The sequence below is a fragment of the Streptomyces sp. NPDC107654 genome (assembly GCF_055639035.1).
In genome coordinates this window covers 1-57,671 of sequence record NZ_JBVKBI010000017.1, presented here as the reverse complement: position 1 = coordinate 57,671, position 57,671 = coordinate 1, and the positions used below count along the sequence as shown (strand labels likewise).

General features: G+C 74.7%; 22 protein-coding genes and 2 pseudogenes (1 of these 24 running past the window's edge). 15 read left to right on the top strand and 9 right to left on the bottom strand.

The genetic code is table 11. The features are described 5' to 3' along the window. The 6 genes from ACZ7N4_RS26730 to ACZ7N4_RS26705 form a co-directional block, all read right to left on the bottom strand. On the bottom strand, window positions 1-1,246 hold the 5' portion of the coding sequence (locus tag ACZ7N4_RS26730; RefSeq protein WP_471362337.1) for an NADP-dependent isocitrate dehydrogenase. Its footprint begins 974 nt before the window's first position; 1,246 of the gene's 2,220 nt are visible here — the first part of the coding sequence; it begins with the start codon at window positions 1,244-1,246; its stop codon lies off the left edge, out of view. A 37-nt stretch (window positions 1,247-1,283) separates the two neighbouring features. After that, window positions 1,284-1,778, bottom strand: coding sequence for a DUF4186 domain-containing protein (locus ACZ7N4_RS26725; protein WP_471362334.1), 495 nt, complete (start codon window positions 1,776-1,778; stop codon window positions 1,284-1,286). A 70-nt stretch (window positions 1,779-1,848) separates the two neighbouring features. Continuing rightward, window positions 1,849-2,649, bottom strand: a complete 801-nt coding sequence (locus ACZ7N4_RS26720; protein WP_471362331.1) for a restriction endonuclease — start codon at window positions 2,647-2,649, stop codon at window positions 1,849-1,851. A 103-nt stretch (window positions 2,650-2,752) separates the two neighbouring features. Beyond that, window positions 2,753-3,844, bottom strand: coding sequence for a mechanosensitive ion channel family protein (locus ACZ7N4_RS26715; RefSeq protein ID WP_471362328.1), 1,092 nt, complete (start codon window positions 3,842-3,844; stop codon window positions 2,753-2,755). Between the two features lie 186 nt (window positions 3,845-4,030). Next, entirely contained in the window at window positions 4,031-5,563 is a 1,533-nt protein-coding gene (locus ACZ7N4_RS26710; RefSeq protein ID WP_471362324.1) for an amino acid permease, read from the bottom strand. A 104-nt stretch (window positions 5,564-5,667) separates the two neighbouring features. Beyond that, on the bottom strand, window positions 5,668-6,654 hold the full coding sequence (locus ACZ7N4_RS26705; protein WP_471362321.1) for a hypothetical protein: 987 nt from the start codon (window positions 6,652-6,654) through the stop codon (window positions 5,668-5,670). A 253-nt stretch (window positions 6,655-6,907) separates the two neighbouring features. Here ACZ7N4_RS26705 and ACZ7N4_RS26700 point away from each other — a divergent pair, with 253 nt between their 5' ends. The 4 genes and pseudogenes from ACZ7N4_RS26700 to ACZ7N4_RS26685 form a co-directional block, all read left to right on the top strand. Then, window positions 6,908-8,338, top strand: a complete 1,431-nt coding sequence (locus tag ACZ7N4_RS26700) for an FGGY family carbohydrate kinase (RefSeq protein WP_471362318.1) — start codon at window positions 6,908-6,910, stop codon at window positions 8,336-8,338. After that, window positions 8,335-9,738, top strand: coding sequence for an FAD-dependent oxidoreductase (locus tag ACZ7N4_RS26695; protein WP_471362315.1), 1,404 nt, complete (start codon window positions 8,335-8,337; stop codon window positions 9,736-9,738). Before ACZ7N4_RS26700 ends, ACZ7N4_RS26695 begins: the two co-directional genes overlap by 4 nt. Further along, on the top strand, window positions 9,735-10,961 hold the full coding sequence (locus ACZ7N4_RS26690) for an NAD(P)/FAD-dependent oxidoreductase (protein WP_471362312.1): 1,227 nt from the start codon (window positions 9,735-9,737) through the stop codon (window positions 10,959-10,961). The genes ACZ7N4_RS26695 and ACZ7N4_RS26690 overlap by 4 nt, the downstream gene beginning before the upstream one ends. Before the next feature lie 18 nt (window positions 10,962-10,979). Then, a pseudogene (locus ACZ7N4_RS26685) lies at window positions 10,980-11,252 on the top strand (hypothetical protein); the annotation flags it as partial. Here ACZ7N4_RS26685 and ACZ7N4_RS26680 read toward each other — a convergent pair. Continuing rightward, a complete protein-coding gene (locus ACZ7N4_RS26680; protein ID WP_471362311.1) occupies window positions 11,172-11,936 on the bottom strand; it encodes a crotonase/enoyl-CoA hydratase family protein in 765 nt (254 codons plus the stop codon). The pseudogene ACZ7N4_RS26685 and the gene ACZ7N4_RS26680 overlap by 81 nt on opposite strands. A gap of 371 nt (window positions 11,937-12,307) precedes the next feature. Here ACZ7N4_RS26680 and ACZ7N4_RS26675 point away from each other — a divergent pair, with 371 nt between their 5' ends. Continuing rightward, on the top strand, window positions 12,308-14,194 hold the full coding sequence (locus ACZ7N4_RS26675; RefSeq protein ID WP_471362575.1) for an ABC transporter ATP-binding protein: 1,887 nt from the start codon (window positions 12,308-12,310) through the stop codon (window positions 14,192-14,194). A 24-nt stretch (window positions 14,195-14,218) separates the two neighbouring features. On the opposite strand, the gene ACZ7N4_RS26670 is transcribed toward ACZ7N4_RS26675, so the two are convergent. Continuing rightward, on the bottom strand, window positions 14,219-14,395 hold the full coding sequence (locus tag ACZ7N4_RS26670; RefSeq protein WP_471362308.1) for a hypothetical protein: 177 nt from the start codon (window positions 14,393-14,395) through the stop codon (window positions 14,219-14,221). Window positions 14,396-14,840: 445 nt separating this feature from the next. Between ACZ7N4_RS26670 and ACZ7N4_RS26665 the strand changes: the two genes are divergently transcribed. Genes ACZ7N4_RS26665 through ACZ7N4_RS26650 form a run of 4 tightly spaced genes read left to right on the top strand, consistent with a single transcriptional unit; the run spans window position 14,841 to window position 20,858 of the window. Continuing rightward, window positions 14,841-15,368: a 2Fe-2S iron-sulfur cluster-binding protein gene (locus tag ACZ7N4_RS26665; RefSeq protein ID WP_471362305.1), complete on the top strand. Its 528-nt coding sequence runs from the start codon at window positions 14,841-14,843 to the stop codon at window positions 15,366-15,368. Beyond that, window positions 15,369-16,364 (top strand): FAD binding domain-containing protein, encoded by a 996-nt coding sequence (locus tag ACZ7N4_RS26660; RefSeq protein WP_471362302.1) that lies wholly within the window; start codon window positions 15,369-15,371, stop codon window positions 16,362-16,364. It abuts the gene before it with no gap. 31 nt (window positions 16,365-16,395) lie between these two features. Then, complete coding sequence (locus ACZ7N4_RS26655; RefSeq protein WP_471362300.1) at window positions 16,396-18,486, top strand: xanthine dehydrogenase family protein molybdopterin-binding subunit; 2,091 nt, start codon at window positions 16,396-16,398, stop codon at window positions 18,484-18,486. 2 nt (window positions 18,487-18,488) lie between these two features. Further along, window positions 18,489-20,858: a glycoside hydrolase family 65 protein gene (locus ACZ7N4_RS26650; RefSeq protein WP_471362297.1), complete on the top strand. Its 2,370-nt coding sequence runs from the start codon at window positions 18,489-18,491 to the stop codon at window positions 20,856-20,858. A 4-nt stretch (window positions 20,859-20,862) separates the two neighbouring features. Here ACZ7N4_RS26650 and ACZ7N4_RS26645 read toward each other — a convergent pair whose 3' ends face one another. Further along, window positions 20,863-21,906, bottom strand: a complete 1,044-nt coding sequence (locus ACZ7N4_RS26645; protein WP_471362295.1) for a bifunctional class I SAM-dependent methyltransferase/NUDIX hydrolase — start codon at window positions 21,904-21,906, stop codon at window positions 20,863-20,865. 144 nt (window positions 21,907-22,050) lie between these two features. Here ACZ7N4_RS26645 and ACZ7N4_RS26640 point away from each other — a divergent pair, with 144 nt between their 5' ends. The 6 genes and pseudogenes from ACZ7N4_RS26640 to ACZ7N4_RS26615 form a co-directional block, all read left to right on the top strand. Further along, entirely contained in the window at window positions 22,051-22,860 is an 810-nt protein-coding gene (locus ACZ7N4_RS26640) for a LytR/AlgR family response regulator transcription factor (protein ID WP_471362292.1), read from the top strand. 897 nt (window positions 22,861-23,757) lie between these two features. Continuing rightward, entirely contained in the window at window positions 23,758-24,978 is a 1,221-nt protein-coding gene (locus ACZ7N4_RS26635; protein ID WP_471362290.1) for a helix-turn-helix transcriptional regulator, read from the top strand. Window positions 24,979-25,202: 224 nt separating this feature from the next. After that, window positions 25,203-25,850, top strand: a complete 648-nt coding sequence (locus ACZ7N4_RS26630; protein WP_471362287.1) for an FMN-dependent NADH-azoreductase — start codon at window positions 25,203-25,205, stop codon at window positions 25,848-25,850. Next, the gene (locus tag ACZ7N4_RS26625) at window positions 25,847-27,040 is read left to right on the top strand and encodes a cytochrome P450 (protein ID WP_471362285.1); all 1,194 of its coding nucleotides are present in this window, start codon (window positions 25,847-25,849) and stop codon (window positions 27,038-27,040) included. The genes ACZ7N4_RS26630 and ACZ7N4_RS26625 overlap by 4 nt, the downstream gene beginning before the upstream one ends. Before the next feature lie 290 nt (window positions 27,041-27,330). Continuing rightward, a pseudogene (locus tag ACZ7N4_RS26620) lies at window positions 27,331-44,184 on the top strand (type I polyketide synthase); the annotation flags it as partial. Window positions 44,185-44,488: 304 nt separating this feature from the next. After that, the coding region (locus tag ACZ7N4_RS26615; RefSeq protein ID WP_471362282.1) for an SDR family NAD(P)-dependent oxidoreductase at window positions 44,489-57,671 on the top strand (13,183 nt) is incomplete at its 3' end.

Genomic DNA, 57,671 nt, shown 5'->3' with positions numbered 1-57,671 from the left:
CGGCCTTCTGCGCCATCAGGCCGACGTTCGGGACCGAGCCCATGGTGGACGGGTCGTAGGCGCCGTTGGCCCGGCAGTCGTCGATGACGGCCTGGTAGACACCGGCGTAGGAGGAGTCCGGGATCACGGCGAGGGCGTCGTGCTCCTGGCCGTCCGCGCCCCACATGTGGCCGGAGGTGCGGATCATGGCCGGCATCGAGGCGTCGATGATGACGTCCGACGGCACGTGCAGGTTGGTGATGCCCTTGTCCGAGTCGACCATGGCCAGGTCCGGGCCCTCGGCGATCTCGGCGTCGAAGGAGGCCTTGATCTCGGCGCCCTCGGGCAGGCTCTCCAGGCCCTTCAGGATGCCGCCGAGGCCGTCGTTCGGGGTGAGGCCGGCCGCCTTGAGGGTCTCGCCGTACTTCGCGAACGTCTTCGGGAAGAAGGCGCGGACCACGTGACCGAAGATGATCGGGTCGGAGACCTTCATCATCGTGGCCTTCAGGTGCACGGAGAACAGCACGCCCTCCGCCTTGGCGCGGGCGACCTGCGCGGCGAGGAACTGCTCCAGCTCCGCGACGTGCATGACGGAGGCGTCGACGACCTCGCCCGCCTGGACCGGTACGGACTCCTTCAGGACGGTGGTGGTGCCGTCCTCGCCGACCAGCTCGATCTTCAGCGCGCCGTCCTCGGAGACGACGACGGACTTCTCGGTGGAGCGGAAGTCGTTCTCGCCCATGGTCGCCACGTTGGTCTTGGACTCGGAGGTCCAGGCGCCCATGCGGTGCGGGTGGGTCTTGGCGTAGTTCTTCACCGAGGCGGGCGCGCGGCGGTCGGAGTTGCCCTCGCGCAGGACCGGGTTGACGGCGGAGCCCTTGATCTTGTCGTAGCGGGCGCGGATCTCGCGCTCCTCGTCGGTCTTGGGGTCGTCCGGGTAGTCCGGCAGCGCGTAGCCCTTGCCCTGCAGTTCGGCGACGGCGGCCTTCAGCTGCGGGATGGACGCCGAGATGTTCGGCAGCTTGATGATGTTGGCGGCCGGGGTCTTGGCCAGCTCACCCAGCTCGGTCAGCGCGTCGGGGATGCGCTGGTCCTCGTTCAGGTACTCCGGGAAGACGGCGATGATGCGCCCGGCCAGCGAGATGTCGCGCGTCTCCACGGGCACACCGGCCTGCGAGGCGTACGCCTGGATCACCGGCAGGAACGAATGCGTCGCCAGGGCCGGGGCCTCGTCTGTGTAGGTGTAGATGATGGTCGAGTCAGTCACCGGGTGCTCCGCTCCACGTCTGTAACATTGCTCGACATCAAGATATCTCGTGATCGGGGTCGGCTCGACAGGGGTCCGGGCCGGAAAAAGAGCCGTCCGTCATCTCGCGCGCGATCCAGCGGCAGATCACCTCCACCACGTACACGTGTTCGGACCGGGTCAGTTCCCGGCCCTGGGGAACGCCGTGCCAGCGCTCCAGGCAGCTCCGGCAGCAGGTCGCGGTCGCGTGCTGGGCCACGAACACGGGATGGCCGCGGTACGGCGTCTGCCGGCCGTCCTTGTACGGCGCGGCCGGCGCCAGCCGCTTCGCGATCAGGTCGTACGCGTGCCACCGCAGGGTCGCGGGACCCTTCAGGGCGGCGGTCGCCCGGTCCCGCCCGCGCAGGTGGAATCCGGCCCGGAACGGCTGCCGCGCGAGCGCGTCGAGCCGCCGGTCGAGCGCGCGGGGTCCGACGGGGCCCCGGCCGGCGGGCCGCGGATCGGACGGCTCCCCGGGCGGACCGGGGGAGGGGGAGGGAGGGGAGGACGTCATGCTGCTTCGAGCGTAGCCCGGGCGCAGCCGGTCGAGCTGCTTCGAGCGCAGCCCGGTCCGAGCCGTCCGGTCAGGGCTCGATGTCCGCCCGCTGCCAGGGGCCGGGCCCCGTGCCCAGGTGCCAGGCCCGCAGGTCGTCGCCGTTCACGCAGACGATCCCGCACTGACGGGCGTACTCCAGCGCGGGCTCGGTGAAGTCGCTGGTGGTGACGACCGCCGCGACGTCGGCCTCGTGGATGGTGAAGCAGGTCCCCCCGAAACGTTGCATGTCCTGGGAGCCGACCTTGTTGGCGTCCCCGTAGTACTTGCACTGGATGACCACGCGCCGCCCGTCCGGTGCGACCGCGACGACGTCCGCGCCGAGGTCACCGGCTCCGCCCACCACTTCCACGTCGCGGCAGTCCGAGCGGACGCACAGCTCCGCCACGGCGTGCTCGAAACCGTCGGGGTCCAGCCCGGCGCAGTCCGCCGCGGAGAGCGGAGCCGTGGATGCCGCCACCGGCACGGTGCTCCCGGAGGGCTCGACCGGCGCGGCTGACCGTGTCGCGCGGGCAGCCGCCTCCTCCGCGGCGCGGAGACTGTCCGACGCCCTGTCCGCGGCCTCCTCCAGCGCCCGGGCGGCCCGGCGCGCGTACCTCCAGGCGGAGAAGCGGCGCCGGCCCGACCGGAACTGCAGCGCGGCGGCGACACCGAGCACCGCCAGCACACCCGCCCACAGCGGGCGGCGTTCGACCATGCTCGCCGCCGTACGCGCCACGAACGCCAGGACGCACAGGATGATCGCGAGCAGGACGAAGAAAAGCGTGGTGCTGCGCAGATCGAAGCGCCGCCGGCGCTCCGCCGGACGGGTCCGGCGCACGGGTATGGTCATGCTGGCTCCTCCTGACAGCGACGACGATCTCTGGCTACGGATGCCCAAGATCGCCGACGGCTCCCACGAGGGGGCGGCGAGGGGACGCCGCCGCGCGCCGCAGCTAGTCGGACAGGACCGCCCCGCCGACGACGTCCTCCCCGCTGCGCTGCTGCGGGATCACCGCCGAGCCCTGCTGGAGCGAGACCGTGCGGGTGGGGGCCGGGATGCGGATGCCCTCCTCGCGGTAGCGGCGGTGGAGACGCTTGATGAACTCGTGCTTGATCCGGTACTGGTCGCTGAACTCACCGACGCCGAGGATCACCGTGAAGCCGATCCGGGAGTCGCCGAAGGTGTGGAAGCGGATGGCCGGCTCGTGGTCGGGTACGGCGCCCGTGACGTCCCTCATCACCTCCGCGACCACCTCGGCGGTCACCCGCTCCACGTGCTCCAGATCGGATTCGTAGCCCACCCCGACCTGCACCAGGACGGTCAGTTCCTGCTCGGGGCGCGTGTAGTTGGTCATGTTCGCCTTGGCGAGCTGGCCGTTGGGGATGACCACCAGGTTGTTGGAGAGCTGGCGGACCGTCGTCTGGCGCCAGTTGATGTCGACGACGTAGCCCTCCTCGCCGCTGCTCAGCCGGATGTAGTCGCCCGGCTGGACCGTCTTCGAGGCGAGGATGTGGACGCCCGCGAAGAGGTTGGCGAGCGTGTCCTGCAGGGCCAGGGCGACCGCCAGACCGCCCACGCCCAGGGCGGTGAGCAGCGGCGCTATCGAGATGCCGAGGGTCTGCAGGACGACCAGGAAGCCGATCGCCAGGACCAGGACCCGGGTGATGTTGACGAAGATGGTCGCCGAGCCCGCCACCCCCGAGCGGGACTGGGTGACCGAGCGGACCAGACCGGCGATCACCCGGGCCGCGGAGAAGGTCACCACCACGATCAGCCAGACCTGGAGCGCCTGGTCGACGTGGTGCTGGATGGTCCGGGTGAACGGCAGCACGGCCGTCGCCGCCGCCGCGCCGCCCGCGATCGCCGCCCACGGGACGACCGAGCGCAGCGCGTCCACGATGACGTCGTCGCCGGTCCACCGGGTCCGCTTGGCGTGCTTGGCCAGCCAGCGCAGCAGGGTGCGCGACATGAAGGCGAGCACCAGGCCGGCCGCCAGGGCGATACCGGCGAGGACGAGGTCGTCCAGGGTCAGCGCACGGTTCACCGGTCACCCCCGGGGCGCGCGGCCGCTGCGGAGAGCCGTTTGTGAAGTCTCGTCACGTTGTCACCTGCTCGAAGTCCGGAATGTGCGAGCGCGCCGGCCGGGGGAACTCCGCTGACCGGCGCGCTCGTTCATCCTGCCGTATCCGGCACGCCGGTTCGTACCGGGACGGCGCTCCCCGGGCGGCCGTCAGACGATGCCCTCCGCGAGTTCCGCCTGGTCGCGGTCGCTGCCGTAGGCCGCGGTGGTCGGGGTGCCGTACGAGCGGCGGGCGACGTACCACCAGACGCTGGCGAGGACCAGGACCACGGCGAGGGCGACGGAGGCGTAGTTCATCGAGCCGACGGTGACCGGCGACGCCTGGGGCAGGCAGAACAGGACGGTCACACAGGCCACCCACACGACGGCGATCCAGCCGATCGGCCTGCTCCAGCGCCCCAGGTGCCACGGTCCCGGCCGGAAGCGGTCGCCGGCGCGCAGCCGCAGGTACACCGGGATGGCGTAGGCCGGGGTGATGCCGATGACGTTGATGGCGGTCACCGCGTTGTACGCCGTCGCCGAGTACAGCGACGGCAGCGCGAGGACGCAGGCCACGACGACCGACAGCCAGACGGCGGCGACCGGGGTCTGGGTGCGCCCGCTCACCTTGCGCCACAGGTGGGAGCCGGGCAGCGCGCCGTCCCGGCTGAACGCGAACACCATCCGGCTGGCCGCGGCGACCTCGGCGTTCCCGCAGAACAGCTGGGCGACGATGACGACGAGGAGCAGCGCGCTGGCGCCGTCCGTGCCCAGGCCGTCGAGGAGGATCTGGGCGGGCGGCACACCGGTGTCGGTGGTGCGCGTGGCGTCGTAGTCCTGGATGGCGAAGGTCAGACCGGCCAGCAGCACGAAACCGGCGAGCCACGACGCCCAGATGGCGCGGACGATGCCGCGGGACGCGGCCACCGAGGCGTGCGAGGTCTCCTCCGAGAGGTGGGCGGAGGCGTCGTAGCCGGAGAAGGTGTACTGCGCGAGCAGCAGGCCGATCGCGGCGACGTACAGCGGGTTGTCCCAGCCGGTCTCGTTGACGAACTTCGTGAACACGAAGGACGGCGACTGGTGGTGGTCGGGGATGACCGCCAGCGCGCCCACGATCAGCGCGACGCCCGCCAGGTGCCACCACACGCTGACCGAGTTGAGCAGGCTGACCAGGCGGACGCCGAACAGGTTCAGCACCGCGTGCAGCAGCAGGATGACGCAGAAGATCAGCATGGTCCTGCCGGGCGTGGGGGTGAAGCCCCACTGGAGGTTGGCGAACGCGCCGGTGAACAGGGCGGCGCCGTAGTCGATGCCGGCGATCGCGCCGAGCAGGCCGAGCAGATTCAGCCAGCCGGTGTACCAGCCCCAGCGCCGGCCGCCGAGCCGGTCCGCCATGTAGTAGAGGGCGCCGGAGGTCGGGTAGGCGCTGGTGACCTCGGCGAGCGCGAGGCCGACGCACAGCACGAACAGGCCGACGCCGGCCCAGCCCCACAGCATCACGGCGGGGCCGCCGGTGTTCAGGCCGAAGCCGTACAGGGTCATGCAGCCGGACAGGATCGAGATCACCGAGAAGCTGATCGCGAAGTTGCCGAAGCCGCCCATGCGGCGGGCCAGCACCGGCCGGTAGCCGAGTTCGCGCAGCCGCTGCTCCTCGTCCTGCTGCGGCAGGCCGGGGGACGGCGCTGGATCGGGGGTGGGGGACATGCGGAAACCTCCGGAATCGACAGGCTTGCGAAACGGGGAGTGCTCAACTGGGCATGTGCTGGTGTGGGATCAGGCGGGCAGCAGGCGGGGAACCGGTCGGTGGTTCAGGGGCGGGGGCCCTCCGCGGCGGCCCGGCAGCGGTCCCGGGCCTGTACGAAGACCTCCACGGCACGCTCCCGGTCCGGTGTGCGGTACATCCAGGGCGGGGGCGTGAAGTACGGGCCGATCGCCTCGAACACCCGTGCCGCCTCGGGGAACTGGAGCGAGCCCCACAGGGCGTGCGCCAGGTGGTTGAGGTCCGGCAGCGCGCGCTCGGCGGGCCCCGTCCGCTCGAACCAGGAGTCCAGCGCGCGCCGCGCCTCGCGGGCCGCCTCCTCCGCCACCCAGTGCAGGTCCAGTGCCGCGTCGTGCCCGCTGTCCCGGCGGTACCGCTCGACCCGGACGTACAGCGGCAGCAGGTGCAGCGCGGAACCGGGCGGGGCCTGGCCGGCCGCCCACTGCGCGTACCCGGCGGCCTCCGCGAGCCGGCCCGAACCCCCGCGCGCGTACAGGAACTGCAGCATCCGGTGGTGGGCCTCGCGGTTGAACGGGTCGCGCCGGCCGGCCTCGGCCAGCAGCCCCCAGGGGCCCGGCGGCAGCAGCGGCTCCGGAGCGGGGACCCGGTGCTCCTCCCAGCGCTGCTCCGGATCGAGCTGGGCCAGCGCCAGCAGGCACACCCAGGGCACCGGGTCGCGGGGGGCGGCCGTGGTGGCCGACTGGGCCGCGTCCCAGGCCTCGATCCACAACTCGTGGGTACGGCGGTGCCGTTCCCGCCGGGCGCGCAGGGCCCGCTCCACACCGACCCGGGCGTGCATCACCACCGCGTGGGCGCTGCCCGGCTCCTCGGCGAGCCAGGCCCGCACCACGTCGGTGCCGGCCGCGGCCGCCGCGAGCACCTGGGTGCGCTGGGTCCACTGCCATCCCTGCGTGGTCTCGGCGAGCAGGGTGCGCATGGCCATCCAGCGGCCGGTGCGCAGATCCTGGAGGGCGGCGCGCAGGGCGTGGTCGGGGCCGGCGGGGTCGTAGGAGGGGCGGGCTCCGTCTCTGGCCATCAGGCGCGAACCCCCGGCCACGGGCGCACGGGCGTGGTGGCGGGGTGACGTGGCAACAGCCCTCCCCTGGGCGGTGACGGAGATACCTCGTGTGGTCGGCGGTCACTATAGAGGTGCGGGTTGCGACGGACCATTGTTGCCAAGTCAACAACCAACACGCCCAGTTGGCCAATCCGGGGGAGACCTTGACTCCGGGCCCGGGGCGGCGGCAGGCTGGCGCGGTGATCTTCGGGGCGGGAGCGGAGGGCGTGCGATGACCGGGCCGGTGCTCGCCGTGGACCAGGGGACATCCGGCACCAAGGCGCTCGTGGTCTGCCCGGAACGAGGCGTCCTCGGCAGCGGATTCGCCGAGGTCCGCCCCCGCCACCTGCCCGGCGGCCTGGTCGAGGCGGACCCGGCGCGGCTGTACGACTCGGTGGTCGAGGCCGGCCGCCGCGCGCTCGCCGAGGCCGGTGAGGACGTCGTCGCGCTCGGCCTCGCCAACCAGGGCGAGACCGTCCTCGCCTGGGACCCGGCCACCGGCCGCCCGCTGACCGACGCCCTGGTCTGGCAGGACCGGCGGGCCGAGAGCGTCTGCGCCGGACTCGCCGGCCACGCGGACGAGTTGCGGCAGCTGACCGGACTGCCCCTCGACCCGTACTTCGCCGCGCCCAAGATGGCCTGGATCCGTCGCCACCTCACCCGCGAGGGTGTCGTCACCACCTCCGACGCCTGGCTGGTGCACCGCCTCACCGGCGCCTTCGCCACCGACGCCGCCACCGCCGGCCGCACCCAGCTGCTGGACCTGGACCGCGCCGAGTGGTCCCCGCGCGCCCTCGACCTCTACGGCCTGGCCGACGAGGACCTGCCCGAGGTGACCGACGCGGCCCGACCGGTCGGCACCACCCGGGCGTTCGGCCCCGAGATCCCCCTCACCGGACTGATCGTCGACCAGCAGGCCGCCCTGCTCGCCCAGCGCGTCACCGCCCCCGGCACCGCCAAGTGCACCTACGGCACGGGCGCGTTCCTCCTCGCGCACACCGGCGACCGCCCCCGGCGCGGCGGCTCCGGCCTGGTCAGCTGCGTGGCCTGGCGGCTCGCCGGAACCACCAGCTACTGCCTGGACGGCCAGGTCTACACGGCCGCCTCCGCCGTCCGCTGGCTCACCGACCTCGGCGTCCTCTCCAGCGCCGCCGACCTCGACCGGGTCGGCGGCACCGCCCCCGACAGCGGCGGGGTCACCTTCGTCCCCGCCCTCGCCGGACTCGCCGCCCCCTGGTGGCGCGGCGACGTACGCGGCTCCCTCACCGGACTCGGTCTCGACACCACCCCCGGGCACCTGGTGCGCGCCCTGTGCGAGGGGATCGCCGCCCAGGTCGCCGAACTCGCCGAGGCCGCCGCGGGCGACCTGGGCGCACCCCTGACCGTGCTCCGCGTCGACGGCGGCCTCACCCGCTCCGCGCTCCTCATGCAGACCCAGGCCGACCTGCTGCAGCGCCCCGTCGAGGTGTCCGCGCTGCCCGACGCCACCGCGCTCGGCGCCGCCGCACTCGCCCGCCTCGGCGCACAGCCCGGCCTGAGCGTCGAGGACGCCCTGCCCGACGGAAAGCCCGCCGCCGTGTACGAGCCCCGCATCCCGGCCGACGAGGCCGCCGAACGCCGCGCCCGGTTCCGTGCCGCCGTCGCGGCCCTCCTCGACTCGTGACGGTCACCGCGGCCGGCCCGCTGCCCTCGACGCCGTACGACGTGGCGATCGTCGGCGCCGGCGTCGTCGGCTGCGCCATCGCCCGCGAACTCGCCCGCCACCCGCGTCTGCGCATCGCCCTGGTCGAGGCCCAGGACGACGTCGGCCAGGGCACCTCCAAGGCCAACACCGCGATCCTGCACACCGGTTTCGACGCGACCCCCGGCACCCTGGAGGCCCGCCTGGTCCGCGAGGGACACGCGCGGCTGGGCGCCTACGCGGCCGAGACCGGCATCCCCGTCGAACGGGTCGGGGCCCTGCTGGTCGCCTGGGACGAGGAGCAGCTCGCCGCACTGCCCCGGCTGGCCGAGAAGGCCGAGCGCAACGCCTACCCCCACACCGTCCTGCTGGACCGCGGCGAGCTGTACGCCCGCGAGCCGCACCTCGGCCCCGGAGCGCTCGGCGCCCTGCACGTCCCCGACGAGAGCATCATCTGCCCCTGGACCACCACCCTCGCCTACGCCACCCAGGCGGTCCGCGCCGGAGCCGACCTGCACCTGAACACGGCCGTACGGCACGTCGGTCCGGCGGACGGGCACCTGCTGACCACCAGCCGGGGCACCCTGCGCGCCCGCCACCTGGTCAACGCGGCCGGGCTGCACGCCGACACGCTGGACCGCGCGCTCGGACACGAGGACTTCACCGTCACCCCGCGCCGCGGCCAGCTCCTGGTCTACGACAAGCTCGCCCGCCCCCTCGTCCGGCACATCCTCCTGCCCGTGCCGACCGCCCTCGGCAAGGGCGTCCTGGTCGCCCCCACCGTCCACGGCAACGTCCTGCTCGGCCCCACCGCCGAGGACCTCGACGACAAACGGGCCACCGGATCCACCGCCGACGGGACGGCCGCGCTCCGGGACCAGGGCCGGCGCATCCTGCCCGCCCTGGTGGAGGAGGAGGTCACCGCGGTCTACGCCGGGCTGCGCGCGGCCACCGGACACGAGGACTACCGCATCACCGCCCACCCCGGGCAGGCGTACGTCACCGTCGGCGGCATCCGCTCCACCGGACTGACCGCGTCCCTGGCCATCGCCGCCCACGTCACCGGCCTGCTGACGGAGAACGGGCTCGACCCCGGGCCGGTCCGCGAGCCGGAGCCGCCTGCCATGCCCCACCTCGGCGAGACCTCCCCGCGCCCCTGCCTGCGGCCCGACCTCGTCGCCGCCGACCCCGAGTACGGCACCCTCGTCTGCCACTGCGAGCGCGTCTCCCGCGGCGAGATCCGCGACGCCCTCGCCAGTACCGTGCCGCCGCGCAGCCTGGAGGGTCTGCGGCGCCGCACCCGCGCCCGGGCCGGCCGCTGCCAGGGCTTCTACTGCGGGGCCGCGGTACGGGAGCTGTTCGAACGGGGGGCGCGGCCATGACGGCCCCGCGTCCCGTGGACGTCCTCGTCGTCGGCGCCGGACCCGCCGGGCTCGCCGCCGCCGCACGGCTGGCCGCGGCGGGCGCCGGACGCGTGGAGGTGCTGGAGCGGGAGGAGCGGCCCGGCGGAGTGCCCCGGCACTGCGCGCACGGCGGCTTCGGCACCTGGACGCACCCGCTGACCGGCCCCGGATACGCCCGCCTGCTCACCCAGGCCGCCGAGCGCGCGGGCGCCACCCTCCGGACCGGGGTGACGGCGCTGGACTGGGCGGCGGCGGGCCCCGTGCTCGACACCGTCGGGCCCGGCGGCCCCGAGACGGTCGAGGCCCGGGCGGTCGTCCTCGCCACCGGCGCCCGCGAACGCCCCCGCGCCGCCCGCCTGGTGCCCGGCACCCGCCCCGCCGGCGTCTACACCACCGGCGAACTCCAGCAGTCTGTCCACCTGTTCGGGCAGCACATCGGCACCCGCGCCGTCGTCGTCGGCGCGTCGGACGTCTCCTACGCGGCGGCCGGCACGGTCCGCGCGGCCGGCGCGGAGGTCGTCGCCCTCGTCACGCGGCACCCGTGCGCCCAAACCGGCCGCGCCCGCGCCCAGGCGGCCCGACTGGGCCACGGGATCCCCCTGCTGACCGACACCACCGTCACCGAACTCCTCGGCCACGGACGGCTGTCCGGCGTCCGCGTCCGCCACCGGGACGGCCGGACGGCCGTACTGCCCTGCGACACCGTGGTGTTCACCGGCGACTTCGTGCCCGACCACGAACTGGCCCGGCGCGGCGGCCTCACCCTCGATCCGGGCACCCGGGGCCCCGCCGTCGGCGCCGCCCTGCACACCTCGCGCCCCGGTGTCTTCGCCGCCGGCGACCTCCTGCACGCCGTGGAGCCCGCCGGCACCGCGGCCCGCGAGGGCGCGCGGGCGGCCCGCGCGGTGCTGGACTTCCTGGCGGGCGCGCCCTGGCCGGACCCGGGCGTCCCCGTGGCCGTCGAGGCGCCGCTGCGCTGGATCGCCCCGAACCACGTCACCCCGGGCGCCCCGCCGGCCCGTCACGTCCTGCGCACCGCGATCCCGCTGACCCGCCCGGTCCTGTACGTCCACCAGGACGGCCGCCTCCTCCACCGGGAGCGCCGTCCCACCGCCCTGCCCGACCGCACCCTGACCCTCGGCGCCCGCTGGCACGACCGCGTCGACCCCGCGGGCGGGGAGGTACGGGTGAGCGCCGGCTGAGCCGGGGGCCGCGGGGCCGGGCTGCGGCACGGACCGATCACCGGCGCCCGCGACCGCGTGGACTTCGCGCTCGACGGCCCCGGCGGGCACACCGCCCGCCCGCACCTCACCACCGACCTGGTCACCGCCGCCGCCCGGGTCGCATCGGCGTTCCCCGCGGTGGTCGCCCGCCGGGTCGACACCCGCGCCGGTCTCGGCGGGAGCGGCGGTTCACGAGTCCGCGAACGACCCGTGCCGTCCGGCACCCGACGCGAACCGGGCGGCGCCCTCCGCGCTCTGGGCCAGCACGCCCATGCCCCACCGGAGTTCGCCGCGCAGCGCGGTCTCCTCGTCCTGCCCCGCCTGGTCCAGGACCGACGCCCGGTCACTGCGCAGGCAGGCCTGCGGGAAGCCGGCGATCAGCGCCGCCAGCGCCTCGGCCCCGGCGCGGGCCTGCCCGGTGGGAACCAGCCGGTTCACCAGGCCCGTCTCGTACGCCTCGCGGGCCGGGACCGGGCGGCCGGTGAGGATCATGTCCAGGGCCCGGCCGGTCCCGATCAGCCGGGGCAGCCGTACCGTGCCGCCGTCGATCAGGGGCACGCCCCAGCGGCGGCAGAACACCCCGAACACAGCGTCCTCCTCCGCGACCCGCAGATCGCACCACAGGGCGAGTTCGAGACCGCCCGCGACCGCGTGCCCGGCCACCGCCGCGATCACCGGCTTGGACAGCCGCATCCGCGTCGGCCCCATCGGCCCGTCGCCGTCCTCCGCCACCCGGTTGCCGCGTTCCGTGCCGACCGCCTTCAGGTCCGCGCCCGCGCAGAAGGTGCCGCCCTCGCCCCACAGCACCGCCACCCGGGCGCCGTCGTCCGCCTCGAACGCCCGGAAGGCGGCGGCGAGTTCCGCGGCCGTCGGACCGTCCACCGCGTTCCGGGCCTCCGGCCGGGACAGGACGACGGTGGTGACGTACCCCTTGCGCTCTGTGCGGACCGGCACGGCGGGTGCTCCTTCTCGGGGGCGGCTCGAAGGGCCCACTGTGCCTCAGACGACCCTCAGCCGCACCATCGCCCCCGGCGTCAGCGCCCCCGGCAGGTCCTGACAGGTGGCCCCGGCCGCCGCCGGCAGCCACGGCCGGGAGGCGGTCCGCGGATGCCCGAAGCCCTCGCGAGCACCGAGCGGTGCCGTACGGCGGCCACGGCGAGTGCCGGCGGCAGCAGGCACAGCACCCGGCGGACGGGGAGGCGACGGCGGCGGGAGGAGGCGGCGGTCACCTCCGCACGGGGTCTTCGGGGTGTCCCAGCGGCGGGTGAACCGTCGCGGACGTTGACCTCAACGAACCTTGAGGTTCTACGGTCTCTTCCATGAGCATGGAGACCACCGCCTGGACGCAGCTGCACAGCGTGATGAACGCGCAGTCCGAGCGTCGCCCGTTCGCCCGCGCCACGCTGCGCCGCATCGCCGCCTTCGCCCGCCCGCACCGCGCCGGCATCCTCCGGTTCGTGCTGCTCGGGGTGGTGACCGCCCTGCTCGCCGTGGCGACCCCCGTGCTCGCCGGCCGCGTCGTCGACGCGATCGTGGCCGGTCACGACCCCCGAGTGGTCCGGCTCTCCCTGCTCATCGCGCTCGTGGCGCTCGCGGAGGCGGGGCTCGGCATCCTCGGCCGCCGGCTGTCGGCGACGCTCGGGGAGGGACTCATCCTCGACCTCCGCACGGCCGTGTTCGATCATGTGCAGCGCATGCCCGTCGCGTTCTTCACCCGTACCCGTACGGGAGCGCTGGTCAGCCGTCTCAACAACGACGTGATCGGTGCCCAGCGGGCGTTCGCCAACACCCTCTCCGGTGTCGTCAGCAACCTGGTCACCCTGCTGCTCACCCTCGTGGTGATGCTCACCCTGTCCTGGCAGATCACCCTGCTCGCCCTCGTCCTCCTGCCGGTGTTCGTGCTGCCCGCCCGCCGCATGGGCAGCCGGATGGCCCGCATGCAGCGGGAGGCGGCCGCGCTGAACGCGGCCATGGGCACCCGGATGACCGAGCGGTTCTCCGCCCCCGGCGCCACCCTGGTCAAGCTGTTCGGCCGCCCGGAGGAGGAGTCGGCGGAGTTCGCGGCGCGGGCCGCCCAGGTCCGGGACGTCGGCGTCCGCACGGCCACGGCCCAGTCGGTCTTCATCACCTCCCTCACCCTCGTCTCCGCGCTCGCCCTGGCCCTCGTCTACGGCCTCGGCGGCTGGTTCGCGCTGCGCGGCACCCTGGAGCCCGGCGCGGTGGTCTCCCTCGCCCTGCTGCTGACCCGGCTGTACGCCCCGCTGACCGCGCTCGCCGGGGCCCGGGTCGAGGTGATGAGCGCGATCGTCAGCTTCGAGCGGGTCTTCGAGGTGCTCGACCTCCAGCCGCTCATCGCGGAGAAGCCCGACGCCCGCGAGGTGCCCGAGGGCCCGGTCGCCGTCGAGTTCGACGACGTCCGCTTCTCCTACCCGGCCGCCGACCAGGTCTCCCTCGCCTCCCTGGAGGAGGTCGCCGCGCTCGACACCCGCGGCGGCTCCGAGGTGCTGCACGGCATCTCCTTCCGCGCCGAACCCGGCCAAACCGTCGCCCTCGTGGGCTCCTCCGGCGCCGGCAAGTCGACCATCGCCCAGCTGCTGCCGCGCCTGTACGACGTCGACGCCGGCGCGGTCCGCATCGGCGGGGTCGACGTCCGGGACCTCACCTCCGCCTCCCTGCGGGCGACCCTCGGCATGGTCACCCAGGACGGTCACCTCTTCCACGACACCGTCCGCGCCAACCTGCTGCTGGCCCGCCCGGACGCGGGTGACGACGAACTGTGGGACGCCCTCGGCCGCGCCCGCCTCACCGACGTCGTACGGTCCCTGCCCGACGGCCTGGACACGGTCGTCGGCGAGCGCGGCTACCGGCTCTCCGGCGGCGAACGCCAGCGCATGACCATCGCCCGGCTGCTGCTGGCCCGCCAGCGCGTGGTCATCCTGGACGAGGCCACCGCCCACCTGGACAACACCTCCGAGGCGGCCGTCCAGGAGGCGCTCACCGAGGCCCTGGAGGGCCGCACCGCCGTGGTCATCGCCCACCGCCTGTCCACGGTCCGCGCCGCCGACCAGATCCTCGTCGTGGAGTCCGGCCGCATCGTGGAACGCGGCACCCACGAGGAACTGCTGGCGGGCGGGGGCCGCTACGCCGAGCTGTACCGCACCCAGTTCGCGGGCCGGGACGAGACGGAGGGGGCGGGGGCGCCGGCGGTGTGAGCGGGAGCGGGGGGCTTGCGCCGGTCAGGCCGGGCCGCCGCAGGCGGCCATCAGGGCGTCGACGGCTCCCCGGAGCTCCTCGTCCCGGGTGAAGCCCCGCCAGCCGCCGGCGGAGCGGTAACGGCCGTCGTGGGCCGGTACGGCCCGCAGGTGGCCGGCCGCGGCGCGGGCGGCGGGACCGATCCGGGCCAGGTGGCGCACCGCCGGCAGCATCACCGGCCGGTACGTGCCCTCGGCCAGGCCCTCGACGGCCGAGGTGAGCGCGGGGACCGCGTGCGCGGTGTCGCCGGTCGCGGCCCACAGGGCGTGGGCCGCCTCGACGCGGACCCAGGGCTCGCGGCCGGATGTCAGCGCCCGGAGCCGGTCCGCCCAGGGAGCGGCGTGCGGGCCGAGACCGGCCAGTCTGCGCAGGGTCTCCAGGGGGAGGTCCCCGGCGCTGGGGATCCGCTCCAGGAAACGGGCCGGGCTCCCACTTCCCGCTCACGCGACCCTACGACCGGCGTCGACCGGCACCCCACCGGCGGCGACCGACCCGGGATCGACACCCCTGAACGAAGCGGACGACCTTCCGGACGTGTGAGCCCGGCGTGTCCTGGATACGCGGTGTGCACGGCTCCACCGTCCGTCCGGAAGGTCATTCCCCGCCATGACCAGCGCATCCCCCCACTCCGAGGTCACCCTCCGGGTCAACGGCAAACCCCACACCCTGCGTGTCGACCACCGGCGCGTGCTGCTGGACCTGCTGCGTGAGGACCTGGACCTCACCGGCTCCAAGAAGGGCTGTGACCACGGCCAGTGCGGTGCCTGCACGGTGCTGGTCGACGGGCGCCGCGTCAACAGCTGTCTGCTGCTCGCCGTGACCCTCGACGGCAGCGAGGTCACCACCGTCGAGGGCCTGGGCGGCGACGGCGAGGAGCCGCACCCGCTCCAGCGGGCCTTCCTGGACCGCGACGCCTTCCAGTGCGGCTACTGCACCCCCGGCCAGCTGTGCTCCGCCGTGGGCATGCTCGCGGAGGCCGCCGCCGGGCACCCTTCCCACGTCACCGATCCGGCGGCCCCCACCGGGGGGCCCGTGCCGCTGGACCGGCCCGAGATCCGCGAGCGGATGAGCGGCAACCTGTGCCGCTGCGGCGCCTACCCCCGCATCGTCGAGGCGATCGAGGACGTGATCTGAGTGAGCGGCCCCGGATACCTCAGGCCCGGCAGCGTCCAGGAGGCCGTCGAGGCCTACGCCGCCCACCCCGGCGCCCGCTATCTGGCCGGCGGCACCAACCTGGTCGACCTGCTGAAACTCGGCGTGGAGCGGCCCGCCCTCCTCATCGACATCGGCCGGCTTCCGCTGGACGGCATCGAGGAGCTGCCCGACGGCTCCCTGCGGGTCGGCGCCACCGTCCGCAACAGCGACCTCGCTGCCGATCCACGGGTGCGCGAACGCTGGCCGGCGCTGTCCCAGGCGCTCCTCGCGGGTGCCTCCGCGCAGCTGCGCAACGCCGCCACCACCGGCGGCAACCTGCTCCAGCGCACCCGCTGCCCCTACTTCCAGGACCTGGGCAAACCCTGCAACAAACGGGAGCCGGGCAGCGGCTGCGGCGCCCGGGACGGCGTCCACCGCGACCACGCCGTCCTCGGCCACTCCGAGCAGTGCATCGCCACCCACCCCTCGGACATGGCGGTCGCCCTCGCCGCCCTGGACGCCCAGGTCGAGCTGTACGGCACCGACGGCACCCGGCGGCTGCCGGTGGCCGACTTCCACCGGCTGCCCGGCGAGCACCCGGAGCGGGACACCTGGATCCGCCCCGGTGAGCTCGTCACCGGCGTGCTGCTCCCGGCCGGCACCGCCGGTGTCCCCTCCGCCTACCGCAAGGCCCGGGACCGGGCGTCGTACGCCTTCGCGCTCGCCTCCGTGGCCGTCGTGCTGCGGGTCGCGGACGGTGTCGTCGACCAGGTCGGGGTCGCCTTCGGCGGGCTCGCCCACCGGCCCTGGCGCGCCCGGCACACCGAACTGGCCCTGCTGGGCGCCCCCGCCAGTCATGCCGCCTTCGAAGGGGCCGTCGACCTGGAACTCGCGCACGCCGAACCCCTGCGGGACAACGCCTACAAGGTGTCCCTCGCCCACAACCTCGCCCTCGACGTCCTGAACCGCCTCGCCCCGGCCCCCGCACCGGCCTGAGCCGTCACAGCCCCAGGATCAGGAGGACCCCATGACCGGCACGACCGGTACGACCGGCGGCGCCCTGGGCGCCCCCGCCGAGCGCCGTGAAGGACGGCAGAAGGTCACCGGCGCCGCCCGCTACGCCGCCGAGTACACCCTGCCCGGCCGCGCCCACGCCTGGCCCGTGCCCGCCGCCGTCGCCCACGGCCGGGTCCGCGCCGTCGACACCTCGGCGGCCCTCGCCCTGCCGGGTGTCCTCGCCGTCCTCACGCCCTTCGACGCACCCCGGCTCGCCGACCCGGAGGACGACACGCTCGCCGTGCTGCAGAAGCGGGACGTGCCGCACCGCGGCTGGTGCGTCGCCCTGGCCGTCGCCGACACCCCGGAGACCGCCCGCGCCGCCGCCCGTGCCGTCCGGGTCACCTACGACACCGCCCCCCACGACACCGGCCCCGTCGACGGCCACCCGGACGCCTACGAGCCGGAGGAGGCGGGCGGCCAGCCCGGCCGCGTCGAGTACGGCGATCCCGACGCCGCCTTCGCCTCCGCCGAGGTCCGCGTCGACGTCACCTACCGGGTGCCGCCGCTGCACAACCACCCCATGGAGCCGCACGCGAGCACGGCCCACTGGGACGGGGACCGGCTCACCGTGTACACCTCCAGCCAGGGCGGTACGGCCGTGCGGTCCGTGCTCGCCCACCTGTTCCGGCTGCCCGAGGAGCGGATCACGGTCGTCGCCGAGCACGTCGGCGGCGGCTTCGGCTCCAAGGGGACCCCGCGCCCCGACGTCGTCCTCGCCGTGCTGGCCGCCCGGCACACCGGCAGGCCCGTCACCCTGGCCTACCCCCGCCGGGACCTGCCGACCGCCGTCGGCCACCGCGCCCCCACCGTGCAGCGCATGCGGCTCGGTGCCCGGCCGGACGGCCGGCTCACCGCCGTACTGCACGAGGTCACCACCCAGACCTCCCGGGTCCGGGAGTTCGTGGAGTACGCCGGCGTGGCCTCCCGCGTCATGTACGCCACCCCGAACCTGCGCAGCACCCACCACGTGGTGCCGCTGGACGTGCCCAGCCCGTCCTGGATGCGGGCCCCCGGCGAGGCACCCGGCATGTACGCGCTGGAGTCCGCCCTGGACGAACTCGCCGACGCGCTCCACGTGGACCCGGTGGAGCTGCGGGTCCGCAACGAGCCGGAGCGGGAGCCGGTGAGCGGCAAACCGTTCAGCAGCCGGCACGTCGTGGAGTGCCTGCGCGAGGGCGCCCGCCGCTTCGGCTGGGCCGGCCGCGACCCGCGCCCCGGTGTCCGCCGCGAGGGCCCGCTGCTGATCGGCACCGGCGTCGCCGCCGCCACCTACCCGGTGCAGATCGCCCCGTCCACCGCCACCGCCGAGGCCCGGCCCGACGGCACCTTCGTCGTCCGGCTCAACGCGGCCGACATCGGCACCGGGGCCCGTACCGTCCTCGCCCAGGTCGCCGCCGACGCCCTCGGCGTGCCCCTGGACCGGGTGCGTACGGAGGTCGGGCACACCGATCTGCCGCCCGCCCCGCTGGCCGGCGGCTCCATGGGCACCGCCTCCTGGGGCTGGGCCGTCCACGAGGCGTGCGCCCGGCTCGCCGCGCACCCCGAGCAGGGGCCGGTGGTCCGCGCGGACACCACCGGCACGGCCGACGCCGACAGCCCCTACGCCCGGCACGCGTTCGGCGCGCACTTCGCGGAGGTCGCCGTCGACACCGTCACCGGCGAGGTCCGGGTCCGCCGGCTGCTCGGGATCTTCGCCGCCGGACGGATCCTCAACGCCCGCACCGCACGGTCCCAGTTCACCGGCGGCATGATCATGGGCCTGGGCATGGCCCTCACCGAGCACAGCACCCTGGACCCGGCGTTCGGCGACTTCCCCGAGTCCGACCTCGCCTCCTACCACGTGCCCGTGCACGCCGACGTCCCGGCCGTCGAGGCCGACTGGATCGACGAGCACGACCCCCACCTGAACCCCATGGGCAGCAAGGGCATCGGCGAGATCGGCATCGTCGGCACCGCCGCCGCCCTCGGCAACGCCGTCCACCACGCCACCGGCATCCGCTTCCGCGAACTCCCCCTCACCCCCGACCGGGTCCTCGCCGGCCTGTTGTCCGAGGGCTGACGGTGGACGGGCCCAGCTGGGAGTACGAGGGCTACCGGCCCGCCGAGGAACGCCTGCGGGAGTCGCTGTGCACCCTCGGCAACGGCTACTTCGCCACCCGCGGCGCCCTGCCCGAGTGCACCGCGGACCAGGTCCACTACCCGGGCACCTACGCGGCCGGCTGCTACAACCGGCTCACCTCGGAGATCGCCGGGCGCCGGGTCGAGAACGAGGACATGGTCAACCTGCCCAACTGGCTGCCGCTGCGCTTCCGGCCGGCCGACGGCGACTGGCTCACGCCGGACGCCGTCCCCGTCGCCGAGCACCACCAGATGCTCCACCTCGACCCCGGCCTGCTGGAGCGCCGCACCCGCTACCCCCTCGGCGCCGACGCCGGCCTCGTCGTCCGGCAGGAACGTCTGGTCCACCTGGACGACCGCCATCTGGCCGCGCTGCGCACCGAGTTGACCGCCGAGGGCCGCCCCCTCGAACTGGAGGTGGAGGCCGCCCTCGACGGGGGTGTCACCAACTCCGGTGTCGCCCGCTACCGCGACCTGGACGGCCGGCACCTCAGCCACGTCCAGGTCGGCACCGCCGCACCCGGCCTCGTCTGGCTGCGCTGCCGTACCCGCACCTCCGACATCGGCTTCGGACTGGCCGCCCGGCTGACCACCGAGGCGCCGGTCGTCCACGCCAACGAGGTCCACCGCGCCGTACAGCGGGTGCGGCTGCGGCTGCCGCCCGGCCGGACCGTCACCGTCGACAAGACCATCGCCCTGCACACCTCCCACGACCCGGCGATCAGCGACCCCCTGCGCGCGGCCGTCGACCGGGCGGCCGCCGCGCCCGGCTTCGACGCGCTGCGGGAGTCGCACCGCGCGGCCTGGGAGCAGCTGTGGCGGCGCACCGCGCTGGACGTGCCCGGCGAGGCGGGCAGCATCCTGCGCCTGCACCTGTTCCACCTGCTGCAGACCCTCTCGCCGCACACCGCCGACCTGGACGTCGGCGTCCCCGCCCGCGGACTGCACGGCGAGGCCTACCGCGGACACGTCTTCTGGGACGAACTCTTCGTCCTGCCCTACCTCAACCTCCACCTGCCCGAGGTCTCCCGCGCCCTGCTCCGCTACCGCCACCGGCGCCTGGACGCGGCCTGCCACGCGGCCCGGGAACTCGGCCGGTGCGGCGCGCTCTATCCGTGGCAGAGCGGCAGCGACGGCCGTGAGGAGACCCAGCAGGTGCACCTCAACCCGCGCTCCGGCCGCTGGCTGCCGGACCACTCCCACCTCCAGCACCACGTCGGCTCGGCCGTGGCCTACAACGTCTGGCAGTACTGCGAGGCGACCGGCGACACCGACTTCCGGCACGGCGAGGGCGCCGAGATGCTCCTGCAGATCGCCCGCTTCTGGGGGCGGTCGGCGGTCTGGGACGGCCACCTCGGCCGGTACCGCATCCGGGGCGTCGTCGGCCCCGACGAGTACCACGACGCCTATCCCGGCGCAGGAGGGCCCGGCCTGGACGACAACGCGTACACCAACGTCACCGCCGCCTGGGTGCTCAGCCGCGCCCTGGAACTGCTGCACGGCCTGCCCGAGCCGCGCCGCCGCGAACTCCTCGCGCACACCGGTCTCGCCGACGACGAGCCGGCCCGCTGGGCGGAGGTCTCCCGTGCCCTGTACGTCCCCTTCCACGACGGGGTGATCAGTCAGTTCGACGGCTACGGCGACCTCGCCGAACTGGACTGGGACGGGTACCGCGAGCGGTACCGGGACATCCGGCGCCTGGACCGGATCCTGGAGGCCGAGGGGGACACCGTCAACCGCTACAAGGCCTCCAAGCAGGCCGACGTCCTGATGCTCGGCTACCTCTTCTCCCCGCCCGAACTCCGCGCGCTGTTCCGGCAGCTGGGCCACCACCTGGACGAGCACACCTGGCCGGCCACCGTGGACCACTACCTGCACCGCACCAGCCACGGCTCCACCCTCAGCGGCCTGGTCCACGGCTGGATCCTGGCCCGCGCCCGCCGCGCCGACGCCTGGAGCTTCGTCCAGGAGGCGCTGCGCGGTGACATCGCCGACCTGCAGGGCGGCACCACCGGCGAGGGCATCCACCTCGGCGCGATGGCCGGCACGCTGGACCTCGTCCAGCGCGGGCTGACCGGACTGGAGACCCGCGGCGGCGGCCTGTCCCTCGACCCCGTCCCCCTGCCCGAGCTGTCCTCCTACGGCTTCAGCATCCGCTACCACGGCCACTGGGGCGTGCGGCTGCGGCTGCGCAGCGGACTGCTGGAGATCGCCGTGCCCGAATCCGGCCAGTCGCCCATCGACGTCCGTCTGCGGGACTGGGCGATTCCGGTGGTGCCGGGGGAGACCGCGCGGCTGGTGCTGCCGGACTGAGCCCTCAGCCGCCCGCGACCGGGTACCGGTGCACCGGCGGCAGACCCGGCAGCAGGCCCGGCCACACCGTGTCCAGGACGTGGGCGCTCGGTGTGAACAGCGGGCGGCCCAGCCCGGGCAGGTCGGTGACCTCGTGCCACTCCCAGCGGCGGACCAGCCGCGGCTCGGTGACGACCGGTTCGCCGGTGAACCGGCCGACCTCGACGGCGGCCGTCACCCGGGGCATGCCGTGCACCGCGTCCATGAGAACGGCCCGCACCCGCACCCCCGCCGGGTCGGCCCTCAGCGACGTCTCCTCCTCCAGCTCCCGCACGGCCGCGGCGGCGAAGTCCTCGCCCGGCTCGTTCTTGCCGCCGGGCAGCTCCCACATGCCCCGCACCGACCAGCCCAGCAGCACCCGCCCCGCCGGATCCGTGACGACCACCCCGGCACCGGTCAGGGCGTGCGGGGACGGCCGGCCCTTGCCGGCGCAGACCGGCGGGGCGGGGGCGGGGCCCCGCAGGACGAGCAGGGCCAGACCGTCGGCGTCGTACCGCTCGGCCGACTGCCAGCCGGTGCCGAGCAGTTCGATCTCCTCCTCGTCCAGGGCCACACCCCGCTCGCGCTCCGGTACGGCGTCCGCGACCGGAGTGATCACGCACAGCGCGCCGCCGGGACGCAGCCGCTCCCGCAGCCGGTGCAGCACCCGGGTCCGGTCCCGGACGAACGCCCAGGCGAGCCGGACGGTGATCAAGTCGTAGGATCCCTGCCGGAGTTCGCCGAGACCGTCCTGTTCGATGTCCAGTCTCCGGTACGCCACCCCCGGCGCGGGGCCGCGCCGGGCCTCGGTGAGGGCCGCGGCGGACCGGTCGACGGCGTCCACCCGGTAGCCGTTCCCGGCCAGGTGCCGGGCGAGTTCGCCGGTGCCGCAGCCGACGTCCAGACAGCGCCCGTCCGCCGGCGCCGGGACGTGCGCGGCGAGCAGCCGGCGCTCGGCGGGGCCCAGGGGCCGGAACCGGCCCCCGCGCGCGTAGTGGGCGTCCCACTCGTCGGGCTTCGGGTGTGCCACCGGGCCTCCTCGTGCCGGTCGATACGCGGACAGGGGCATCATGACCGGGTCACGGCCCGGACACACCACCGTCGGTGATCTCGACGGCGCCCGCCCGCGGTACCACCATGGGGGAGCGGCCGAGGACGGAAGGAGCTGCCGGAGATGAGGGTGACCGACGTGCCCTTGCGGGTCCTGGCCGTGGACGACGAGGAACCCGCGCTGGCGGAGCTGCTGTACCTGCTGGGGCAGGACTCCCGGGTCGGCACCGTCGTACCCGCCCCGGCGGCCGCCGAGGCGCTGCGCCTGCTGAGCCGGGCCGCGGCGGGCGGTCCGGACGGCACCGAGGGCTTCGACGTCGTCTTCCTCGACATCGACATGCCCGGCCTCGGCGGCCTCGAACTGGCCCGGCTGCTGGGCGACTTCGCCGCCCCGCCGCTGATCGTCTTCGTCACCGCCCACGAGGACTTCGCGGTGCGCGCCTTCGACCTCAAGGCCGTGGACTACCTGCTCAAGCCGCTGCGCGAGGAGCGCTTCGCCGAGGCGGTACGGCGGGTCGCCGAGCTGGTCCGGGCCGGCCAGGGGCCCCGCCCGGCCGTCCCCGCGGACCCCGGGCCCGCGGCACCGCCCTTCGGCGACCAGGTACCGGTGGAACTGGGCGGGGTGACCCGGTTCGTGCCCCTGGCCGACATCACCTACGTCGAGGCACAGGGCGACTACGCCCGGCTGCACACCGGCCGCGGCAGCCACCTGGTGCGGATACCGCTGTCCACCCTGGAGGAGCAGTGGCGTCCGCGCGGCTTCGTGCGGATCCACCGCAGCCGGCTCGTCGCCCTCGGCCGGATCGAGGAACTCCGCGTGGACGGCGGCAATCTGACCGTCCGGATCGGCGACCGGGTCCTGGCCGTGAGCCGGCGCAACGCCCGGGAACTGCGGGACCTGCTGGCCGGCCGCGCGGCGGGCCGGGTGCGCTGACCCGGCGCAGCGCTTCGGCCACGGTGGCCGGACCCCGCCGTACCGCCCCCGGCCGAATGGCGGACAGGCTCCGTGGCGTTGGTCACGTTCACGACGGCGCCGTCCGGGGCAGGGCTATTCCCCGGGACGCGCGGGTCGGCGAGCCGCCTTGCCACTCCCGCAGGGGTGGGACTTGTGTGGGGGAATGGTGAACGCCGACCGTGGCCGAGCATGCTCCGGGTCAGCCGTCGAGGAGCGTTAACGGCAGCGTCACAGCGATTCGTGGTACTTCACCGAATGAATACGTATCGTTGTGCGAAGGATCGACGAGTAGGTGGCGGGAGGACTATTTCTCGCCAGCCTTGTGACGTTCGTGCGCGACTGCGTTCATCACACGTGTAGGCAACACGGACAACTGGGTCACGGGCCAGGGGGGTTACTTGATGTCCTGCACCAATTCGGGCTGTTCCGGGCGGCGGACGTTGCGCCGGGCCGGGTTCCGCAGACGGTGCGTTTCCGGAGCGAGGCCGACCGGGCGCTGACGCACCGGCGGTGAGATGCGTGATCGTGCTGGACGGCGGACGCGCGCGGACGCAAGACACCTTTCGGCAATTCCGGGCCCGGGCCTGGACTGCCGTACCAGGGGACAGGGCACCGCCGGCGGCCGGAAGCGGCCGGACCACATGCGCGACGGGGACGACGGGAACAGCGTGTGCGCGGTCCGGAAGAAACGGTCGACGGGCAAGAGCGCGACTACCCCACGAGTTCAGAACGCCACCCGATTACACGTCAGAGGTTGTAGTGCCCCCGCGATATTCAGTCATATCCGAGCAAACTCTTCTGGAATCGTCTTCCGAGCCAGGCCGTTCTGTCGCACAATCAGCACTCTTCTGGCTCGACGGACGGCTCGGCAAAAGCATGGAGTTAGCCGCCGCCGCGTCGGAACCGGCCACGGGAGAACTCCCCGTCCGCGAGGCGCCGCTGGAGGCGCGCATCTGGTACGCGACGCTGCTGACACGAGTCCGCGGCCTCCGGCCTGCCGAACGTCTCCTCGCCGGCGAGGAGACCGTCACCCACGGACCGCACCGACCGGAAGCCCAGGCGGCACGGCTGCTGTGCGAGGCGGAGATCCACCTCGCCGGGGGCAGGCTCACCGAGGCGACCACGGCGGCCGAGGCCGGACTCAGGCTGGCGTCCCAGGCCGGCAACCGCGGACTCCCACCCCGCGGGCACGTGGTCATGGCCGTGTGCTCCGTCCGCTCCCTGGACCTGACGACCGGCCTGCTGTACGCCAACCGGCTCCGGGACGCGGCCCTGCTCGGACAGGAGAACCTCATGCCGGGACAGTGCGTCTGGGCCGCGGCGCAGGCCCTGGAAGCGCGCGATGGCATGGAGAGCGTGGCCCACCTGCTGAAGGGCATCCTCCACGACGACGTCCTCACCCGCGAACTGCTCCTCTCCCAGCCCGCCGCCGCCCCCTGGCTGGTCCGGGCCGGACAGCGGCTCGGCGACACCGACCTCGCCGAACGCACCGTCCGCACCATGAACCGGCTCGCCCTGACGAACCGCAGCTTCCGCAGCGTCCAGGCCGCGGCCGAGCACGCCACCGGGCTGTACGCCCGCGACGCGGACGCCCTGGAGGCCGCCTCCGCACGGCACCTCGACCCCTGGGCACGCGCCTCCGCCCTGGAGGACGCGAGCCGGGTGCGCTCCGTACGCGTCCCGGAACGCGACCGGGCGGTCGACCTGCTCCGGCGCGCGGCCGACGCCTACCTGAGCGCCGGGTCCTCCCGGGACCTCGCGCGGGTCCAGAGCCGGCTGCGCGAACTCGACGACCACGGCGGGCGGCCGGCCCGCAGCCGGACCCGGGTCAGCAGACTCACCGACACCGAGTTCGCCGTGGCCGAACTGGTCAGCCAGGGCCTCACCAACGGCCGGGTCGGCAGCCAGCTCTACATCTCCCCGCACACGGTGGCGTTCCACCTGAAGAAGATCTTCCGCAAGCTCGACGTGACCTCCCGGGTGGAACTGGCCCGCTCCTGGAACCGGATCCTGGTGGAGGAACGCGCCGACCGGCCCGCCACCACGCCCGAACCCGACTTCCTCGTCCGCCCCTCCATGGCCCGGCAGGCCGGGTAACCACCCGCCGGCGCGGGACCGTCAGCGCAGGTGACGACTCCGCGCCGCCCCCACCACCACCGCCCTACCAACCTGAGGGATGCCGTGGCGGCCCTCCCCCCACGTAGCCTCCCCAAGGGAAGCACCACTCCTCACCGTGTCGTGTCGTCCCGCCGGCGAGCGCCGGCCGGAAGGGACCGGGCGGGTTGCCGGAACAGCCATACCGATTGGCCAGGAGTCATGTCATGACCCATCTTCTGCACATCGACGCGAGCATCCGCTCCGGCGAGTCCGTGACGCGGCAGCTCACCGCCGAGTTCGTCACCCAGTGGCGGCAGAACCACCCGGACGCCGGCTACACCTACCGCGACCTCGGTGCCGATCCGGTTCCGCACATCACGCACGAGGTGCGCGAGTGGCTGTTCGACCCCACCGGCGACCTGCACGGCGTCAGCCCCGAGGAGAAGGCGCTCACCGAGGCCCTGCACGCGGAGGTCCACGAGGCGACCACGATCGTGTTCGGCATCCCGATGTACAACTACACGATCCCGTCGTCCGTGAAGACCTGGATCGACCGGCTGGTCACCCCCGCCCACATGGTGCCCCCGGGCGCCGAGTCCGGCGCGCTGAGCGGCAGGAACGTCATCGTCGTCACCGCCCGCGGCGGCTCCTACGCCCCCGGCACCCCGCGCGAGGGCTGGGACTACCAGGAGCCCTACCTGAAGGCCGTGCTCGGCGCCATCGGCCTCGCCGACAACCTGACGTTCGTGCACGCCGAACTCACCTTCGCGGCCATCGTGCCCGCGATGGCGCAGCTGAAGCCGCTGGGCGAGAAGTCCCTGGCCGACGCCCGCGAGACCCTGCGCAAGCTGGCCCTCGAAGGAGCCTCATGACCGAGATGCTGTCCTACGAGGAAGTGTGGTCGCGCACCCACCACTTCGACCCTCCCGCGATCTTCGACAAGCTGCGCGAGGAACGCCCGCTCGCCAGAATGACCTACCCGGACGGCCACATCGGCTGGTTCGCCAGCAGCCACCGGATCGTCCGCGAGGTCCTCAGCGACCCCCGCTTCAGCCACAGCCTGGAGATCGGGCACTTCCCCGTCACCAAGTACGGCGCGCCCGTACCGCAGTTCCCGGCGATGCCCGGCATGTTCATCCACATGGACCCGCCGGACCACACCAGGTTCCGCCGCATGCTGGCCCGCGAGTTCACCGTCCGGCGCATCGCCGAACTCGCCCCGCACGTCGAGTCGGTGACCGCCGGGCAGATCGAGGAGATGCGCGAGCACGGCGCGCCCGCCGACCTGCTCACCACCTTCGCCAAGCCGCTCGTCCTGCGGATCCTGTCCGACCTGGTCGGCCTGCCGTACGAGGAACGCGAGCGGTACGCCGACGCCCCCGCCATCACCCACGACCCCGACGGGGACGCCGAGGAGTCCATGGCGGTCTTCCAGCAGGTCGGCGCGCTCATCGGGGAGACCATCGAGCGCAAGCGCAGGCAGCCCGGCGACGACATCATCAGCCGGCTCCTGGCCGCCGGGGAACTGACCGACGAGGAACTCGGCAACATCGTGGCCCTGCTGCTGTTCGCGGGTTACGAGACCACCGAGAGCGCTCTCACCGTCGGCGTCATGGCGCTGCTGCACCACCCCGAGCAACTCGCCGCCCTGCGCGCCGACCTGTCCCGCGTGGACGCGGCGGTGGAGGAGATCCTCCGCTACGTCACCGTCAACCAGTACGAGATCTTCCGCACCGCGCTGGAGGACGTCGAGCTGGACGGCCAGCTGGTCAGGAAGGGCGAGACCGTCACGGTCTCCCTGCCGGCCGCCAACCGCGACCCGGCGAAGTACGGCTGCCCGGCCCACCTCGACCTCGACCGGGACACCGCCGGCCACCTGGCGTTCGGCCACGGCATCCACCAGTGCGTCGGCCAGAACCTGGCCCGCCTCGAACTCCGCACCGGTCTGCGCGCCCTGCTGCAGGCCTTCCCCGACCTGCGGGCCGCCACCCCGGCCGAGGAGGTCCCGCTGCGCACCCGCGGCTCCGTCTTCGGCCTGAAGAGCCTCCCCGTCGCCTGGTGAACCCACCTCCAGTGCGTCCTCCGTACGCCCGGAGCACCTCCCTCGTACGCCCTACGTACGCCCTTGGTACGCCGTAGCACGTCCGCACCTCCGTATGTCCGCCCTTCCGACCACGTCCGGCGGTACGGCGGCCCTCCGCGCGACCTCGTGCGGGCCGGTCGCGACCGCCCCGCTCCGGACCGTCCCTCCCGGCCGTCCGGAGCGGTGGGAACGGCCCCCGCCCCGGTGGCGGTACGGCCGGCCCCGCCTTTCCCGGGCGCCTGTCCGCCGCGCACCACCGCGGTGGAGGGATGTCTGCTTCCGTCGTTCCGGACGACGGCCGGCTGTCCACCGTCGTACAGCCGCTCGCGCCGCGTCCGGAGACCGTCCCCGACCTGCTGCTCCCGGTACCCGCTGCCCGCCCTGTGGAAGGAGTCCGAGGCGTGCGTCCCGACCTGGTCACACCGCTTGCGGTCACGCTGCACGAGCACGCTCTCCGCATCCCGGAGAAGGTCGCCTTCGCCGACGACCGGCGCGCGGTCACCTACGCGGAGCTGGAGGCGCGGACGCGGCGGCTCGCCGGACACCTCGTCCGCCTGGGGCTGCGCCGCGGCGACCGGGTGGCGCTCTGCCTCGGCAACTCCGTCGCCATGGTCGAGGGCTACCTCGCGGTCGTGCGCGCCGGCGGCGTCGGCGTGCCGGTGAACCCGCGGTCCGCGCCAGCCGAGCTGGAGTATCTCCTCGCCGACAGCGGCGCGAGGTTCGTCCTCGCCGCGGCGAGCAGTGCAGTGACGTTTCTGCAGGGGGTCATGGCCGCCGACCTCACCGTCCTCGTGGCCGGCACCCCCGACGTACCCCCGGGCACCCACGCCTACGACGACCTCGCGGCCACCGATCCCGGCACACCCGCCCCCGACGACCTCGGCCTGGACGAGGTGGCGTGGATGTTCTACACATCCGGCACCACCGGCCGCCCCAAGGGCGTGCTGTCCACCCAGCGCAACTGCCTCTGGTCGGTCGCCGCCAGCTACGTACCCATCCCGGACCTGCGCCAGGACGACCGGGTGCTGTGGCCGCTGCCGCTCTTCCACAGCCTGTCCCACATCGCCTGCGTACTCTCCGTGACCTCCGTCGGCGCCACCGCCCGCCTCACGGACGGCAGCTCCGCCGACGACGTCCTCGACCTCCTCCGCACGGAGCGGGCCACCTTCCTCGCCGGCGTCCCCACCACCTACCACCACCTCGTCACCACCGCCCGCCGCACCGGCCTCGCCCTGCCGCACCTGCGCATCGGACTCGTCGGCGGCGCGGTCACCGGCTCCGAGCTGCGCCGCTCCTTCGAGGAGACCTTCGGCGTCCCGCTGGTCGACGCCTACGGCTCCACCGAGACGTGCGGCGCGATCACCATGAACCCGCCGGACGGCGCCCGCGTCGAGGGCTCCTGCGGGCTGCCGGTACCGGGCGTCGACGTCCGCATCGTCGACCCCGACACCGGGACCGACGTGCCCACCGGGCAGGAGGGCGAGGTCTGGGTCAGCGGCCCCAACGTCATGGTCGGTTACCACAACAGCCCCGAGGCGACCGAGGCCGCGCTGCGCGACGGCTGGTTCCGCACCGGCGACCTGGCCCGCCGCGACGAGGCCGGCTACTTCACCGTCTGCGGACGCCTGAAGGACCTGATCATCCGCGGCGGCGAGAACATCCACCCCGACGAGGTCGAGGCGGTCCTGCGCACCGCCCCCGGAGTAGCCGACGCCGGCGTCGCGGGAGCCCCCCACGACACCCTGGGCGAGGTGCCCGTCGCCTGGCTGGTCCCCGGTCCGGACGGCCTCGACGTCACCGCCCTGCTCGACCACTGCCGCGCCCGGCTGTCCGCGTACAAGATCCCCGAGCGGATCCACGAGGTCACCGGCATCCCGCGCACCCCCTCCGGAAAGATCGTCCGCCGGCTCCTCGCCGCCCGGCCGTACTGGCCCCGCCACACGGCCGACGGCCACCACGACGCCCTGCTGACCCCCGCGTGGCTCCCCGCTCCGGCCGGCACGGGTACTCCCGACGGTGCACGTCCGGCCGCCTGTGCCGTGGTCGGCGAGGACACCACCGGGCTGGTCGAGGCCCTGCGCGCGGCCGGCGTACCCACGGAACTCCACGCCGACCCGGCGTCCGTGGAGGGTACGGCCCCCGGTCCGGCCCTCCTGCTGCCCCCGCCCCCCTCCGCCGACCCGTACACCCAGGCCGGCCTGCTCACCGCGCAGGTGACCAGCGGGAACACCCCCGAGTCGCTGGTGGTCCTCACCCGGGGAGCCACACCCGCCGGTGACACCGCACCCGACCCCGTCGGCGCCGCGCTGTGGGCCGCCGTGCGGTCGCTCCGGGCGGGCGGCCACCAGGGACTGACCGTCGTCGACCTCGACACCGACGACCCCGACGCCGAGACGCTGCTCGCCGCCGTCGCCTCCGGCGAGCCCGAAATCGCCGTCCGCGGAGACGAGTTGCTGGTACCCCGGCTGCTGCGCACCCCTCTGGACGGCCGACCCCGCCCCGCCGCCGCCCTCACCGGCCCCGGAACAGTCGTCGTCACCGGAACCGACACGCCCACCGGTGCCGCGCTCGCCCACCACCTCGCCGACGTACACCGGGCCACGGACCTGCTGCTCGTCCACGCGCCCGGCACGACCGACCGCACCGACCCGGACGCCTGGCCCGCCGGTACCCGCATCCGCAGCATCACCGCCGACGCTCCCGGCCTGGACGACGCCCTGGATGCCGGGGTGAGCCTGGCGGTGCACACCGCCGACGACCCCGGCCTGGCCCGTGCCGTCGCCCGACTCATCGCGCCCACGGCCCGGTTCGTCACCGTCACCGACGGCTCCGCGACGCTGGGCGCCCCCGGCGACCCGGACCGGGCGGTGCGCGGTGCCCTCACCGAGGCGGTCGCGCACGCCCGCCGGCTGCGGGGACCGGCCGCCCACCTCGTCTGGGCGGCGGACGACGACACGACCCCACTCGCCGGTCTCCTCGCCGCTTTCGACGTCCTCCTCGCCGGCCGGGCCCCGGTCCTCTTCGCCCCACGCCCGACCCCGACCGACCCCTCCCGGCCGGCCCCCGCGATCCTCCGCGCCCTGACCGAGCCGCCCGCCCCCCAGACCCGCCCCGACGAGGCCGTCACCGCCGCCCTACGCACGCGCCTGACCGGCCTGGACGAGCGCGCCCAGCTTGACCTCCTCGAACACCTGGTCCGCGCCCAGGCCGCCACCGTCCTGCACGGCCCCGACACGGCCCCCCTCCCGGCCGACCGCGCCTTCCGCGACCTGGGCCTGACCTCGGTCGCCGTCGTCGCGCTGCGCGACCGGCTGACCGAGCACACCGGGCTGCGCCTGCCCACCACCGTCACCTTCGACCACCCGACCCCCCGCGAGCTGGCGGCCCACCTGCGCACCGCCGTCCTCGGCCTGGACGACACCCCCGCGCCCGCCGGACAACCGGCCGAGGACGCCGACCCGCAGGAGCCCATCGCCATCGTCGGCATGGCCTGCCGCCTGCCCGGCGGCGCCGACACCCCCGACGAACTGTGGCAGTTGCTGTCCGCCGGCCGGGACGCCGTCTCGGACTTCCCGACCGACCGGGGCTGGGACCTCGACGGCCTCTTCGCCACCGACCCGGACCGGCCCGGCACCTCCTACGTCGACCAGGGCGGCTTCCTGCCGGACGCCGGACAGTTCGACGCCGGCTTCTTCGGGATCTCCCCGCGCGAGGCGCTGGCGATGGACCCGCAGCAGCGGCTCCTCCTCGAAACGTCCTGGGAGGCCCTGGAGCGGGCCGGTGTCGACCCCCATGCGCTGAAGGGCACGGACGTCGGCGTGTTCGCCGGGGTCATGGGCCAGGGCTACGGCTCAGGAGGCGCCCTCCCCGCCGAACTCGAAGGCTTCGTCACCACCGGAACCGCGTCCAGCGTGGCCTCCGGCCGGGTCGCCTACGTCTACGGCCTCGAAGGCCCCGCCGTCACCGTCGACACCGCCTGCTCGTCCTCCCTCGTCGCCCTCCACCTCGCCGCGCAGGCCCTGCGGCGCGGGGAGTGCTCCATGGCCCTGGCCGGCGGCGCCACGGTCATGGCCACCCCGGGCACCTTCGTGGAGTTCTCCCGGCAGCGTGCGCTGGCCGCCGACGGCCGCTGCAAGTCGTACGCCGACGCGGCCGACGGCACCGGCTGGGCCGAGGGCGCGGGCATGCTGGTCCTGGAGCGCCTGTCCGAGGCCCGTCGCCACGGCCACCGAGTGCTGGCGGTCGTCCGCGGCAGCGCGGTCAACCAGGACGGCGCCTCCAACGGCCTGACCGCCCCGAGCGGACCCGCCCAGCAGCGGGTCATCCGCAAGGCACTGTCCGAGGCCGGCCTCACCCCGGCCGACGTCGACGCGGTGGAGGGGCACGGCACTGGAACGACCCTCGGCGACCCGATCGAGGCCCAGGCGCTGCTGGCGACCTACGGCCGCGACCGTGAACAGCCCTTGTGGCTGGGCTCGTTGAAGTCCAACATCGGCCACACGCAGGCCGCCGCCGGTGTCGCCGGTGTCATCAAGATGGTCCAGGCGATGAGGTACGGCGTCCTCCCCGCCACGCTCCACGTCGACACCCCCTCCTCCCAGGTCGACTGGTCCGCCGGCGCCGTCGAACTGCTCACGGAGCCCCGCCCCTGGCCCCGCACGGGTCGTCCGCGCCGGGCCGGTGTCTCCTCCTTCGGCGTGAGCGGCACGAACGCGCACGTGATCCTGGAGCAGGCCCCCGAGGAAGGGGCCGTTGTCACCGGGGAGCCGCACGAGGGTGTGGTGCCGCTGGTCGTCTCGGCGGCGTCGGAGGGTTCGCTGTCCGGTCAGGCGGAGCGGCTGGCCGCGTTCGTCGGTGACACGGACGCCTCGCCGACGGAGGTCGCGGGTGCTCTGGTGCGGCGGCGGGCGGTGCTGTCGGAGCGGGCCGTGGTGGTCGCCGGGTCGCGGGAGGAGGCGGTGGCCGGGCTTGCCGCGCTGGCGGGCGGCGAGGGCAGTCCCGTCGTGGTGCGGGGTGGTGCGGGGACGCCCGGCAGGACCGTGCTCGTCTTCCCCGGGCAGGGGTCGCAGTGGCTGGGGATGGGCCGGGAACTTCTGGAGTCCTCGCCGGTGTTCGCGGAGCGGGTCGGGGAGTGCGCCCGGGCCTTGGAACCCTGGGTGGACTGGGACCTGACGGCCGTCCTGCGCGGTGATGTCGATCTGCTGGACCGGGTGGACGTCGTGCAGCCGGCGAGTTTCGCGGTGATGGTCGCTCTGGCGGCGGTGTGGGCGTCGGTGGGTGTCGTGCCGGACGCGGTGGTCGGTCACTCCCAGGGGGAGATCGCCGCCGCGTGTGTGGCCGGGGCGTTGTCGCTGGAGGATGCGGCGCGGATCGTCGCCGTACGCAGCCGGGTGATCGCCGGTGAACTGGCGGGCCGGGGCGGTATGGCGTCGGTGGCGCTGTCCGAGGTCGAGACAGCCGCGCGGATTGCCGCCTGGGGCGGGCGGGTTGAGGTTGCTGCGGTCAACAGCCCCACGTCCGTGGTGATCGCCGGTGACGCCGAGGCGTTGGACGAGGCGCTGGCCGCGTTGGAGGCCGACGGTGTCCGGGTCCGACGGGTCGCGGTGGACTACGCCTCCCACACCCGTCATGTCGAGGCGATCGAGACCGCGTTGGGGAACGCGTTCGCCGACATCGAGAGCCAGGCCCCGCAGATACCGTTCTTCTCGACCGTGACCGGTGAGTGGGTGCGTGAGGCGGGTGTCCTCGACGGCGGCTACTGGTACGGCAACCTGCGCAACCAGGTCCGTTTCGGCCCGGCTGTCGAGGCGCTCCTCGCCGAGGGTCACACGGTGTTCGTCGAGTCCAGTGCCCACCCGGTCCTCGTCCAGCCGGTCAACGAGATCGTGGACGAGGCGGCGGGGGAGTCCGACACGGTTGTCACAGGCTCACTGCGTCGCGAAGAAGGCGGGCTTCGGCGGCTGTTGACGTCGATGGCCGCGGTGTTCGTCAAGGGCGTGGCGGTCGACTGGACGGCCGTGCTGCCCGAAGGCAGCGGCGGCGTGCAGGTGGACCTGCCGACGTACGCGTTCGACCACCGGCACTACTGGCTGAAGCCCAGCCCCGCGGCGGACGCCGCCTCGCTCGGGCAGACCGGCACCGATCATCCCCTGCTCGGCGCGGTGGTCGGACGGCCGGACTCCGGGGGGTTCATGACGACCTCGCGGTGGTCCCTGCGCTCGCAGCCGTGGCTGGGTGAGCATCTCGTCGGGGACGACGCGGTGCTGGTGCCGAACGCGGCCCTCGTGGAGCTGGCGGTCCGGCTCGGCGACGAGGCCGGCGTGCCGGTCGTGGCGGAGCTGACCGTCGAGCGGCCCGTCGTTCTGCCGGTGCGCGGCGGGCGGGCCGTCCAGACCGTGGTGGGCGACGCCGACGGCGGCGGACGGCGTACCGTCGAGGTGTACTCGCGCGCGGACGACTCCGCGCCGGACGCCTCCTGGACGCGGCACGCGCACGGCACGCTCGCGCCCGCCGCCCCGGCGGAGGCGGACGGTGACCGGCCGGCCGGTGGGTCCGGCGTCGAGGTGGCCCTCGGCGAGGGCGCCGGGGACGCCGAGCGGTACGGCGTACACCCCACCCTGCTCGACGCGGCCGTACGGACGGCACTGCCCGCCGGGAACCTCGCGGTCACCTGGCGCGGCGTCAGCCTGCTGGCGTCCGGGGCGACCGCCGTCACCGTGCGGTCGGCGGGGGCGGCCGGTGAGGGCACCCGGCTCGACCTGACCGACCCGGCCGGGCGGCCCGTGCTGACCGTCGACGCGGTGCTGTCGGAACCGTTCGAGCCGGCGCGCGCCGGAATCGCCGAGGCACTCACCCACGACGCGCTGTTCCGCGTCGACTGGACGGAGCTGCCGCTGCCGGCGGGTGAGGGGGCGCCGGGCGTCGTCACCGTACGGACCGCTCGGGACGTCGATGCCGATGCGGCGGACGCGGACGTCCTGCTGTACGGCGTCGACCCGGCGGTGACCGATCCGCGTACGGCTCTCGCCGCCGCGCTCGCCGTCCTCCAGGCCTGGCTGGCCGAACCCGCGCTGGAACGGACCCGGTTGGTCGTGACGGCCGGCGCCGACGGCACGCACCTCGCCACGGCCGCCGTCCGCGGGCTGCTGCGGTCCGCGCAGTCCGAGCATCCCGGTCGGATCGTGCTGGTGGAGTGCGACGGGTCGGGAGAGCCGGGCCAGGAGTGGGACGCTGGTGCGGCGGTGCGGACCGCCCTGGCCGGACTGCTCGCCTCCGGTGAACCCGTGATCCGTCTGCGGCCCACAGGTGCCGAGGTGCCGCGGCTGGTCCGGGCCGGGGATCCGGCGGGGGAGGACGGTGTTCCGCAGCCGGGCCGGACGCTCGATCCGGACGGGACCGTGCTGATCACCGGCGGTACCGGCACGCTCGGCGCGCTCACCGCCCGGCACCTGGTCACCGAGCACGGCGTGCGCCACCTGCTCCTGCTGAGCCGGCGCGGCCCGGAGGCGGACGGCGCGACCGCGCTGTGCGAGGAGCTGACCGCGCTCGGCGCCACCGTCACCGTCGTCGCGTGCGACACCGGTGACCGGGACCGGCTCACGGCCGTTCTGGACGCCGTACCCGCCGGTCACCCGCTGACGGCCGTGCTGCACACCGCGGGTGTCCTGGACGACGGTGTGGTCACCGCGCTCACCCCGGAGCGCGTCGACATCGTCCTGCGGCCCAAACTGGACGCCGCCCTGCTGCTGGACGAGCTGACGCGGGAGTGCGACCTCGCGGCGTTCGTCCTGTTCTCCTCGGCCGCCAACGTCTTCGGCAACCCGGGCCAGGCCAACTACGCCGCCGCCAACGCCGCCCTGGACGCGCTCGCCCGCCGCCGCCGTGAACGGGGACTGCCCGGTGTCTCGCTCGCCTGGGGCTACTGGGAGCGGGCCAGCGGCATGACCGGGCACCTCGGCGCCGCCGACCTGCACCGCAACCGGCGGCTCGGCATGGCCGCGCTGTCGGAGGCCGAGGGCATGGCACTGCTGGGCCTCGCCCTGCGCCCCGGCAGCGCACTGCCCGCCGCCCCGGTGGCCGCCAAACTGGACCTGCCCGCCCTCCGTGCGGCGGCCCGTACGGCACCCGTGGCACCCCTGCTGCGGGGCCTCGCACCCACACCGCGCTCGCTGGCCCGCGCCGCCGGGGACGCGGACCGGGGCGGCCTGCGGGACCGGGTGACCGCGCTGGACCCGGCGGCCCGGCTGGCCCTGCTGCTGGACCTGGTCCGGCGCAACGCCGCCGACGTGCTCGGCCACGGCAGCGCCGACGCCGTCCGCGCCGACCGGGCCTTCAAGGACGCCGGGTTCGACTCGCTGACCGCGGTGGAGCTGCGCAACCGGCTGGCGACCGCCACCGGTCTCGCGCTGCCCTCGGCCGTCGTCTTCGACTACCCCAAGCCGACCGCGCTCGCCGAGCACCTGCGCGCCCGGCTCGTCGGCGACACCCGCCCCGACGCTCCCGCCCCCGCCCCTACCACGACCGCGTCCGACGAGCCGATCGCGATCGTCGCGATGGCCTGCCGCTTCCCGGCGGGGGTGCACAGCCCGGAGGACCTGTGGCGGGTCGTGGCCGACGGGGTCGACGCCGTCACCGAGTTCCCCGCCGACCGGGGCTGGGACATCGACCGGCTCTACGACGCCGATCCCGACAAGCCCGGTACGACCTACGTGCGGCACGGCGCGTTCCTGGACGATGCGCCCGGCTTCGACGCCGCCTTCTTCGGCATCTCCCCGAACGAGGCGCTCGCCATGGACCCGCAGCAGCGGCTGCTGCTGGAGACGTCCTGGGAGGCGTTCGAACGCGCCGCGATCGACCCCACCGGGCTGGGCGGCCGGGACATCGGCGTCTTCGTCGGCGTCAACAGCCACGACTACACCGTGCGGATGCACCACGCGACCGACGCCGAGGGCTTCCGGCTCACCGGTGGCTCCGGCAGCGTCGTCTCGGGCCGCGTCGCCTACCACTTCGGGTTCGAGGGCCCGGCCGTCACGATCGACACCGCCTGCTCCTCCTCCCTGGTCGCCCTGCACCTGGCCGCCCAGGCGCTGCGCAACGGGGAGTGCTCCATGGCGCTCGCCGGCGGTGTGATGGTGATGGGCAACGTGGAGACGTTCATCGAGTTCTCCCGCCAGCGCGGCCTGGCCCCCGACGGACGGTGCAAGGCGTTCTCGGACGGCGCGGACGGCACCGGCTGGTCCGAGGGCGTCGGCGTGCTGCTGGTCGAGCGGCTGTCCGAGGCACAGCGGCGGGGACACCAGGTGCTCGCCGTGATCAAGGGCTCGGCCGTCAACCAGGACGGCGCGTCCAACGGCCTGACCGCCCCCAACGGTCCCTCGCAGCAGCGGGTGATCCGCAAGGCGCTCGCCAACGCCGGGCTGACGACGGCGGACGTGGACGCGGTGGAGGCGCACGGCACGGGCACCGTCCTCGGCGACCCGATCGAGGCGCAGGCCCTGCTCGCCACCTACGGCCAGGACCGCGAACAGCCGCTGTGGATCGGGTCCGTGAAGTCCAACCTCGGGCACACCCAGGCCGCCGCCGGTGTCGCCGGTGTCATCAAGATGGTCATGGCGATGCGGCACGGCCGGCTTCCCCGCACCCTGCACGTGGACCGGCCGTCCCGCCACGTGGACTGGTCGGCGGGCGCGGTCGAGGTGCTCACCGAGGCCCGCACCTGGCCGGAGACCGGCCGCCCGCGCCGGGTCGGCGTCTCCGCCTTCGGCATCGGCGGCACCAACGCCCACCTGGTCCTGGAACAGGCGCCCACGATGGAGACGGCCACGGAGACGGAGCGGGCATCAGCGGCCGAGCCGGGACCCGTGGCCGGCCCGGCACACGCGGCCGGACAGGAGCCCGGACAGAGGCCCGCGGTCGGCGTGGGGCCGGCCTCGGCCGGTGGTGGCCTCCTCCTCCCGTTCCCCCTCTCCGCCCGTACCGCCGCCGGACTGCGCGGACAGGCCGCCCGGCTCGCGGACTGGGTGGCGGGGCGGGCCGGTACGCCGCTCGCGGCCACGGCGCACGCCCTCGGCACCACCCGCGCCCACCTCGACCACCGCGCGGTCGTCCTCGCCGCCGACCGGGAACGCCTCACCGACGCCCTGCGCGCGCTCGCCGAGGGCACCGCCGACCCGGACACCGTCACCGGCGGCCCGGCCGACGGCAAACTCGCCTTCCTGTTCACCGGGCAGGGCAGCCAGTGGGCCGGCATGGGCCGCGAACTCGCCGCCGCCCACCCCGTGTTCCGCGAGGCGTTCGACGCCGCCTGCGCCGCCGTGGAAGCACACCTGGACGGCCTCGAACACCCCCTGAAGAACGTGGTGTTCGCCGAGCCCGGCACCGAACGGGCCACCCTGCTCGACCAGACCCTCTACACCCAGGCCGCACTGTTCGCCCTGGAGACCGCGCTGTTCCGGCTGTTCACCTCCTGGGGCGTACGCCCCGACCTCCTCGCGGGCCACTCGGTCGGCGAGATCGCCGCCGCGCACGCCGCCGGCATCCTGGACCTGGCGGACGCCGGTGAACTGGTCGCCGCGCGCGGCCGACTGATGCAGGCGCTGCCCGAGGGCGGGGCGATGGTCGCCGTAGAGGCCACCGAGACCGAGGTCGCCCCGCTGCTCGCGCAGGCTCCGGGCGCCGTCGGGATCGCGGCGGTCAACGGGCCGCGGGCGCTGGTGCTGTCCGGCGCCGAGGACGCCGTACTCGCCGTCACCGCGCGCCTCGCCCAGGACGGCCACCGCACCCGCCGGCTGACCGTCAGCCACGCCTTCCACTCCGCGCTGATGGAGCCGATGCTCGACGATCTGCGCGCCGTGGCCGCCCGCCTCCGCTACCGGCCGGGCACCCTGCCCGTCGTCTCCACGCTCACCGGCGCCCTCGCCGAGGACGGGCTGCTCGCCACCCCCGAGTACTGGGTGGACCAGGCCCGGCACGCCGTGCGGTTCACCGACGCCGTCACCGCCCTGCGCGACCAGGGCGCCGTCACCCACCTGGAGCTCGGCCCCGGCGGTGTGCTCAGCGCCATGGCCCTCGGCACGCTCGGGCCGGACACCCGCGGCTGCGTCACCACCCTGCGCCGGGACACCGCCGAGGACACCGCCGTCTCCACCGCGCTCGCCGAACTGCACGTGCGGGGCGTGCCGGTCGACTGGACCGCCGTTGTCGGCCGCCCGGACCCGGCCGTCGGCCCCGACCTGCCCACCTACGCCTTCCAGCACCAGCGGTACTGGGTCGAGGGCGCCGCGGCCACCGACGCCGAGGCGCTCGGCGCCCGGTCCGCCGGCCACCCGCTGCTGGGCAGCGTCGTGGAGGTCCCCGACGAGCACGGCGGCACCGGTGTCGTCCTGACCGGCCGGCTCTCCCGGCGCAGCCCCGGCCTGCACACCGGCGGGGGAGGGACCGTACCGGCCGGTGTCCTGCTGGAGCTGCTGGTCCGGGCGGGCGACGAGACCGGAGGCGGCACCGTCGAGCGGATCACCGTCGACGCCCCCCTCGCCGTCCCCGCCCACGACGACGTCCAGCTCCGCGTCCTCGTGGACGCGCCCGGGCCCGACGGGGCGCGCGCGGTCACCGTGCACAGCCGGCCGGCCGGACACGAGGGCGAACCGTGGCTGCGGCACGCCCGCGCCACCCTCACACCCGGGGTCCCCGAACACGCCTTCGACCTGCGCGCCTGGCCGGACAAGCCCGCCGAGGACACTGTCCCGGCCGGGGCGCGCGGCCTATGGCGGCAGGACGGCCGGATCCTCGCCGACCTCGCGCTGCCGGACGAACTCACCGACCAGGCCGAACGGTTCACCCTGCACCCGGTGCTCCTCGACACCGCCCTGCGGATCGCGGCCGAGGACACGGTCGTCACCCTCACCGAGTGCGCCACCCTCGCGGTGTACGCGGTCGGCGCCACCGAGCTCCGGGCGCGCGTCACCCCGGACGCCGACGGCCACCACCTGGTGGAGCTGGCCGACGCCGACGGCCGGCCCGTGGCCCTGCTCGGCCCGGTGACGCTGACGGCCGCCGAAACGGTCGTACCGGAGACCGAGATACCCGAAGCGGTCCCACGGAAGGCGGCCGTGTCCGAAGAGGCCGCGGGAGAGGCGGCCGTACCGGAGGCCGCCGCGCCCGGAACCGTCCCCGTCCGGACCGCCCCCGTCCGCCGCGTCATCCGCCGCACCCCGGAAGCCGACGGCAACGAGCTGGCCGCGCGGCTGACCGGGCTCGCCGACGCCGAACAGCGCCGGATCCTGCTGGACCTGGTCCGCGAGAGCACCGCCGTCGTCCTCGGCCACCGGGACACGGACGACTTCGACGAGGGACAGCCGTTCAAGAACCTCGGCTTCGACTCGCTCACCGCCGTCAAACTCCGCAACCGGCTGCACGACTTCACCGGCGTCAGTCTGCCCAGCAGCCTGGTCTTCGACCACCCGACACCGGCCCTGCTCGCCGACCACCTGCGCGGCGAACTCCTCGGCACCCGCCCGCGGACGCCCGCTCCCGTCCGGCGCGCCACCGCGGACCCGGACGAGCCGATCGCCATCATCGCCATGAGCAGCAGGCTTCCCGGCGGCGTCCACAGCCCCGAGGACCTGTGGCAACTCGTCATGGACCGGCGCGACGCCATCTCCGGCTTCCCCACCGACCGTGACTGGGACATCGACCGGCTCTACCACCCCGACCCGGCCCACCCCGGCACCAGCTACACCCGGGCGGGCGGCTTCCTGCACGACGCCGCCCGGTTCGACGCCCAGCTCTTCGGCATCTCGCCGCGCGAGGCCCTCGCCATGGACCCGCAGCAGCGGCTCCTGCTGGAGACCTCCTGGGAGGCCATGGAACGGGCCGGTATCGACCCGCTGTCCACCCGCGGCCAGGACGTCGGCGTCTTCACCGGCATCGTCCACCACGACTACGTCACCCGGCTGCGCCAGGTCCCCGAGGACGTCCAGGGCTACACGATGACCGGTACGGCCGCGAGCGTGGCCTCGGGACGGGTGTCGTACGTCTTCGGCTTCGAAGGCCCCGCCGTCACCGTGGACACGGCCTGCTCCTCGTCCCTGGTCGCCATGCACCTGGCCGCCCAGGCCCTGCGGGGCGGCGAGTGCTCCCTCGCGCTCGCCGGCGGCGCCACCGTCATGGCCACCCCGGACGCCTTCCTGGAGTTCTCCCGGCAGCGCGGACTGTCCGCCGACGGCCGCTGCAAGGCGTACTCGTCCACCGCCGACGGCACCGGCTGGGCCGAGGGCGTCGGCGTGGTCCTGCTGGAGCGGCTGTCCGAGGCGCGCCGCAACGGCCACCGGGTGCTGGCGGTGCTGCGCGGCAGCGCGGTCAACCAGGACGGCGCCTCCAACGGCCTCACCGCCCCCAACGGCCCCTCCCAGCAGCGGGTGATCCGCAGCGCGCTGACGTCCGCCGGGCTGGAACCCGCCGACGTGGATGCGGTGGAGGGCCACGGCACCGGCACCGTCCTCGGCGACCCGATCGAGGTACAGGCACTCCTCGCCACCTACGGCCAGGACCGCGCCCAGCCGCTGTACCTGGGCTCCGTGAAGTCGAACATCGGCCACACCCAGGCCGCCGCCGGTGTCGCCGGGGTGATCAAGATGGTGGAGGCGATGCGGCACGGCGTCCTGCCGCCCACCCTGAACGTCGCCGAACCCACCCCCCAGGTGGACTGGTCCGCGGGCGCGGTCGAACTCCTCACCGAGGCCCGCGAGTGGACCCGTACCGGCCGGCCGCGCCGGGCCGCCGTCTCCTCGTTCGGCGCGAGCGGCACCAACGCACACGTCATCCTGGAGGAGGCGCCCGACACCGAGCCGGTCACCCGGCCGGCGGTGCCCGCCGGTGTCGTACCGCTGGTGGTGTCGGCCCGCAGCACCGCCGCCCTCGCCGCCCAGGCCGGACGCCTGGCGGCCTTCGTCACCGGTACCGAGGCCTCCCCGGCCGAGGTCGCCGGGGCTCTCGTCGACCGGCGGGCCCTGCTGTCCGAGCGGGCCGTGGTCGTCGCCGGCGCCCGCGACGAGGCACTGGCGGGGCTGGGCGCGCTGGCCCGGGGCGACAGCAGCCCCCTCGTCGTGACCGGAACCATCGCCGGCTCCGGCAGCCCCGGCAGGACCGTGCTCGTCTTCCCCGGGCAGGGGTCGCAGTGGCTGGGGATGGGCCGGGAGTTGCTGGAGTCCTCGCCGGTGTTCGCGGAGCGGGTCGGGGAGTGCGCCCGGGCCCTGGAACCGTGGGTGGGCTGGGACCTGACAGCCGTCCTGCGCGGTGATGTCGATCTGCTGGACCGCGTGGACGTCGTCCAGCCGGCGAGCTTCTCCGTGAACGTCGCCCTGGCGGCGGTGTGGGCGTCGGTGGGTGTCGTGCCGGACGCGGTGGTCGGTCACTCCCAGGGCGAGATCGCCGCCGCCTGCGTGGCCGGGGCGTTGTCGCTGGAGGACGCGGCGCGGATCGTGGCCGTACGCAGCCAGGTGATCGCCGGTGAGCTGGCGGGCCAGGGCGGTATGGCGTCGGTGGCGCTGTCCGAGGTCGAGACAGCCGCGCGGATTGCCGCCTGGGAAGGGCGGGTTGAGGTCGCGGCGGTCAACAGCCCCACCTCTGTGGTGATCGCCGGTGACGCCGAGGCGTTGGACGAGGCGCTGGCCGCGTTGGAGGCCGACGGCGTCCGGGTCCGGCGGGTCGCGGTGGACTACGCCTCGCACACCCGTCATGTCGATGCGATCGAAAGGTCGTTGGCGGAGGCGTTCGCCGACATTGAGAGCCAGGCCCCGCAGATACCGTTCTTCTCGACCGTGACCGGTGAGTGGGTGCGTGAGGCGGGCGTCCTCGACGGCGGCTACTGGTACCGCAACCTCCGCAGCCAGGTCCGCTTCGGGCCGGCCATCGCCTCCCTCCTCGCCCAGGGCCACACGGTGTTCGTGGAGTCCAGCGCCCACCCCGTCCTCGTCCAGCCCGTGAACGAGATCTTCGACGAGGCCGCCGACGACAAGGTCCGGCTCCGGGCCGTCGCCGGAGGCTCCCTGCGGCGCGAGGAGGGCGGGCTGCGGCGGCTGCTCGCGTCGATGGCCGAGCTGTTCGTCAGGGGCGTGGCCGTGGACTGGACGGGCGTCCTGCCCGACGGAGCCCGTGACGCCGACCTGGACCTGCCGACGTACGCCTTCGACCGGCAGCACTTCTGGCTGCGGGAGGCGGACACCGGGACGGACGGCGCCCCGGCCGCCGAGGGCGCCGAGACCGACTTCTGGGCCGCCGTCGAACAGGCCGACGCCGACTCCCTCGCCCGGCTCCTCGACCTGGCCGCCGCCGACCAGCGCGACGCGCTCCGCACCGTCGTCCCCGTGCTGGCCGACTGGCGCGGCAGGCGGCGTGAGCTGTCGGCGGCCGAGAAGCTGCGCTACCACGTCACCTGGCGGCCCCTCGACCAGGAGGGCACCGGCGTCCCCGGCGGCACCTGGCTGGCCGTCGTACCGGCCGGGCGGCCCGCGGACTCTCCGCTGGACGAGCTGCTGCGGGAACTCGCCGCACAGGGACTCGACCTGCTCCCGCTGGAGGTCACCGCGGCCGGCACCGACCGCGCCCGGCTCGGCGAACGCCTGTCGGCCGTCCTCACCGAACACGGCGTGACCGGCGTGCTGTCCCTGCTCGCCCTCGACCCCGGCGGCGCCGACGGCCCGCAGGACCCCGTCCCGACGACCGCGGCCACCCTCGCCCTGGTACAGGCGCTCGGCGACACCGGAGCCACACAGCCGCTGTGGTGCCTGACCCGGGGCGCGGTCAACACCGGCATCCAGGACACCGTCACAGCCCCCGCCCAGGCGGCCGTCTGGGGCATCGGCCGGGCCGCCGCCCTGGAGCGCGGCGACCGCTGGGGCGGGCTGATCGACCTGCCCGCCACCCTCGACACCCGCGCCGTCCGCCACCTCCTCGGCGCGCTCGGCCATCCCGGCGACGACGACCAGCTGGCCGTACGCCGCTCCGGAGTCCACACCCGCAGGCTGCTCCGCAAGACCGCCCCCGACCCGGCCGCCGGCCCCGGCTGGCAGCCGGCCGGTACCGTCCTGGTGACCGGCGGCGCCGAGGGCCTCGGACGGCACGCCTCCCTGTGGCTCGCCCGGTCCGGCGCCCGGCGCCTCCTCGTCACCACCACGGCCGGCGCACCCGACGGCGCGCTCGACGCGCTCACCGCCGAAGTCACCGCGCTCGGCACCGGCACCACCGTCGAGAGCTGCGCCGACACCGACCACGCCGCCATCGAGCGGCTGCTCGCCGACACCCCCGGCGACCAGCCCCTCACCGCCGTCGTGCACACCGCCGACATCGCCCGCACCAGCACCGTGGACGACACCGGCGTACCCGAACTCACCGAGGTGTTCACCGCCAAGGTCGACACCGCCCGCTGGCTCGCCGAACGGTTCGCCGACACCCCCCTCGACGCGTTCGTGGTGTTCTCCTCGATCGCCGGCATCTGGGGCGGTGGCGGCCAGGGACCGTCCGGCGCCGCCAACGCCGTCCTCGACGCCCTCGTGGAGTGGCGGCGCGGCCACGGCCACACGGCCACCGCGATCGCCTGGGGCGCCCTGGACGAGACCGGCGTCGGCATGGACGAGGACACCCTCACCCAGCTGCGCCGGCGCGGTGTCCTGCCGATGGCCCCGCAGCTCGCCCTCACCGCCTTCGAACAGGCCGTGCGGGCCCAGGAGAAGGCCGTCACGGTCGTCGACATGGACTGGGGCGCCTTCATCCCGGCGTTCACCTCGGTCCGGCCCGGTCCGCTCTTCGCCGACCTGCCCGAGGCGCAGGAAGCGCTGCGGGCCACCCAGCCGGACACCGAGAACGGCGACACCACCGCCGGCCTCGTGGACTCCCTGCGCGACGTCCCCGAGGCCGAGCAGAACCGCATCCTGCTCCGGCTGGTGTGCGGACACGCCGCCACGGTCCTCGGCCACAGCGGCGCCGACAGCATCGGGCCCCTCCAGGCCTTCCAGGAGGTCGGCTTCGACTCGCTCGCCGCCGTCAACCTGCGCAACAGCCTCCATGTGGCGACCGGCCTCAGGCTGCCCGCCACGCTCATCTTCGACTACCCCACGCCGGACGCCCTCGTCGGCTACCTGCGCTCGGAACTGATCCGGGACGCGGACGACGGGCTGGACGGGCGGGAGGACGATCTCAGGCGAGCCCTCGCCACCGTCCCCCTCGCCCGGTTCAGGGACGCCGGCGTCCTGGACACCCTGCTCGGCCTCGTGGACACCGAGGACGCCCCGGCGTCCGGGACGCCCGCAGGGGCGGACCCGGCCGAGGACGACGAGACCCTGATCGACGCCATGGACGTTGCCGATCTCGTGCAGCGTGCTCTGGGCAGGACGAGCTGACCCCATGACAGCGGACGCACCACGGAGGACGGATATGTCGGGCCCGGACGACCAGATCGTCAACGCGCTGCGCGCCTCCCTCAAGGAGAACGCGCGCCTGCAGCAGGAGAACACCAAGCTCGCGGCGGCCGTTGCCGAGCCCATCGCCATCGTCTCCATGGCCTGCCGGTACGCGGGGGGCATCCGCACCCCGGAGGACCTGTGGCAGGTGGTGACCGACGGCACCGACGTCTACACGGCGTTCCCGGAGGACCGCGGCTGGGACCTGGAGGGTCTCTACCACCCCGACCCGGACAACCCCGGCACCACCTACGTCCGCGAGGGCGCCTTCCTGCACGACGCCGGCGAGTTCGACGCCGCGTTCTTCGGCATCTCGCCGCGCGAGGCCCTCGCCATGGACCCGCAGCAGCGCCAGCTCCTCGAAGTGTCCTGGGAGACCCTGGAACGCGCCGGCATCGACCCGCACTCACTGCGCGGCAGCGACACGGGCGTCTTCGCCGGCATCGTCCACCAGGACTACGCCCCCGACCTCAGCGGCCACGAGGGTTTCCTCAGCCTGGAGCGCGCCCTCGGCACCTCGGGCGGTATCGCCTCCGGCCGCGTCGCCTACACCCTCGGCCTCGAAGGGCCCGCGGTCACAGTCGACACCATGTGCTCCTCGTCGCTGGTCGCCATCCACCTCGCCATGCAGGCGCTGCGCCGCGGCGAGTGCTCCATGGCGCTCGCCGGCGGCTCCACCGTGATGTCCACGCCCGGCGGCTTCGTCGGCTTCGCCCGCCAGCGCGGCCTCGCCCAGGACGGCCGCATCAAGTCCTACGCCGCCGCGGCCGACGGCTCCAGCTGGGCCGAGGGCGTCGGTGTCGTCCTCCTCGAAACGCTGTCCCAGGCCCGCGAGCGCGGCCACCGCGTCCTCGCCGTCATCCGCGGCTCCGCCGTCAACCAGGACGGTGCCTCCAACGGCCTCACCGCACCCAACGGCCCCTCCCAGCAGCGGGTCATCCGCAAGGCCCTGGCCGGCGCCGGACTGACCACCGCCGACGTCGACATGGTCGAGGGCCACGGCACCGGCACCGTCCTCGGCGACCCCATCGAGGCCCAGGCCATCCTCGCCACCTACGGCCAGGACCGCCCCGCCGGACAGCCGCTGCGGCTCGGCTCCGTCAAGTCCGTCATCGGCCACACCCAGGCCGCCTCCGGCGTCGCCGGCGTCATCAACATGGTGCAGGCGCTGCGCCACGGCACGATGCCGGCCACCCGGCACATCGACGCCCCCACCCCGCAGGTCGACTGGTCCTCCGGTGCCGTCGAGCTGCTCACCGAGGCCCGGCAGTGGCCCGACGGCGGGCGTCCGCGCCGCGCCGGCGTGTCCTCGTTCGGCGCCAGCGGCACCAACGCCCACCTGATCCTGGAACAGGCCCCCGAGGACGCCGGGGAACCCGAGGCACCCGACACCCCCTCCGAGCCGTACGACGGTGTGCTGCCGCTGGTCGTGTCCGCGGCCTCCGCCGCCTCCCTCACCGGCCAGGCCGGCCGCCTCGCCGCCTTCCTGGACACTGCCCCCGGCACCCCGCTCACGGACGTCGCCGGCACCCTCGCCACCCGGCGCGCCGTCCTCGGTGAACGCGCGGTCGTCGTCGCGGAGACCCACGACGAGGCCCTCGCCGCGCTCACCGCCCTCGCCCGCGACGAACAGGCACCCGGCACCGTCCGCGGCGCCGCCACCGCGGCCGGCGCCGGCAAGAGCGTCCTCGTCTTCCCCGGGCAGGGCACCCAGTGGATCGGCATGGGCCGCGAACTCCTCGACACCTCACCGGTGTTCGCAGCCCGCGTCGAGGAGTGCGCCCGGGCCCTGGAACGCTGGGTCGACTGGGACCTGAAGGCCGTCCTGCGCGGCGAGGCCGACACCGAGCTGCTGACCCGCGTGGACGTCGTCCAGCCCGCCTGCTTCGCCGTGGCCGTCGGCCTGGCGGCGGTGTGGGCGTCGGTGGGTGTCGTCCCGGACGCGGTGATCGGCCACTCGCAGGGCGAGATCGCCGCCGCCTGCGTGGCCGGCGCGCTCACGCTGGACGACGCCGCCCGCATCGTCGCCGTCCGCAGCCAGGTCATCCGGGGCCGGCTCGCCGGGCTCGGCGGCATGGCGTCCGTCGCGCTCACCGAGGACGACGTCACCGCCCGGCTGGAGCGCTGGGCCGGCCGGGTCGAGGTCGCCGCCGTCAACGGCCCGGCCTCGGTCGTGATCGCCGGCGACGCCGAGGCCCTCGACGAGGTCCTGGACACCCTGGAGGACCAGGGCGTGCGGGTGCGCCGCATCGCCGTGGACTACGCCTCCCACAGCCGCCATGTCCAGGCCGTCCAGGAAGCCCTCACCGAGGCCTTCGCGGACATCCGCGGCCAGGCGCCGACGATCCCCTTCCTGTCCACCGTGACCGGCGAATGGGTTCGCGAGGCCGGAGTCCTCGACGGCGGCTACTGGTACCGCAACCTGCGAGGCCAGGTCCGTTTCGGCCCGGCCGCCGAGACGCTCCTCACCGAGGGCCACACGCTGTTCGTGGAGTCCAGCGCCCACCCCGTCCTCGTCCAGCCCCTCACCGAGCTCGCCGACGCCGCCGCCGTCGACGCCGTCGTCACCGGCTCCCTGCGCCGCGACGACGGGGGCCTGCGCCGGCTGCTCACCTCCCTGGCCGAGGTCTTCACGGCCGGTGCCGCCGTCGACTGGCGGAACATCCTCCCCGAGGCCGCCCGCACCGCCCACGCCGACCTGCCGACGTACGCCTTCGACCACCGCCACTACTGGATCCAGCTCACCCCGAACGGCACCGACGCCGCCTCCCTCGGCGTCACCGGCAGCGACCACCCGCTGCTCGGCGCCGTCGTCCCGCTGCCCCAGACCGACGGACTGGTCTTCACCTCCCGGCTCTCGCTGCGCACCCACCCCTGGCTCGCCGACCACGCCATGCAGGGCGTCGTCATCGTCCCCGGCACCGTCTACGTCGACCTCGCCGTCCGCGCCGGCGACGAGTTCGGCTGCGGCACCCTCGAAGAACTCGTCATCGAGGCCCCCCTCGTCCTGCCCGCACAGGGCGCCGTCCGCGTCCAGGTCGCCGTCGGCGGCGCCACCCCGAACGGCTCCCGCACCGTCGACGTCTACTCGCTGCGCGAGGACACCACCGACGACGACGGCCACGGCGAGTGGACCCGGCACGCCACCGGCCTGCTGTCCGGCACGCCCGCGACGTTCACCACGCCCGCCGTCGACTACGCCGCCTGGCCGCCGCCCGGCGCCGAACCCGTCGCCATCGACGACTTCTACGCCGGCCTCGTCGCCCGCGGCTACTCCTACGGCCCCGCCTTCCAGGGCCTGCGCGGCGTGTGGCGGCGCGGCGACGAACTCTTCGCCGAGGCAGCCCTGCCGCAGGACCACCGGGAGAACGCCGACAGGTTCGCCATCCACCCGGCCCTCCTCGACGCCGCCCTGCACACCAACGCCTTCGCCAACCCCGACGACGACCGCAACGTCCTGCCGTTCGCCTGGAACGGACTCGTCCTGCACGCCGAGGGCGCCACCGCCCTGCGCGTCCGGGTCGCCCCCGCCGGTCCCGACGCCCTCTCCTTCCAGGCCGCCGACGAGACCGGCGCCCTCGTCCTCACCATGGACTCCCTGGTGTCCCTGCCGGTCTCCGCCGAACAGCTCGGCGCCGCCGCCGGCGCCGACCAGGACGCCCTGTTCGCCGTCGACTGGGTGCAGCTGCCCGCCGCCGAAGGCGACACCACCGCACCCACCTGGGTGCCCGTCACCGACGCCGACGGCGTCACCGCGCTCACCGCCCGCGAGACCGCTCCCGCCGCCGCGATCCTCGACGCCGACAGCGGCGGCGCCGACGCCCAGACCCTGACCACCCGGGTGCTGCGCGTCCTCCAGGCCTGGCTGGCCACACCCGGACTGGAAGCCGCCCGGCTCGTGGTGGCCACCCGGGGCGCGGTCGCCGCCGGCGGTGACGCCTCCGTCACCGACCCGGCCGGCGCCGCCGTCTGGGGCCTCGTCCGCGCCGCCCAGGCCGAGAACCCCGACCGGGTGATCCTCGCCGACCTCGACCCGGCCGCCGCCACCGGCGCAGGCCCCGTCCTCGGCCGGCTCCTCGCCACCGGGGAACCCCAGCTCGCCGTCCGCGGCACCACCCTGTCCGCGCCCCGCCTGGTCCGCCCCGAGCCCGCCGGCACGGAGCCCACCGGCTCGGAGCCCACCGGCTCGGAGCCCACCGGTACCGATGAGCCCGCCCCCGAGCCCCCCGCCGCGTTCGACCCCGACGGCACCGTCCTGATCACCGGCGGCACCGGCTCGCTCGGCGCGCTCGTCGCCCGCCACCTGGTCGAACGACACGACGTACGGCACCTGCTGCTGGCCGGCCGACGCGGCCCCGACGCCGACGGCGCCGCCGAACTCACCGCCGAACTCACCGGCCTCGGCGCGGCCGTCACGCTCGTCGCCTGCGACGTCTCCGACCGGGACGCGGTCGCCGCCCTGCTGCGCGGCATACCCGCCGAGCACCCGCTGACCGGCCTGGTGCACCTCGCCGGCGTCCTCGACGACGGCGTCATCGGCGCCCTCACCGAGGAACGGATCGCCGGGGTCTTCACCCCCAAGGCCACCGCCGTACGGCACCTGGACGAGCTGACCCGCGAACTCGCCCCCGTGCTGCGCTCGTTCGTGGCGTTCTCCTCCGCCGCCGCCCTGCTGGGCTCCGCCGGCCAGGGCAACTACGCGGCCGCCAACGCCTACCTGGACGCCCTGATGGCCCACCGCCGCGCGGCCGGCCTGCCCGGCGTCTCCCTCGCCTGGGGCCTGTGGGAGCAGAACACCGGCCTCACCGCCCACCTCAGCGAGACCGACCAGGCCCGCATGAGCCGCGGCGGTGTCCTCGCCCTCACCCCCGACGAGGGCCTCGCCCTCCTCGACACCGGCCTGCACAGCGACCGCGCCCTGCTCGTCCCCATCAAGCTGGACCTGCGCGCCCTGCGCTCCGACGCCGCGTCCGGTGCCGCCGTGCCGCACCTGCTGCGCGGCCTGGTCCGGGCCGGCCGGCGCTCCGCCCGGGCCGCGGCCGGCGACGGCAGCGGCCTGCTGCGCCGCCTCGCCGGACTGCCCGAGGCCGAACAGGAAGCCGTCCTGCTGGGCGTCATCCAGGCCGAGGCCACCGCCGTCCTCGGCTTCAGCGGACCCGAACTCGCCCAGGGCACCCGGGGTTTCGGCGACATCGGCTTCGACTCGCTCACGGCGATCGAACTGCGCAACCGGCTCTCCGCCGCCACCGGCGTCAAGCTGCCGGCCACGCTCATCTTCGACTACCCGACCCCCGTGGCCCTCGCCCGCCACCTGCGCGAGGAGCTCGGCGAGAGCGCCGCCGGCGCCGCCGCCCCCACCGTGGTCGCCACCGACCCGGACGAGCCCGTCGCCATCGTCGGCATGGCCTGCCGGCTGCCCGGCGGCGTCACCGACCCGGCCGGCCTGTGGCGGCTCGTCCTCGAACGCCGCGACGGCATCACGGAGTTCCCCGACGACCGAGGCTGGAACCTGGACGAGCTGTTCGACGCCGACCCCGACAAGGCCGGCACCTCCTACGTCCACAAGAGCGGATTCCTGCACGGCGCCGCCGAGTTCGACGCCGAGTTCTTCGGCATCTCCCCCCGCGAGGCCCTGGCCATGGACCCGCAGCAGCGGCTGCTGCTGGAGGCCACCTGGGAGGCCCTGGAGAACACCGGCATCGACCCCAGCTCGACCCGCGGCGCGAACATCGGTGTCTTCTCCGGCGTCTCCATCCACGACTACCTGGAATCCCTCAGCAACATGCCCCCCGAGCTGGAGGGCTACGTCACCACCGCCACCGCCGGCAGCGTGGCCTCCGGCCGGGTGTCGTACGTCTTCGGTTTCGAGGGCCCCGCGGTCACCGTGGACACCGCCTGCTCCTCGTCCCTGGTCGCCATGCACCTGGCCGCCCAGGCCCTGCGGCAGGGTGAATGCTCCCTCGCGCTGGCCGGCGGTGTCGCCGTGATGGGCTCGCCCATCGGCGTGCTCGGCATGTCCCGCCAGCGCGGCCTCGCCGCCGACGGCCGGGTCAAGGCCTTCTCCGACGGCGCCGACGGCACCATCCTCTCCGAGGGCGTCGGCATCGTCGTGCTGGAACGCCTGTCCGAGGCGCGCCGCAACGGCCACCAGGTGCTGGCGGTGCTCCGTGGCTCGGCCGTCAACCAGGACGGCGCCTCCAACGGCCTGACCGCCCCCAACGGCCCCTCGCAGCAGCGGGTGATCCGCCGGGCGCTGTCGGCGGCCGGGCTCGCCCCGACAGACGTCGACGCGGTGGAGGCCCACGGCACCGGCACCGCGCTCGGCGACCCCATCGAGGCCCAGGCGCTCCTCGCCACCTACGGCCGTAACCGTGAACTGCCCTTGTGGTTGGGCTCGTTGAAGTCCAACATCGGCCACACGCAGGCCGCCGCCGGTGTCGCCGGTGTCATCAAGATGGTCGAGGCCCTGCGCCACGGCGTCCTCCCGCCCACCCTGAACGTCACCGAGCCGACCCCGCAGGTCGACTGGTCGTCCGGCTCCGTCGAGCTGCTGACCGAGGAACGGCAATGGCCGCACACCGGCCGTCCGCGCCGGGCCGGTGTCTCCTCCTTCGGCATCAGCGGCACGAACGCGCACGTGATCCTGGAGCAGGCCCCCGAGGAAGGGGCCGTTGTCACCGGGGAGCCGCACGAGGGTGTGGTTCCGCTGGTCGTCTCGGCGGCGTCGGAGGGTTCGCTGTCCGGTCAGGCGGAGCGGCTGGCCGCGTTCGTCGGTGACACGGACGCCTCGCCGACGGAGGTCGCGGGTGCTCTGGTGCGGCGGCGGGCGGTGCTGTCGGAGCGGGCCGTGGTGGTCGCCGGGTCGCGGGAGGAGGCGGTGGCCGGGCTTGCCGCGCTGGCGGGCGGCGAGAGCAGTCCCGTCGTGGTGCGGGGTGGTGCGGGAACGCCCGGCAGGACCGTGCTCGTCTTCCCCGGGCAGGGGTCGCAGTGGCTGGGGATGGGCCGGGAGTTGTTGGAGTCCTCGCCGGTGTTCGCGGAGCGGGTCGGGGAGTGCGCCCGGGCCTTGGAGCCGTGGGTGGACTGGGACCTGACGGCCGTCCTGCGCGGTGATGTCGATCTGCTGGACCGGGTGGACGTCGTGCAGCCGGCGAGTTTCGCGGTGATGGTCGCTCTGGCGGCGGTGTGGGCGTCGGTGGGTGTCGTGCCGGACGCGGTGGTCGGTCACTCCCAGGGCGAGATCGCCGCCGCCTGCGTGGCCGGGGCGTTGTCGCTGGAGGATGCGGCGCGGATCGTGGCCGTACGCAGCCGGGTGATCGCCGGTGAACTCGCGGGCCGGGGCGGTATGGCGTCGGTGGCGCTGCCCGAGGACGAGACAGCCGCGCGGATTGCCGCCTGGAGCGGGCGGGTTGAGGTTGCGGCGGTCAACAGCCCCACGTCCGTGGTGATCGCCGGTGACGCCGAGGCGTTGGATGAGGCGCTGGCCGCGTTGGAGGCCGACGGTGTCCGGGTCCGGCGGGTCGCGGTGGACTACGCCTCCCACACCCGTCATGTCGAGGCGATCGAAAGGTCGTTGGCGGAGGCGTTCGCCGACATCCACGGCCAGGCGCCGCTGGTGCCGCTCTTCTCCACGGTCACCGGTGAGTGGGTACGCGAGGCGGGCGTCCTCGACGGCGGCTACTGGTACCGCAACCTGCGCAACCAGGTCCGATTCGGCCCGGCCGTCGAGGCGCTCCTCGCCGAGGGGCACACGGTGTTCGTCGAGTCCAGCGCCCACCCCGTCCTCGTCCAGCCGGTCAACGAGATCGTCGACGCGACCCGCGCGGACGCGGTGGCCACCGGCTCCCTGCGCCGCGAAGAGGGCGGTCTGCGGCGGCTGTTGACGTCGATGGCCGAGGTGTTCGTCCAGGGCGTCGCCGTCGACTGGACCGGTGTGCTGCCCGAGGGCGCCGGCGACGTCCCCCTGCCGCTGCCGACGTACGCCTTCGACCACCGGCACTACTGGCTGAAGACGGCCCCGGCCACGGACGCCGCCTCGCTCGGCCAGTCCGCCGCCGACCACCCCCTGCTCGGCGCGGTGGTCCCGCTGCCCCAGTCGGACGGGCTGGTCCTCACCTCCCGGCTGTCCCTGCGCACGCACCCCTGGCTGGCCGATCACGTCGTCGGCGGCGCGACCGTCGTCCCGGCCACCGGCCTGGTCGAACTCGCCCTGCGCGCCGGCGACGAGGCCGGCGCCGCCACGCTGGACGAACTGACCGTCGAGACACCGCTCGTGCTCCCCGAGGAGGGCGCCCTGCGCGTCCAGGTCGCCGTCGGCGGCCCCGACGACACCGGTGCCCGCACCGTCGACATCTACGCCTCCGGCGAGGACACCGAGCCCGCCGCGTGGACCCGGCACGCCACCGGACGGCTGACCCCCGCCCCGCTCACCCCTCCCGAGGCGAGCGCCGACCTGAGGCTGTGGCCGCCCACCGGCGCCCGCCCGGCCGACGCCGACGAGCTGTACGACGACCTGCGCCGCCTCGGCCACCCCTTCGGCCCCGCCTTCCGGGGCGTACGGACGCTGTGGCGGCGCGGTGACGAGGTCTTCGCCGAGGTCGCCCTGCCGGAGGAGCAGCGGGCCGGCGCCGAGCGGTTCGGTATCCACCCGGCACTGCTCGACGCCGCCGTGCAGTCCGGGCTGCGGCACGCGGCGACGGCCGACCCGGACGGCGCCGGACAGCGGCTGTGGCAGCCCGCCGCATGGCAGGGGGTCACGCTGCACGCCACCGGCGCGACCACACTCCGGGTACGGCTCGCCCCGTCCGGATCGGGCCGGCTCGCGCTGGAGGCCGCCGACGAGGCCGGCGGCACCGTGGTGACCCTCGACGCCCTGGGCTTCCTGCCGGTCTCCGCCGACCAGCTGACGACGGCCACCGGTGACGGCGGCCACTCCCTGTTCCGCGTCGAGTGGACGGAACTGCCCGCCGGCTCGGCCGGGACGCAGGTGCCGCAGTGGGTGCCGCTGTTCCACGCGGACGAGGTCGAGATCCTCGCCGGTGCGGCGACCGGCCCCCTCGTCGCCGTGGTCGAGGCCGTGGCCCCCGACGGCACCGCCGACGCAGCCCTGTCCCGGACCGACCGGATGCTGGCCGTGCTCCAGGCCTGGTTCGCCGCGCCCACCCTGGCGGAGTCCCGGCTGGTCGTCCTCACCCGGGGCGCCGTGCCCGCGGGCGGCGACGCGGACGTGACCGACCCGGCCGGCGCGGCCGTCTGGGGCCTGGTGCGGGCGGCCCAGGCGGAGAACCCCGGCCGGATCGTCCTGATCGACACCGACACCGACCTGGACATCGCCTACGGCACCGCCGTGGAACCGCTGCTCGCCTCGGTCCTCGCCTCCGGCGAGCCGCAGGTGGCGGTGCGCGGCGCGGAGCTGTCGGTACCGCGTCTGGTGCGGGCGGCCGGGAGCGAACCGACGGTGGCGTTCCGTCCCGACGGCACCGTGCTCGTCACCGGCGGCACCGGCTCGCTGGGCGCGCTGGTGGCCCGGCACCTGGTCGAGCGGCACGGGGTACGGCACCTGGTGCTGGCGAGCCGGCGCGGCGCGCACGCCGAGGGCGCCGCCGAGCTGGCGGACGAGCTGGCCGGGCTGGGCGCCGAGTCGGTGTCCCTGGTCGCCGCGGACGTCTCCGACCGTACGGCGGTGGCCGACCTGCTGGACTCGATCCCGGCCGAGCACCCCCTGACCGGTGTGGTCCACACGGCCGGTGTCCTGGACGACGGCGTGATCAGCGCCCTCACCCCCGAACGGATGGCGGACGTCTTCGCTCCGAAGGCGCACGCCGCCGCCCACCTCGACGAGCTGACCCGCGGCCTGGACCTGGCCGTCTTCGCCGTCTACTCCTCCGGCGCCGGCCTGTTCGGCTCGGCCGGCCAGGGCAACTACGCCGCCGCCAACGCCTATCTCGACGGCCTGATGGCCCGCCGCCGCGCCGCCGGACTGCCGGCCGTGTCGCTGGCCTGGGGCCTGTGGGAGCAGAGCACCGGCCTGACGGCCCACCTCAGCGCCGCCGACCAGGCCCGCATGGGCCGGGGCGGCGTGCGCGCCCTCACCCCCGAGGAGGGCCTGGCCCTCTTCGACACGGCGCTCGGCGCCGAACAGGCCCTCGTCGTCCCCATCAAGCTCGACCTGCGCGCCGCCCGCGCCGACGCGGCCTCCGGCGGCACGGTCCAGCCCCTGATGCGCGGTCTGATCCGGGTCACCCGGCAGGCCGCCCGGACGACCGCGGCGGACCGCAGCGGCGGCGGCCTCGCCGACCGGCTCGCCGGACTCTCCCCGCAGGAACAGGAGGCGCTGCTCCTCGACGTCGTCCGCGGCCAGGTCGCCACCGTCCTCGGTCACGCAGGCGCCGACCAGGTCAGGGCCGAGAAGGCGTTCAAGGACGCCGGGTTCGACTCCCTCACCTCGGTCGAACTGCGCAACCGCATCCGCGAGGCCACCGGGCTCAGCCTGCCGACGACCGTCGTCTTCGACTATCCGACCCCGCTCGCCCTCGCCCGCCACCTGCACAGCCACTTCGGCCAGGTCACCGCCGTCCCGGCCGTCCCGGCACCGGCCGCCGTCCCGGCCGACCCGGACGAGCCGATCGCGATCGTCGGCATGGCCTGCCGGCTGCCCGGCGGTGTCACCGGCCCGGAGGAGCTCTGGGACCTGGTGGCCCAGGGCCGGGACGCCATGTCCGGCTTCCCGTCCGACCGCGGCTGGGACCTGGAAGGCCTGTTCGACTCCGACCCCGGTCGCGTCGGGACGTCGTACGTCGACCAGGGCGGTTTCCTCTACGACGCGGGCCTGTTCGACGCGGGCTTCTTCGGCATCTCGCCGCGCGAGGCCCTCGCCATGGACCCGCAGCAGCGGCTCCTCCTCGAAACGTCCTGGGAGGCGCTGGAGCGGGCCGGCATCGACCCCCTGTCGCTGAAGGGAACGGACGTAGGCGTCTTCTCCGGCGTGATGACCCAGGGCTACGGCTTCGGTGGCGAACTCCCGCCGGAACTCGCCGGGTTCACCGCCACCGGCTCCGCGGGCAGCGTGGCCTCCGGCCGGGTGTCGTACGTCTTCGGCCTGGAAGGTCCCGCGGTCACCGTGGACACGGCCTGCTCCTCCTCCCTGGTCGCCATCCACCTCGCCGCGCAGGCGCTGCGGGGCGGCGAGTGCTCGATGGCCCTGGCCGGGGGCGCGACCGTGCTCGCCAACCCGTACACCTTCGTGGAGTTCTCCCGCCAGCAGGCACTCTCGCCCGACGGCCGCTGCAAGGCCTTCTCCTCGTCCGCCGACGGCACCGGCTGGGCCGAGGGCGCGGGCGTCATCGTCCTGGAACGCCTCTCCGAGGCCCGCCGCAAGGGCCACCGGGTCCTCGCCGTCCTGCGCGGCTCGGCCGTCAACCAGGACGGCGCGTCCAACGGCCTGACCGCACCCAACGGCCCCTCCCAGCAGCGGGTGATCCGCAAGGCGCTGGCCGGCGCCGGGCTGACGACGGCGGACGTGGACGCGGTGGAGGCACACGGCACGGGCACCGTCCTCGGCGACCCGATCGAGGCGCAGGCCCTGCTCGCCACCTACGGCCAGGACCGCGAGGAACCGCTCTGGATCGGCTCGGTGAAGTCCAACATCGGGCACGCCCAGGCCGCCGCCGGTGTCGCCGGTGTCATCAAGACCGTCGAGGCACTGCGGCACGCGGTCCTGCCGCCCACCCTCCACGTCGACCGGCCGTCGACCGAAGTGGACTGGACGGCGGGCGCGGTGGAGGTCCTCACCGAGGCCCGCGCCTGGCCCGAGACCGGCCGCCCGCGCCGCGCCGGCGTCTCCGCCTTCGGCGTCAGCGGCACCAACGCCCACGTCATCCTCGAACAGGCCCCCGAGGAACCGGCCCCCACGGCCCCGGTGGCTGCGGCCCCGGCGGCCCCCGCCGACGGCGTGCTGCCGCTGGTGGTCACCGCGCGGAGCACCGGCGCCCTCACCGGACAGGCCGCACGACTCGCCGAGTTCGTCCAGGCGACCGACGCCTCCCCGGCGGCCGTCGCCGGAGCGCTCGTCACCCGGCGGGCGGTGCTGTCCGAACGCGCCGTGGTCGTCGCCGCCACCCGCGAGGAGGCGGTGTCCGGGCTGGCGGCGCTGGCCGCGGGCGCGTCCTCACCGCTCGTCGTCACCGGCTCGGAGAGCACCGGCGGCACGGTGTTCGTCTTCCCCGGCCAGGGCTCGCAGCGCCTCGGCATGGGCCGCGAGCTGTACGACCGGTACCCGGTCTTCGCCCGCGCCTTCGACGAGGCCTGCGCCGCGCTGGACGCCCAGCTCGCCGGCTGGGCGGACCACTCCGTCAAGGACGTGGTCTTCGGCGACGTCGGCAACGCGGGCGGTGGCCTGCTGGACCAGACGGTGTTCACGCAGGCCGGGTTGTTCGCGGTGGAGTCGGCGCTGTTCCGGCTGGTGGAGTCGTGGGGCGTACGACCGGACGTGCTGGCCGGGCACTCCATCGGTGAGGTCGTGGCCGCTCACGTAGCCGGGGTGCTGTCGCTGGAGGACGCCGCGGCGTTGGTCGCGGCGCGCGGCCGGCTGATGCAGGCCCTTCCGCCGGGCGGCGCGATGGTCGCGGTCGCCGCCACCGAGGCGGAGATCGAGGACCACCTCGGCGCGGGCGTCGACCTCGCCGCCGTCAACGCACCCGGCTCGGTGGTCCTCTCCGGGGACGAGGGAGCCGTCACGGCCGTGGCGGAGAAGCTGCGCGAGCAGGGCCGTCGGGTGAAGCGGCTGACCGTCTCGCACGCGTTCCATTCGGCGCTGATGGAGCCGATGCTGTCGGACTTCGCCGCGGCCTTGTCGGGGCTGTCCTGGAACGAGCCGACGATCCCGGTGGTGTCGAACGTGACGGGCCGGCTCGCCGAGCCGGGGCAGTTGAGCGACCCGGCGTACTGGGTGGACCACGTTCGCCGTCCCGTCCGTTTCGCGAAGGGGATCAGCGCGTCTGGTGGCGCGGTGTTCCTGGAACTCGGTCCCGGCGGCGCCTTGACCGGTGCCATCGCGGAGTCGGCGGTGGAGGACGCCGTGAGCGTGCCGGCACTGCGCGACGAGCGCGGTGAGGCGGAGACGCTGCTGCTGTCCGTGGCGGAGCTGTTCGTGCGCGGTGCCA

What these genes read in the sequence shown, in the direction of transcription:
- ACZ7N4_RS26725 (WP_471362334.1), bottom strand. Translation starts at nt 1,778, where the DNA reads ATGACGTCCTCCCCTCCCTCCCCCTCCCCCGGTCCGCCCGGGGAGCCG.
- ACZ7N4_RS26720 (WP_471362331.1), bottom strand. Translation starts at nt 2,649, where the DNA reads ATGACCATACCCGTGCGCCGGACCCGTCCGGCGGAGCGCCGGCGGCGC.
- ACZ7N4_RS26710 (WP_471362324.1), bottom strand. Translation starts at nt 5,563, where the DNA reads ATGTCCCCCACCCCCGATCCAGCGCCGTCCCCCGGCCTGCCGCAGCAG.
- ACZ7N4_RS26705 (WP_471362321.1), bottom strand. Translation starts at nt 6,654, where the DNA reads ATGGCCAGAGACGGAGCCCGCCCCTCCTACGACCCCGCCGGCCCCGAC.
- ACZ7N4_RS26700 (WP_471362318.1), top strand. Translation starts at nt 6,908, where the DNA reads ATGACCGGGCCGGTGCTCGCCGTGGACCAGGGGACATCCGGCACCAAG.
- ACZ7N4_RS26690 (WP_471362312.1), top strand. Translation starts at nt 9,735, where the DNA reads ATGACGGCCCCGCGTCCCGTGGACGTCCTCGTCGTCGGCGCCGGACCC.
- ACZ7N4_RS26675 (WP_471362575.1), top strand. Translation starts at nt 12,308, where the DNA reads ATGGAGACCACCGCCTGGACGCAGCTGCACAGCGTGATGAACGCGCAG.
- ACZ7N4_RS26665 (WP_471362305.1), top strand. Translation starts at nt 14,841, where the DNA reads ATGACCAGCGCATCCCCCCACTCCGAGGTCACCCTCCGGGTCAACGGC.
- ACZ7N4_RS26655 (WP_471362300.1), top strand. Translation starts at nt 16,396, where the DNA reads ATGACCGGCACGACCGGTACGACCGGCGGCGCCCTGGGCGCCCCCGCC.
- ACZ7N4_RS26640 (WP_471362292.1), top strand. Translation starts at nt 22,051, where the DNA reads ATGAGGGTGACCGACGTGCCCTTGCGGGTCCTGGCCGTGGACGACGAG.
- ACZ7N4_RS26635 (WP_471362290.1), top strand. Translation starts at nt 23,758, where the DNA reads ATGGAGTTAGCCGCCGCCGCGTCGGAACCGGCCACGGGAGAACTCCCC.
- ACZ7N4_RS26630 (WP_471362287.1), top strand. Translation starts at nt 25,203, where the DNA reads ATGACCCATCTTCTGCACATCGACGCGAGCATCCGCTCCGGCGAGTCC.
- ACZ7N4_RS26625 (WP_471362285.1), top strand. Translation starts at nt 25,847, where the DNA reads ATGACCGAGATGCTGTCCTACGAGGAAGTGTGGTCGCGCACCCACCAC.